We start from the raw sequence: 57,671 nt of genomic DNA on the forward strand, positions 1-57,671 counted from the left end.
AGTGACGTAAGTTATATCAGAATATTCAATTAGTAATGATAGATACAAAATTCAAATGTTTGACTTAGCTATTACCTGTTTATGCAACGCCAGTGTGTTAATCTGTGGATGCTTTTTCTGTTAATGGAATTTGAATTAACCGATCATCCTTTTCACTTGGATCGCCACGATCATCATGATTATTGGTAATCGTAAACAGTGCCTCGTCCTCAATCATAATATCTCTTAACCTTCCTGCATCTCCATAAAATTCACTGACTTCACTACTTGCTATATCATAAGTAAAAATTTTAGAACCAGCTAATGATGCTACAAATAATTGTCCATCATTGAAAGCCATTCCAGATGGTGCCCAGGTGTCATCACCAGAATGATGAAGTGGTTTCATCATGTCAGATGCTTCTTCGTCACCCTCAATTACAGGCCAACCATAGTTCTGCCCTGATTTGATCAGGTTGATTTCATCATGACCAGACTCACCATGCTCCGAACTATAAAGGTTTCCTTCGTTGTCCCAGGCTAATCCCTGTGGATTTCGATGACCAAACGAGTAAATATAGGAATTGTCAAAAAGATTGTCCTCTGGAACTTCACCATTTAATTCCATTCTTAAAATCTTACCCGCCAAATTATCAAGTTCTTGAGCTTTTTCAGCTTGACCTGTATCACCTGTTGTAGCATATAACATCTCATCTGGACCGATTTTAATTCTGCCACCAGTATTTATTTCTCCACCTGGTATGCCCTCAAGTAGAACATCCTCTTCCGTCCAGATGTTATTTTCAAGTGACATCGTGATAATTCTATTAAGGGTTTCACCATCTTCCTGATAAGTATGGTAGGCAAATGCCATTTTAGATGTATCAAAATCTGGTGCTAAGGTAAAACCAAGAAACCCGCCTTGTCCCTCATGAAGAATATCTTTTGATACCTCAACATCCTGAATTTCTACTAACCCGAGACTTCCATCGATTTGAACAACAGCTCCATCACGTTGACTTAAGTAAAAATTATTGCCATTCTTGTTGATTGTCCATGGTATGAACAAATTATTCGCATTGATACTTCCATTATCCGATGTTACAACTTCAACCGTCCCTTCTGATACTTCAACTGCCTCTTGTTGGAATGGATCTTGATTCTCCTGATCCTGTGATTCATTGTTGTCTTGAGCTGTATTTAGTGCAAATACAAGTCCTCCCAGAAAGAGTATTCCTAGTAAACTAAGATATATCGTTTTTTTCAAAATAACCACCTCAATTTCATTTGAATTTCGTCACTAGCTTCGACCATTTTCAGACTATTTATACATAATAGAATTTTTTTAGAAAACTCGGGCTATCCAAATAATTTCTATCTAAGTCTTTTATTTTGAGCGGACACAGGAGACGCTATTTCGATAAAAAAGTGTCATTTCGAAGTTATCCGGACACAGAAGCCCTTATTTCATATTTTTCATGATAAAAAGAGGGGGTTTTTAACAAATAAGGTCCCTGGTGTCCGAAAACATCACTATTTACATGTATTTTTGCCTAATAAGGTCTCTGGTGTCCGCAACACCTGTATGATGATGACCTGCACACTTGGCAGCCATGTCGGGTTCATAACTGTTAGAAAACTTTGCTTATCTCCAGGCCTTAGTTGCATTCATGCAGTAAGTAAGGATTTATACATTCTTACTGCAAAAAAATAATCGCCCCATATAATGGAACGATTACACTTTATCAAGCTGTTTTTTATCAAGTTTGCCAATCGATGTATATGGCATATGTTTAACAAATGTTATCTCTTTTGGCACCTGGTATCTCGCAACTTTAGAACTTAGCCATTCAAGAAGTTCCTTTTCTGTTACACTAGCTTTTTCCGCTGGTTGTACAAATGCTGTTAATCGTTGGCCAAACTGTTCGTCATTTATTCCAATAACAGCGACATCTTCAACTTCAAAATGCTTGATTAGTATCTGTTCAACTTCGATTGGGTAAACATTCTCTCCTCCTGAAATGACCATATCGTCCTTTCTGCCACACAAGAAATAGTATCCATTTTTATCTTGGTATCCTAAATCACCTGTTTCAATCCAGGAGCTGTTTCTATTACTCATTGACCAGTCATTCCTGACGCAAAACTGTCCAACTTTACCAGTCTCAACTTCGATCATACGTTCATCCAAAATCTTTAGCCGCATGCCATTTATTTTTTTGCCAATGGTAGATGGCGAATAGTTTAAATCCTGTGGTGTCGCGATGAAATTCAAACCAGCTTCTGACGTCCCGTATAGATTGTATAAGACATTCCCTAGTTGATTAGATGTCTCATCTACAAGTTTTGCACTTAGCTTCGCACCACCTGATGCAATACAAGTGAGGCTCCTCAAATCTTCTGCATTCGTCTTTAACATTCGCTGCAGCATTGACGGAACAACGGTGACTACTTCTACTTGATGTTCACGAATCAGATTACAGGCTTTTTTAGCATTAAATCCACTGCTTATAACTGCTTTCTTCCCTAAAGGAATGAATAAAAGCAAAACCGCTAACCCATAACCATGATAGATAGGAGTCCCAATATAGGCAGTGTTATAGTCTAAAAGCTTTAATCTACTGATAAAAGCTGCAAAGGGATTCAAATAATTAAATAATGATGGTTTATGTGCTGCATCCTTGGAAACTCCAGTGGTCCCACTTGTTTGCAGCACAATTTTACTCGTGGAAGTTCTGGGTAGTTCTTGTTTTTTATGACCATTTGAATGAAGGAGGTTGTTAATGGCCGGTTTGTGATCATGATAGCTTAAAATCTTTTGATTTGAATAATGGGATTGTTCAACAAGAGAACCTAATTCAGCATCATAGATAAGAACATCAAAATCATGGCGGTTAATCAGTTCATTAAATTGGCTCTTACTTATTTCAGCATTTAGTAAGTATACATCTGCCCCTAACCTGGAAACAGCAAAAAGAGATTTCACCATCGATGCATGGTTTTTACATAATAAAGCTGTCTTCTGCCCGCTTTCAAGATAAACGTTTTCCTTCAAACTAATAGCAAGCCTTGTTGATTGTGCCAGGAGCTGCTTATAACTTATTGCCTGATTGTCATCAACTAGTGCAATTTTGTCAGCATGTTTCTTTTCTGCAAAATATAGAAGAGTCATCAGATTAGTTCCACACTTGAATGTGGCAACAATCAGCCTGTACAAGCCCAGAGGGGACAGCAATTTAACTTTATGTAATACATAAACAAGTTTAATTATCCTCAAGTTACTTCCCTCATTTTCTTTTACCTGATAAATCCGGCAAATTTCTGATAAAGACTGACACTAATCGCCCAAATATTAACCACCAGGGCTGATATTTTTTCCTTTTTGTATACATTAGCTTGCTGATAATCCTGGCTATTTGCTCGGGTGTCATGGCAGGTACATTACGATAAGCAGCGGTTGGTCGAATCATTGGGGTTCTTACTAACGGGAGATATAAAGTTGATGTTATTATCCCTGCTTTTTTTAACTCCGGAGCTGCCGATCGAAGCCATACATCAAAAGCTGACTTGGATGCTTGATACGCAGCAAAATAAGGTACAGGTGCTAGCAATGCGTTTACTGTAGATATATTAATGACTTGTCCATGACTTTTTTCAAGAAGAGGAATGAGCGACAACAGCAGCTTCACCGGCGCGAAATAATTAATCGCCATTGTTCGGGTAAAATCATGATAACGATCCAGCGAATCCTGAATCGAACGTCTGATAGATAGTCCAGCATTACTGACAAGTATATCCAACCCATTCGGCAGTTGGTGTACAAATGTTAGTAAGCCATCCATCTCTTCCTCATTTCGAAGGTCTGCACTATAAATACTTACGCTAGCAGCTTTATTTTCGATTTCACGTTTCATAGCCAAAAGCTTTTCCTCCCTTCTGGCTACTAAAATCAATTGACACTGTTGATCTGCTAGGTAATAGGCTAACGTTTCGCCAATACCAGAGCTCGCACCAGTAATCAGGATAGTTCTCCCTTTAAGCTCGTCTCTGAGTTTCTCCTTGTTTAAATATGTAGGTAAAAATAAACATGTTTCCAGCAAACTCTGCATAATTACACCTGTTTCATTTGTTATTAAGATTACTATCTTTTCCTTGCCATACTGATTTTCAATTATACCAGTCCATCTTTCGAGTGATTTTCTTAAAAACAAACAGCAGCTAATCAACCAATTGTTCTCATAATAGGTATTAACTTCATTCGAAACTAATTTAACTTACATACTGATGAAATAAGAGAAAAAAGGAGGTGCTATAATATGTCAAATAAAGACAGGTCACGGGATAGACTTCGAAACTATAATGATGTTAGAAACGCTAGGCAAAAAAATAACCAAAGGAATATGGATGATCAGACAAATGATATAGAGAGTATTTGTGAACGTTTTGCCGAGATTTTAGATGCAGAACCTGATGTTACAAATGGGGTTTGTGTTGCTTCTCGTGTTAGGGACCTTGAAGCAAGCATTATGGGTCGTGAAACCAATTCACCTCTAGTATTTCCACAGTTTTTTTCATTTGAGAACTTTGATGATGAAGGAAATACTCTCAATTTAGGAGAAACAGTCATTTTGCAACATGAAATTAACTCATTTGTTGAAAGACTAGTAGAACAAAATATTCAATTTACTGCATTTCACAACCATTGGTTATTCGATGACCCTAGGTTAATGTATGTCCATTTTCAGTCTATTGAACCCCCATTAGTATTTGCACTAAAAACTGCAAATGCTTTAGAACTATTAGACGGTTAAAAATAATAATATAATTATTGGACACTCAAATGGGTGTCCTCATCCATAATACAGCTCCATAAAGTTTATGAGTGATTTATATCTGCTAGGGGCATCTACAACTCTCCGAAATACTGGCGGAACCCTTGTTTCCTCTCACCAAAATCTGTTGGCGGATCCTCGTTCCGTTATTTCATATTAATTCCTTGTTTTGAGCTTGTTGACGGATCCTCATTCCGCTATTTGCCTTTATGAGCCCTGTTTTCCATTGAATTTGTACAATTAACGGAACGAGGATCCGCTTCATCCCTCTTTAAGTCACTTTTCTTCCAATTAGCGGAACGAGGATTCATGTCGATGGAGCTCCATCACTTCACGTATACTTTCTCATAATATCTGTGTACATTTTAACACAAAATATTCAGAATTCCTTGTGCATCAAGCAAGAAGTTGTTCTTTTTCCAACTTCTACTAAAAAATGACTAACAATACTAATTTGATAGTCATTTTACATATACTTTTGGTTTTTTTCCTAGACTTTACGATTTCCTGAAGTTTCCTAACACTTCAGCAGTTTCACTAATACTAACAAACGCCTTTGGATCAACTTTTTTAATAAGTGATTTTACTAATGCCAGTTCATAACGGGTAATAACTGTATAAAGTACTTTATTTTCAATATTAGAATAGGCACCATACCCGTTCATAATGGTAATACCTCGGATCAAATTTGCAATAAGCTCATCTTTTAGCTCGTCCCCCCGACTTGTTACTACCATTAGATTTAATTTTATATGACGAGTATGAATACGGTCGATGACTATTCCGGTAATGTATATCGAAGCCATTGTATATAATGCAAGATCCCAGGAAAAGAAGAACCCGGATATAAACACGACAATACTATTTAAACCGAAAATTAACCCACCCAAAGGAATATCGTGTTTTTGGGTAACAACAAGACCGATGATGTCAGCTCCTCCGGTTGATCCATAAAATCGAACAATAAACCCAATTCCTACACCTACAATGACACCACCAAAGACCGCAGAGAGTAATGCGTCATCAGTTACCTGTACAACCGGGATATACTGCATGGAAACTGAGGTGATAAAAACAGAAAATACACTGTTAAGAATGAATTGCTTCCCTAACCTCATCCAGCCGATAATGAAAACAGGAATGTTCAAAATAACAAGCCAAATACCAGAGTTTATTGGAGAAAGTAGTCCAAAAATCATCGCAAGCCCTGTTACTCCACCTGATAACACTTCATGGGGGAGCAAGAACATATTAAATGAGAATCCTAACACAATCGAAAATACAAACAGCACAGTAAATTTATATAATTGATACATTGCATGACACTCCAATCCGGATAATACAAAATCTAAATGAATTCTAGTGGTATAAAAAATAAAAGTCAATATCAATTTCAAAATACTTCTTAGCTGTTCATTTCTAATAATTGCAAAATAATGCCATTTAATATAGTATAATTTAATTATAAACTTCTCGAGAAATGATGGTGAATAATTCATGAATTATAGTGCGTTAAAAGATGAATACTATCCTCTTTTAATAGAGGTAATACCAACAATACTCAAGGAACACCACGATGAAATGAAATCTATTAATGAATTTAATTTGTATTTTCATAACTCCCCAAACTATCTGAATGAGTTGACTGATACATTCACCAGACATTGTGAGGCATTCTTTTTACCGGATGATGAATATCAAGGCTTCATAAAGACGTCTGATAATGAAGCTTTCGACTTAGGAATAGCATTTGCAGAAACTAATTATTTTACTGTCGATTTAATTTTAAAACTGACACATAGCACTAGAATGTGTTGTATTCGTCACATGCTTAACGCACTAAATGAATACAAATTAAACCAAGGGTCATCGATGATTATTGAACGTTTCTTTGAATTAACAAACAATAGACAGAATTCCTTCTATGAAGGCTATATACATAAACAAAATGACATGCTAAAAAAACAAAGCATAACTGACCCGCTTACAGGTCTTTATAACCGCAGATATTTTTACAAATGTATCATAAAAGAAATGACAAAAGCTTATCGAATGCGCCATCCTATTACATTAATGCTGATTGACTTAAATAATCTTAAAGAGATAAATGATGAATATGGACATAAAGAAGGTGACAGGTTATTAGAGCACTTTTCTCAAAGCGTTACGAAGGTCAGATCTAACTTTGATAGTGGCTTCCGATTTGGTGGGGACGAATTCGTAATAATCGTTCCTGATTGTACTGAGGAAAACGCCGAAGAGATTGGAGCAAGACTAAATAAGGAAGTAAATAAATTTAATTCTAAAGTATCATTATCATATGGGATTATAAACTTGCCATTGGTTGAACAACCTGAAAAGCTAAACATTGAGCATTACTTAAAAATCGCCGATGACAGAATGTATAAATATAAAGCTCAATATAAAAATACCGTAAGAAATTAATAAAGCAGAGCTGCTGAAGCTCTGCTTTATTAGTTAGAATCCGCTCAGCATATTTCTGTAACGATCAAATGGAATTGAACTTTCATTGTGCTCAATAATAGCTGATTCTAGCTTAGGAACATAGTAATCTCGTGATGGACTTGTGTACTCTGCTAACTTTTTAAATGATGGTCTTATAATTAAATTCATTAAATAAGCTGATTGTGATGCTCCTCGCTTCCTTCGACTGTTCAATTTTCGAATCATTTTTCTTTCTGTCAGGATTCCTGGCCCATGTCCAAAATAAAGATCATTTCCAAGAACAACTGCATTTTCTCCTCTGGAATAAGAGAATCTTGGATCAAAGTCCGGATTATTAAAATATACAACATCTCCAGGTATGAATTTTTCGGAATAGTAATTTGTTAACCCAAGGTCTGTGTCAGCATTCCAGCTATATATATAGATGTTTGCAAATAATTTATTAAAAGCTAATTCACCAATCACATTTAAGACTGAATGATAGTAGATAATAAGCATTGCCCCCGCACATTCAAACGCATATAAAGAGCTATTCACGTAAATGTCTCTAATTGCTTCAGAGGGTTCTACACCTTGCCTGAGCTGAAATCCTCCAACTTGTGTTAATATCCAGTATTGAGGGTTACAGCGGGAGTCTTCAAATACTGCGAATCGCGCCTTGCTTTGATTCATTGCCCTTGCACCTAACATGATGTTCTTGCGCAGTTTTAGTTCAAATGCTAACTCATCTGTGGTTTGATAGGAATAAACTGTCGGGGATTCATTCATTACATGAATAATCATTTTTTCTTCATTACCTGTATGCCATATATCATTCTGCTGAAATGGCTTCCCTGCTATTTGAATCATATATTTACCCCCCCATCTTTTTTATAGCCTATTCATCCATAGGAAAATAATTGATTAAAAATAACTATCTGTTAATCCTATATTTAAATCATTTTTGAAATCCGCTATTACCCCCTATCACTTTTGGGCAAAGACCTTTATAATAGATAAGCGGAACTTACAGAAGGAAAAGGTGTTTTACATGAGTTTACTCACAGTTAAAGATTTGACTCACGGTTTCGGAGACCGTGCTATATTTGAAGACGTTTCATTTCGTTTATTAAAAGGAGAACATATTGGTCTTATTGGTGCCAATGGTGAAGGTAAGTCCTCCTTTATGAATATAATTACAGGTAAGTTAGAGCCTGATGCAGGAACGATTACCTGGTCCAAGCATGCTCGCATTGGCTATTTAGACCAGAATGCGGATTTAAGTCAAGGTATGACAATGCGTGATGTGCTCAGGACGGCTTTTCAATATCTGTTTGATATGGAAGCAGAGATGAATGGTCTATTTGCCAAGATGGGAGAGGTTGGGCCTGATGAGCTGGAAGAGCTTCTTGAAGAAACTGGTCGACTTCAAGATTCTCTAACGAGCAACGATTTCTACATCATTGATGCCAAAGTCGAAGAAGTCGCCAATGGCCTTGGTCTAGATGAAATTGGTTTAGACCGCGGCGTTGATGAACTGAGTGGCGGCCAGCGGACTAAAGTCTTGCTTGCGAAGCTTCTCTTAGAAAAACCAGATATATTATTGCTTGATGAGCCTACAAACTTTCTCGACGTTGAACATATCGAATGGCTAAAAAAATACTTGCTGGAATATGACCATGCATTCATTTTAATCTCACATGACATTACATTTTTAAATAGTGTCGTTAACTTGATCTATCACATGGAAAATCAGCAGCTTACGCGTTATCCAGGAGATTACAATGAATTTCTTCGCGTGTATGAAATGAGAAAACAGCAGCTAGAATCTGCTTATAATAAGCAACAAAAAGAAATTTCCAGTTTAAAAACCTTTGTAGCGAAAAACAAAGCAAATGCAGCAACAAGTAAACTGGCAACATCACGGCAAAAGAAACTCGATAAAATGGATGTTATTGAGTTGGATTCAGAAAAACCAAAACCGAAGTTCCATTTTAAAGAAGCACGAACAGCCGGAAGATACTTGTTCGAAACAAATGAACTTGTCATTGGTTATGAAGAACCCCTCTCAAGATCACTTGACTTAGCAATGGAACGTGGTCAAAAGTTAGCATTATCAGGAGCAAATGGAATCGGGAAAACAACACTTTTACGAAGTATTTTAGGTGAAATCACACCTGTTTCCGGATCCGTTGAATTGGGTGACCATCTTCATATTGGTTATTTTGAACAGGAATTAAAAGAGACTACCGATAAAACGTGTATCGATGAAATATGGGATGAATTTCCTCATTTTACACAGCATGAAGTGCGCAGTTCTCTAGCGAGATGCGGACTTACCAAAAAGCATATCGAAAGTAAAGTTCGCGTATTGAGTGGAGGCGAAAAGGCAAAAGTTCGCCTATGTAAGCTAATCAACAAAGAGACTAACCTGCTTATACTCGACGAGCCCACAAATCATTTGGACGTTGATGCAAAAGCAGAGCTGAAACGTGCATTGAAAGATTACAAAGGCAGTGTTCTATTGATCTCACACGAACCAGAATTTTACCAAGATATCGTTACTGACGTTTGGAACTGTGAAGACTGGACAACTAAAGTATTTTAATAAATTAGAAGGGCTACCCACTGGATATAAGGGTAGTCTTTTTTTTTAGCAGATAAGAAAGTATAAATCCTTTCTTACTGCATAAGTGCAACTAAGGCAATTCGCCCAAAGGCTTGCACTCCAGAGTATAAGGGGTTCTAAGAAAGCAAAATACGCTTTCATAAGAATCCCTTTAACGAATGCCAAGTTTTCTAATATCTGAAGTGTTGCTAACCTAACTTACTGTTTAGACAAATACGCATAGGGCTAATTGTATAAATAGGAAGTGTAAAAGGAAAATTTAGTGGAAAACTTATAGCAAGAGCGCCTAACCGAAAAAATCTTAGGCTTACAAAATATTTTTAAATGATGGAGTGATTAAATTGGCATTACAAGCAATTACAGTAAAAGAGCTAGCTCAAAAAATTCTTGAAAATGAAAAAGTGTTCTTACTAGATATTCGAAAAGAAGAAGATTATAACGATTGGGCTATTCAAGGACGAAATGTTCAAAGTCTGAACATCCCATATAAGCAGTTAGAAAATGGGGCAGAGGATGTAAAAGAACAACTTCCAGCAGATCAAACGATTTACGTTGTTTGTGCAAAAGGAATCTCTTCTCAAAAAGGGGTCGAAGTACTGGAAGATGCCGGAGTGAAAAATATCACCTATTTAAAGGGTGGTATGACAGCATGGAGTGAACATCTGGAGCCAGTGAAGATTGGCGATCTTTCTAATGGTGGAGAACTTTATCAATTCCTTCGAATCGGAAAAGGCTGCCTTTCTTATATGGTCATTGCCGGTGGTGAAGCGGCAGTTATTGATGCTACAAGGATGACAGAAACATACAAAAACTTTGCCGAGGAAAAAGATACAGCCATAAAATATGTATTGGATACGCATCTTCATGCAGACCATATATCAGGTGGAAAGAGTTTAGCTGAACAAACAAAAGCCCAATATTATTTCCCAACAAAAGATGATGAAGGCCTGACGTTTGATTATAATAAACTAGAAGATGACACAAAAATCACTGTTGGTGATTCCATTGAAATTTCTTCCTTCTATTCTCCAGGGCACACTGTTGGAAGTACTAGTTTTATTGTAGATAATAAATACTTGATGACAGGGGATATCTTGTTCATAGAATCCATTGGTCGTCCGGATTTAGCAGGAAAAGCAGAGGATTGGGTAGATGATCTGCGAAAGACATTATATGAACGCTACCAAGGCTTATCACAAGATTTAATTGTGTTACCAGCTCATTTCGGAGCAATGGAAGAAATTAATGAGGATGGCACGGTTCAAGCGAAGCTAGAAGAACTATATCAGAAGAATGATCGCTTAAATGTAGAAAGCGAAAAAGAGTTTCGTCACCTTGTAACAGATAATTTACCACCACTGCCAAACAGTCATGAAGAAATTAGATATACGAACATGGGTAAAAAGAACCCAGATCACGATGAAAGGCGCGAAATGGAAGTTGGTCCAAATCGCTGCGCTATATAATAAAAAAGAGGGAAGCGGAATCTATTTTAGAAAACTTGGCTTATCGCCGTAAGAAAGTAGTTATACTTTCTTACTTCCAAAAAATTCCCGTTTCCCTCTTTTTATATCAAGGAATTTGATTATGCAAGAGCAGCTTTAACAGCATAAGTAGTATCATTTAAAGGAATAAGGTCTGCCTTAAAGTCATTATTCCGTAGTATATCCATCATTTTAGTAGAAGAAATACGATGATTAAGAGGCGGACCTGATTTGGTTTCAATGGCCTCCCATTCAATAATCATGATTTCTCCACCAGGCTTTAAAATTCGTTTAATTTCATTAAGTGCCTTTTCAATACGCTCAACTTCATGAATAACAAATGCCACCAAAACCTTGTTCACTGAATTATCTTTTAAATTAATTCCTTCTAGATCACTAACGATGTACTGAATATTTTCAATTTGTTGTTCGTCTGCACGTTTTTCCAGCAATTGAAGCATTTGGGACTCGATATCGACAGCATAAACCACTTCATTCGTTCTTTCTGCTATTGGAATGGTGAAGAATCCATTACCAGCACCAAGATCGGCAACTCTATCCCGCTCACGAATACCTAATTTATCAATAATTTTATAAGGTTTTAGACTTTCTTTTCTTTCCTCACTTAAGAGTTTATCTGCTTTATTCGGGTTAAATCGTTTTTCTGACATCACTTGCATCTCCTTTACTACCAAAAGGTTTATACATTCATTATTCACGATACATGTATTGTTTAACCTTAGAAAACTTGGCATTCGCCAAGCCTTTGGGCGAATTGCCTTAGTTGCGCTTATGCAGTAAGAAAGTAATTATACTTTCTTATCTGCCAAGAGAAAAATGTTATTCCATTTTTGCCAATTCTTCTACCATCATTTCGTAATTCATTGCCCCCATCGCAATAAACTGTATACGACCATTTGAATCAATCATATAAGAAGTTGGATATGCTCGAACTTTATAAGCATTAGCTACATCAGAATTTTCATCCATCAATATTGGGAATGTCAGCTCAAAGTCTTCTACAAATTCTGTAACATCTTCTTTACTATTTTCAGTTTCTGTTAAATTAACGGCTAAAATCTCTAAATCTTTATTTTCATAAAATTTTTGCATATCCGGCATTTCCTCTCTGCATGGTGGACACCATGTTGCCCAGAAATTTACTAAGACACGTTCTCCTCTGAAGTCAGATAATTTTACTGTTTCCCCTTCTAATGTTTTCAATTCAAAGTCAGGGGCAATTTGTCCTTCTTCAAGCCCAACTTCATCAGAATTCACAACCTCTTCTTCCGCTTTCTCCTCTTCATCCATCGGTGCTGAGATGGAATTACCAGAGATATTACCATCGTCTTCTTGAACGGATGTATCATCATTTGCAATTGCAAAATCATAAACGGCCCACCCAATCATTCCTATTGCAAGTACGATAACAATCAATTTTTTCATTTGAATGAACCCCCTATTATCCTAATTTTGATAACCATGTTCCTTGTATTAAATCAAGTAGAAATCCTGTAATACGTGGCATTAGACCAAAAAATAAGACTAAGCCCATAATGATCATAATCACTCCGCCTACTTTCATAATCACTTGACTGTGACGGACAATCCATTTTGTGGACCCAAGGAAGAAAGTTAAAATAATAAATGGTAACGCAAAGCCTATAACATACATAACAGTGTAGAATACACCTTGACCAGGGTTACTGGCAGCTAAAAGTAGAATTGATCCAAAAATCGGACCTATACATGGTGTCCACCCAGCAGCGAACCCAAGACCAACAAAAAAAGTTCCCAAATATCCAGCCGGCTTTTTGGAATAATGAAAACGCCTTTCCTTCATTAATGAAGTTGGACTAATCCACCCTGCAATAAATAATCCCATTATAATAATGAAAACCCCTGCAATACGTTGAAGAAACAATCCGGAATCACCTAGTAGTAAATCCTGAATCCATTGCCCCAAAAATGAAGCGCCTGCACCTAAGCTGATAAATACTAATGATACCCCTAGTAAAAAGAATCCAGAGTGACTCAATAACTGGCGACGTATTTTAGTGTTCTGGTTTCCTTGTAACTCTTTAACACTTATCCCGGTTATATACGATAGATAAGCAGGGAAAATTGGTAAAACACAAGGTGACAAAAAAGATAGTGCTCCTGCTCCTATCGCTAAAAACATTCCTGCAATTAACATTGTGTCAGCTTCAATTCCAAGCATTAAAATCCCTCTTTCTGTGTTTAAGAATATTTTTAAAAAATAATAGTGAAACAACGCTAGTTACGATTTAGATATAAGGAAATAAAAAAAGTTAATCCTTCTATGTATGGTTTCACTTCATATTAACGTCTGAATCGCCTTAACATGCTTATATCCTCAGTCAATACATGATGAATTTGAATCTTTCTAATAACAGATTACAATTTCAATGTGAAAGTTTGATGAAAGTAAGGATTTTTGATGCAATAAGTCTATGACAAATTGGTGACAAAAGTATTAGAATGAGTTTAAGAGGTGTGAAATGAAGGTCCCGAAAACAATGCGAATCCGTAACCGATAGAGAGATGAAACTGATAATTGTTCTTTTCTGATAGCACAAAATCGATGGAATATAGGGGTTAAAATAGGTTACCTGAACGAAATCAAGCTCCACATGAGTTATAATAAAAAATAGCAGATTGAGGTGCTGGCAAGTCAGCAATGGGGCCTCATTCCGCAAAAAGAATTGTTTAATTATTTTGTACGCATCTTAATCATCATAATGTAGTTCCGCATCCATATTTTTTCACTAATGGAGAAGTTCTGAAACAGCTTTAGGTTTTGAAAAAAATGCAGCCCTAATATTATTCGTCAATTAATCCGTCCTAGATAAACGTACTTTTAATGGTTTTTAACAATCGGAATATAAATATCAAAATGTGGATCATTCGGATCACGATCAACTGGATAATGTTCATGTTTAATTGGCATATATGGATCATGGTAAGTAACATTAGCTTCTCTATATGCGGTATAGTCACTATTAAATAACCATTTATGTAAATTCGTATAAGTGTTAGATATATCTTCACCTTTATTATGTGTCGTCTTCACGTAGGTCCATGCAGGAACCTTAATTTCAATCATTCCATCAGGGATTTCCTGCTCTTCACTCACTTCATAAGTCGCGTAATGGGCAAAGCCATTTTCAATTACATGATAAGACAGCCCTAACTGAACATTTGGATTAACCTTATCATCCAACTCATCCGCCCTGTTTTCCATTTGTTGAATAACATTTTTTAAATTCGGTACAATTTCAGAGAATGTACCCTCCCATTTTAATCCTACTGCCCGATATGCCGGGATTTTCACAATTTCATAATTCATTTTATCGCTCACTCCGCTTCGATTCAAATTAAATTATAAGTTTATATACTAATTTTCACTACCATCAACATTTTCCCATCTGGACCTTTATAAGTGCTCATGATGAATGTCCATTACAAAAATTCTATCTGCACCTTCCGTTTACCGCTGTTCTCTTAAGGCACCAAATAAAAACTCTATGTAAAGCCTGTTAACCAATAGGATCACATAGATCCACATTATCCTCATTTTCAGTCCATTTTGTATAAATTTCTAATGTCCACTCATCAGGCACTCTTTTATATCCATTCTCCTCAATCCATTGGTGCAAATGAGTATATACTTGGAAAATTTCCGAAGCATGACCTTTAAAATGCAGGACTGCATATTTCTGTTCAGGAACTTCTAGACTAACCATCCCGTAAGGTATAGCCTCAAAATCATGTACCTCATAACAAACCCAGTAGCCGTCGTCCTCCTTTGAAGTTTCGGAAGCTTTAAATGCACCAATAAGTTTAACTGGGTCAACTAATTGCTTTATCTCATCCTTACGTCGTGCTAAAGACATAGATGCTTTAGGAATCTCTTGACCATAACCTGTCATATCCTCACAAACCACACGAAAGCCGACTAATTTCTTCTCACTCATTTTTCTCTCACCAGTAAATGTGATGGGGTTAACTTTTTCCATCGCTTTATTCTCCTTTCATTTCATAAATTGTTGATTTATATTACATTCTTTTAAATATCTACTCTATATAAGAATTTTTACCCTGCTTTTTTTAATAATCGGTTATGACAATATCCTTTCAGCCCTCTCTTATTGTGCTATTCTTTTTATCTATTAAAAACACTAAAACTATAATAAAAACGGTGCAATTAAAAATATTGTTACCAAGATTATTTTACTTAAATTCGATTCTTTTCTGGTAACCCCCGCCTTATCTTCTAAAAACCGCATATAGATTAATACAAAGATTAATCCAAATAAAACCAGTCCTTGTCCTAATGAGTCATGAAATTCTGATAAGTACCGCAGCATAGCCAGTCCTAAAAGGAGAACTCCCATGTTACCTATAACCATTTGAAAATAAAGTCGCTTTTTTTCCAGATCCATTGTATTTGCCACCTTTATAATAATTACCGATTTACTTTATTTTTCAATTTCCTTTATTACTTTCGCAGGATTTCCACCAACCACAACATTATCTGGCACATATTTTGTAACCACTGCACCTGAAGCGATTACAACATTATCATCTATTTTAACTCCAGGATTTATAATAGCTCCTCCGCCAATCCAGACATTGTCACCTATCGTTATTGGTATTCCATATTCTGCCCCCGATATTCTCTCATAGGCATTTAACGGATGGGTTGCTGTATATATGTGTACACCTGGCGCAATAAAGCAGTTATCACCTATTCGAATTTCACAGACATCCAAAAATACACAGTTAAAGTTAGCATAAAAATTTTCGCCAACATGAATGTTGTAGCCATAATCACAACGAAACGTCGGCTCTACGAATAAGCTGTTTCCACTTGAACCAAATAATTCTTTTATTAATTCGGTTCGTTTGTTTTCCTCTGTTTCACTTGAATCATTGTATAATCTTGTTAGCCTTCTGGCATTCAATTTTTCCCTTACTAATTCAGAATCATCCGGATTATAAAGTTCACCGCTCAACATTTTCTCTTTTTCAGTTTTATTCATAATGAAACTCCTTCTATAAATTACGCCGTCTTTTTCCAATAAGTCTTTGTTCCGTTATTTGTTAAGATTGTCTTTCCTGGCACTTGAGTTACTAATAGAACAACATTAAGTATATCCACAGAAGATGCCATAGCATTTAACAATATCAGAATTTTTATTGTTGGTGTTAAGATTCCAATTAGACTTAAAACAATCGGCAATATAATTGAAATTATAACGAATGGGGCAATAGTGACTACTATATACCTTGATTTTGAGATTTCTTCCTCCGTTAGTACATAACCGCCAAACAGGGTAAGACCAATAAACGTTTTCTGAGACTTAATAAAGTTCGGTATGAACAGCAAATGAAGCAGTTCGTGTAAGATGATAAGTGAAAATATCCAGATAATTACACCTACGTTAATTGTTATTGATACGGAATCCGATGACAACCCAAATTCGCTCAAGGAAATAGTTGAAAAGACATTTATAATACCAATACTAATGATGGCATTTAAAAGCATGAAAGGAATTGATAATACTATAGCAGTCCAAACACTCTCAGGTTCTTTCATTGGAATCCAGTCGTTATCGATTAGGTTTAAGTGTAAATGTTCATCATTCTTTGGTATTTTATTTTGTATTTTCAAAAACTCTCCCCCTCTAACAGTGTTCAATTTCCATCAGCCAGCAATCCTGATATACTCCTTCATGAAGCTCACGTTTAGGGAGAACTTTAACTTTTTTAAAACCACATTTTTCATAACATTTTATAGCCCTAACATTTCTTGATTGTGGGTCCATGACTACTCGGTCCGCCTTTTTATCCTGGATTAAATAGCTAATCATAGACGAAACAAGTAACGTTCCAATTCCTTTATTCCAATACGGTACTTCGCCTATGAACTGGTCTATCCCATAAATGTTCTTCTCTTCATTATGATAGCCATAGACCTTTTTCGTTTTACTATCCAGTTGGTAGAATTGAATATATCCAATTCTAGCTCCTTCAAACTCTACAATACATTTAGTTACTTCATCTTCAGAGGTATAAAACTCTTTCATAACTTGGTCTATATCAAAAGGGTTGTCCCGTCCCTCATAGAACTCAAGAACTTGTGGATCGGAAAGCCATTTTGCTAATATATGTTTATCCTTTTCTTCTATTTCGCGAACTATTAAATTATTATTCTGAAATAACATGTAAACACCGCCCTTAAACCTTTAACTTTCCCTGGCAACTACTTGTTCATCAGATATAGCTTTAAATTCATATGGAACACCATCTGTTTCCTGTTTCCTGATGAAGAAAAAGCGTTCTCCCTTTGATTTTATAAGTGAAACATTATCGGGCCTGCCGTTATCAACGGATAAAGTAATCTTATCAATTTCCCTGTTCGATATCATTCCGTAATAATAACGTTGCAGTGAGTCACCACCTTTTGACACACCAGAGAATCCCCAAACAATACCAGCTCTATTTTCGAGGTTAGGATTAAATGCTACATTACCGACTGCACCCTCATTTCCAAAGTTATCTTCGAGATTCCATTGACCAAGCCAATTTTGCTTTAATAAACCAACATACATTTGTTCATCATCTCTGAAAAAAGTAACCCATTCCCCGCCAATATTTTCTACAAACAGGACATCAATGGGCTTAGACCAGTCATCAGTATTTATCAACACATCTTGTGCTTCTGGGGATTGTTGAAAATTATGATAAATAAAGGAAAATGCCACTACAATTAATGTTCCAAATATAATCTTTTTGATAAAAACCCTCCCCATTACTCATTAGTAACTAATTATTGGCAAACGCCTAATGGATTACCGTCTGGATCATAAAAAGTAAAATATTTAGTGTTTCCTTCTCCACCAATGGCATTAACGTTGACATTTTTTTCACACAACAATTGATATGTCTCTTCAATATCTCCATTAGAAATAAAATTATAATATTTACCAACACCAAAATTATTATCAGGAAACTTCATTGGCTGATGATCTGATGTTCTTACAAGACATATTACCGTTTGAGACGCTTCTGCAATATTCATAACAGCTGCTTCTTCTTCAATGTAGTTAAGCGTAAGGCCAAGTTTTTCTTCATACCATTTAGCTGATAATTTCGGGTCTTTAACTGGAATGAATACTCCTTCCATGCCCCCCAATAGTGGTTTAGTCATACAATCTAGCTCCTTTATATTTAAATAATTTTTAGCAAGTTTACTTTTCTTTTTCGGACAGTAGCTTATCAGGTTTTTCTTCTACTCTATCTAATCGTTTATTTCTTTTGTTAAACAGAATAAATAATGAGATTATACCTAGAACAATAGCAACAACAAACAAAAATGAAAATAATTGAAAAATAATATCTCCTGTATTTAACCCGCTAACTGTTGATAATAATATAATAATAAATCCCTCCTATACCCCATTTATAAGTATCCGTTAATTTTGTACAAACGAACGGATAAACATCACGTCATCCAGCACTGATAAAAACCAGATGTGTTTATGACAGCAAAAATAAATTATGAACAATGATCATTCTTTCCTAATGAAAAGCCATCAAACAGACGTCCGCCATATGGTAATAGCACAATGTCAACAAACTGTATTAATTGCTTTTTTTCACCAGTTTTGTAAAAATCATCAAATGCCTTAACAAAACGTTCTGCAAACTCAACATCATAATTTCTTAATGAACGTATTATCCATTTAGACGTACCAATCCATCTATGATTTGTCCTAAGTACAAATTCACTTAGCAATTCTGCAAGCGTATTGGCTATAAATATTCCTTCTGCTCTACTATCGCAACCGATAAAATCATCAAGTGCATCAGTAATAAAGTATCGTTTTGCCATTATTGTTTCTATTGACCATTGTTCTGGACCTTTAGCTAATAATTCTTCTGCTTCGTTTTTTATGACCTCGATTACACCATTATCTTTTAAAATGATACCTTCTGATACCATTCTAGGGATTGAAGGTCTGGCTCTTTCATAGTCACTTTTAAAAAACGCTTTATAAGAAATCAGGTTATGAGCAAACACTTCTATTTTCCAGCCTAAATCAATTAGAGATTCTCTATATGATGAACTGAAATTATTATCAAATATTACAATATCAAGATCTGATGTTTCTGTTGCTTCACCACGAACTACACTACCAGCCAATAAAGCGGCATCACAATGTGGGAATTGGCTATTTATAAACTTTTGTGCCGCTTTGATTGGAGGCAGTTTTTTATGTTCTTCCATTGTCCACACCTCTTACATATATTCTAATTTCGAAAGTTACGGATTCCTAGATACGGCTAATTTAGTGAACGCCAATTATTACGTCGTAATAGAATCCAAACTTATTTTTCTTCATACAAACACCAGGCACCGATTTTTCGGAACCGTTGCTCACTTCAGGATTATGTATAACGTAACAATCCCCATATGTTTTATCTTGAGATTCAGGTTCATTTTGTATATCAGCGGTAATAGCACTAATTGGAAAACCATTAAAAAAGATAGTACGTCGAATGACTAACTGATTGGAAAAAGACATTGAATAATATAGAACAATAAATAAGACTATTAAGGAAGATATGATGACCAACTTTGAATTTTTACTCAATAGATGAACCTCCCTCTACACGTCATAATTAATTTAATGTCTATTCTTTGGCTGAAAGAAAAATATGTTCAAGATAAGTAATAAGCAGAACATAATCAGAACAAATACCGGGAATAAGACTAGACCAGAGCCATCTGCACCAAATATATAACTCAAGCGATTACCTACAAACACAGCAAAAGCAAATTCTACCAATAAAATGATGAAGACAACTAAGGTATGTATTACAAAATATCTGGAGTATAGCAAACTAAGTAAAAAAATAAGTATTCCTGTAATTATCAAGGACAATTCTACAATACCAATTTTATGTTCCTCCCATTCAGAACGCTTGTTAACAAAACTCTAATTTTCTTGCTTAAAAATATAGTAATTATCTCCTTCTGTTTCTGAGAGGATTTCATTTTCAAAATATAATCCTTCATCGTCATCGATACCGTAACCAATTGGAGCATTTACTCTTGCTAACGCTGCCTTTAGATTTTCTTCTTCTTTCCATTTAGAGAAATGAACACTTATTACACAATCTCTTATAAGTCCCAGACCATTCAGGAATAGATGCTCATTCCTTGAGTTGTCTATAGGTGGTATGACACAATTCAAAGGACTGATTAAAGCGCCTGCTGAGAACCCTGCTACTGGAGCTCCATTTTCATACAGTTCTTTAATACGCTTGCCTATTGGTGTATCAACTATGTAGTTTCGGTAAAGCTCCGTTTCTCCACCAGAAATAATTACTCCTGTGCAAGAACTTAACTCCTGCAGCGTAGCATGATCGATAGTTGGCGTGAGCGGTAAATAGAAAAACCTCTCTATATTATTTTCTTCCAGTATACTAGTGTATATTTTCATATACTCTTCCCAGCCATTCCTCTCGATGAATAGGATAGCAACCTTACCTTTATTGTTAAGCGAGAAATCAGCAAACTTTTTGCCAAATTTATCGCTGAACGGTGGACTCCCACCAAATAAAAATAGATGTCTATTTTTCAAAATTTCACTCCTTAAAGCAGAATTAAAAGTCACCTTGATTTTCCAGTGTCAGCAAGTACAAGCCATCAGTACATTACCATCAGGGTCAGTAAAGTTAAACCAGGCAAAATCTTCCCCAATCCTTTCTATTTCCCTTACAATTTCCACATTATTATTTTTCATAAAATGGTATGCTTCATCAATGTTTTCAACAAGAAGGTTGCAGATCGGATTTGGGCTAGGTTTATGTGTGAAATTTTCATCAAATTTATGGTCGTCCAATGTTAACCCAGTTGCACCATCGATTGGTATGTTATAAACAGGGGATTCTACACTATTCCGATCGTAATCAAATCCAATAATGTTACTGTACCACTCCACTGATTTTTTTAGGTCTTCAACATGAACGAATACTGTTCCAATCTGATTCTTTACAGGTTTAGAAAAGTTTCCCATCAATATTCTCCTTAATAACTCCTGCTTCTATATAACTTCTTACCAACTTCCAATTATTCTCTTCATTTCTCTTGAATGTTTCGAAAAATAAATTTACGGTTTCCAAACTTTTTCCTTCAATTACTAATGTTGCCGACATTATCGCCATCGTTTCATCATCGCGTAAAGGCAGAATTGAAATTTCTTTTAGTTCCCATTCGGCATCGTTTTCCTTCACGAAATTAAAGCCCTGCTCCCACCCATTTATTGCTTCTTCATAACCGAAATCTACTACTTCACCGCCTGATATTTCTCTAGCTTTATAATCGATAGAAATTATATCTTCTAACTCTGTTAAAGATGATCTTCTCCAAACATCTAAAAAAGTATCAAAAAACTCGCGAAATTGATTGTCCATTAAAAAGCCTCCTAAAAGCCTATAATTGAAACTCTTTTTTTATCATTTGAGCTACCTCTTCAGCACTCAAATTTGTGTTATTTATTTTTATATAATTCTCCTTTTCCACTTCCCCTTCGTGTGAATTTAATCGAAGCGTGTCCAAAGTGCTTAGTAAATCTTGTTCCGATTGTTCGACGTTTCTTTTCGTTGGTTTTTGTTCCAGCCTATTGGGTGTTTTATTCCGCTTAAGCCTTTCTTCTACATTAGCTTCTAATTCAACAAAATAATTTTCGCTATCTTCAGAACTAAAGATATTAGTCATCTTATCGACAGCATCCCAATCTTCCTTTTCATTAAAAGCCCATACAAATGTAAAAATCATGCCGTACTTATCACTTTTAGAAAATGACTTAAATATCTCTTCTCGGAATAAATCTGATAGTCTCCACATTTCTGGGGTGAATCCGTAAAATGGTTCAAGGAGATCAATCGTCATATGATTATGAAATAGCGTTAAGTCCGTAATTTTTGCCAATTCCTGTCCAACAGTCATTTTACCAACTGCTTGCGCTCCAAAGATCAGCACAAATTTCATAAGGCTACTCTCCCTCTACTATTAAATTGACCAGTAAATTTCTCTATCTTCTGTTCTGATTTGTTCAAATCCTGTCTTTTCCAGAACTCGGATAGACGGAATATTGCTTTCTGAGCAGCTGGCTGTGATTTTGTTTACATTCTGTTGCTGCAATCCCCAGTTCACCATAGCTATTGTCATTTCTGTCGCGTATCCTTTACCTTGATAACTGGGAACAATGCTATATCCTAAGTCCATCTCTCCTTCTTCATTTGGTCCACCTTTAAATCCCATGTCGCCCATAATCGTATTGTCTTTCTTATGAATGATAATACCTTCCCATTCATTTTCTTCTGGGTGCCGTGTAAACCGATCTATTTTATAGGATAGCAATTGTTTATAATCCTCCATCGGATATTCATCAGCCGCTTTATAGCCTGTTATTTCTTCCAATTGATGTTGACCATTTAAAGTAGCCTTCATCATTTCAACTGTAAATGTAATTAGAGTTAGTCTGTCAGTATTTACGTACGGCAATTATTCACATTCCTTTTCTATTATTATTCTATGACTCTCTCTTATTTTCAGGCTGCTTTAACCAGTGACGAACACCTTTTCCAGCATATGGTTCATTATTATACCTTGGTATCACGTGAAAATGACTATGAAATATAAACTGACCTGATACTTCACCGACATTCCATCCGAGGGTATATCCATCAGGAGAATATTCTGATTCAAGATATTTCGTTGCAGCTTGTAAGAGTTCATATGTATCGTTCCACTCTGCTTTTGTTAATTCTAATACATTTGCATGATGCTTTTTTGGAACAATAAGACCGCATCCTTCCAGTACATTTTGTTCCTTATTGTGCTGTTAGAAAACTTGGCATTCGCCAAGCCTAATGGCGAGTGCCTTAGTTGCACTTATGCAGTAAGAAAGGATTTATACTTGCTTAACTACTAAAAAATAGCACGTTTCATTTTCAAATACTATATTCTGCTCTGCATCATCCATTGGATTGCAAAACGGACAATTTTCATCGTAAGCCATAACTGCCTCCCTAAATATTAATATCTGAATAACTATCAGTCTTGAACAAAACCTAATTCGTTACCATCTAAGTCAGTAATCGTGAATTTTCGGGTACCATAAGGTGTTGAAAACAATTCTTCAATGACATTAACGTTATTTTTTAGTTCTATCCATAATGCTTCAACATCGTCTGTATGAAAATTGAGTCTGCCAAGAGATGGGTAATCTTCATGTTCCATTATAGCAAAGGTTGCTCCATTATCCGCTTCAAAATGCGCATAGTTAGGCTTTTCAGGTGGCCATGTTGCAGCTACTTTAAACCCAAGTGTAGACTCATACCAATCAATTGCTTCGTCTAAATCTTTAACATTGACTCTGACATGTGCTAGTTTTGTTTTCATATTTTTCACTCCCCTATTCATACCATGCTTTCTTTGGTCTACCTTCTGGATATCCAAGCTTTTCACGGTAATCCTTTCTCTCATTTGTAAAATCAAACCATTTTTTACTACTGCTTTTACTATTCGCAAAGTTAACAGCACAGCGAAGTTGATCTTCGACACAAGGGTCCGTCCATACACCTAACCGTTGTTCCAATTCATCAAATAGCTCTGCGCCACTTTTATCTTTTAATTCTTTTAAGGAATAAATATCTAAATGGTGTACTAGCTTCTCAGCTAATTCATAACCAATATAAGGCACTTCCTGAAATTCAGCCAATGCTTTAACAGTTTGTGCTCTCTCATCTGATATACCTAAAATTTGCGATAATTCTTGTTCACTATACGTATGTACTTCACTTATCTTTATTTTTGCTCTTCTAAGTTGGGCTTTTTCAGTTTGCGAAAGGTCCAATTTTGGGTTAGAGCTCAATTACTTTTCTCCTTTCTAAAAGACTCGTCAAAATTAGATTTCGACAAAATAATGGAATACCCTTCCTTCCTGAATAAAATCTCCTGGAAATTATTAAATAAACTTGGCATTCATTAAGCTTTTATGGCGATAGTAAAGTATTTTGCTTCTTATCTGCAATAAAAAGGAGTACGAAACGCTATGCGATTTGTACTCCTTTTTAGTGTGATATTTATTGATTTCTCTCCATATGACAACGTTTATCTGTTTTTAACATCCAGATTGACATACTTAATAGCGACCTTTTTAACATACGTACATAAATTTATGTGCAGTGTGCATTTTAGGTATGAAAAAGAGTGTTAAAAGCAATGTTGCTTTAAATTTGATAAGTGATGCCAATAGTGAGTTGTACTATATTTTGGAAAGGTTTTCTGGAGTTTTATGCTAAAATATAGATAAAAACAGAACGAGCTTATTCAACTAACGCAGTAGAAGTGTTGAAGGAGCCAAGGGGGAGAGGATTTTTGCGGAAACTTGCGTTTATATTTATAATAGTTCTTTTAATTTCTGTGGGGTGCGATGATAAGTCGAGGTCTAAGGAACTTGTCGGCTATGATGAAGAAAAAGTTGTTAATGCCCTTCCTAAATTATCATTTAATCCAGAGATTCCGAATGTCCTGCCTTTCAAACCAACAGAAACAAAAGTAAACGTGAGAAACATTGGAGGAATAGGGAATAGTCTGCTTGAGGTTTTATTTAAAAATGGGTATCAGGAAGAAGTAACCTTCAGGGCAACTATAGGCGAAAATGCAATAGATTTTACAGAAGAGGAAGTAAAGATAAGGAAGAATTTAAAAGGCAGATATGGTGAAACAGAAAACAGAAAAATAATGAAGTGGCAGAAAGATAATATTTATTATGAACTGCTGGTTGACAACAACTCTGCCACCAAAGAAGAAGTGATTAAAATAGCTAAAAGTTTTTATCAATAGTTAACCACTCTTCAACAAATAAGAGGATTTAGATTTATAAAAAAATTAAATATTACGTTATAAAACGCTTAGATTATTTTCTGAGCGTTTTAGTTTGTTATTTATACTGTTAAATACGGTTCGAATTGTATGCTAATTTAAATGTTATTTCTAGAACCCATTAGCCGATAGTAGTGGTTTCAGCAGAAGGTAAAAAATTGAATACGTTTCTCAACACTAAAAATGACCATCAATGTGCATTGATGATCATTTTTATAATTGTAGTGTGATTTGTAATCAATATGTGTGGGATAAAAGGATAGGAGCTACTTTTGAAGAGATGAACCAGGGTATAAGAGTAATGTATGATAAGATTTAAAATTAAACTCTGACTCTTTCTATTTTAATTATAGCATATAAAAAAAGGTAATTATAGACTGTTTATTCTCATTTGCAACTGCTAAAATACAATAGAACTTATGATGTTAGGAGAGATGTGGAATGAGTTCTTTGGTTCTTAGTTTTCAGGAAATGGAAAAAACTCAGATTTTACTCGTTGGCGGAAAAGGGTTAAAGTTAGGGGCATTGTCAAAAATTCAAGGAATACAAGTACCAGAAGGATTTTGTGTTACAACAGAGGGATATCAGAAAGCTATTGAACATAACGAAACGTTTCATTCATTGTTGGGTCAACTAACAATGCTAAAAGTAGAGGACCGAGATCAAATTAACAAAATCAGCAGGAAGATTCGGGAAACCATTATGGATGTAGAGATTCCTTCCGATGTTGCAGACACTGTTGCTTACTATCTCTCCCAGTTTGGCGATGAACATGCTTATGCAGTGCGTTCCAGTGCAACTGCTGAAGATTTACCACATGCCTCTTTTGCAGGTCAACAAGACACCTATCTAAATATCACCGGAAAAAAAGCCATCTTACAACATATTCGAAAATGTTGGGCTTCCCTTTTTACGAACCGTGCCGTGATTTACCGTATGCAAAACGAATTTGACCACGACCAAGTGTATTTATCCGTTATTGTTCAACGGATGGTTTTCCCGCAAGCATCAGGGATTTTATTTACCGCTGACCCGATTACTTCTAACCGAAAGCTACTATCAATTGATGCCAGCTTTGGACTAGGAGAAGCGCTAGTCTCTGGTCTGGTCTCTGCCGATTGTTATAAGGTAAAAGATGATAAAATCGTCGATAAGATGATAGCAGACAAAAAGTTGGCTATCTATGGACGAAAAGAAGGCGGAACAGAGACACAGCAAATCAAGCCTGATCAACAGAGGACTCAAACACTCACTAACCAACAAATTTTACAACTAGCACGCATTGGAAGACAAATCGAAGCTTATTTTGGTAGTCCACAAGACATCGAATGGTGTTTAGTAAATGATACATTTTATATCGTCCAGAGTCGTCCCATCACGACTTTATATCCCATCCCTGAGTCAGGCGAGACCCAAGAAAATCAGGTTTATGTATCTGTTGGTCATCAACAAATGATGACTGACCCCATGAAACCACTGGGATTGTCATTTTTCCTATTAACAACTCCTGCACCTATGCGTAAAGCTGGTGGAAGGTTGTTTGTTGATGTTACACATATGTTGGCTTCACCTGACAACAGGGGAAAATTATTAGCTACCCTCGGACAATCCGATCCGCTCATAAAAGACGCACTAATGAACGTAATAGAGCGAGGTTTTATAAAATCGGCATCAGATGATAAAAAAGAACAGAGTACTATTAAAAGCAATAAAGCTAAGTCATCTGCAGATATTCAAGCACAAATTGAAAACGATCAGCCAATCGTCTCTGATTTGATTAAGCGTAGTCAAACATCTATAGAAGCGTTAAAACAAAACATCCAAATGAAATCAGGACCGGATTTATTTGATTTTATTCAAGAAGATATCCAAAAACTAAAGAAGATTTTATTTGATCCACAGAGTTCGCGTGTAATTAATACTGCTATAGATGCTTCATCATGGATCAATGAAAATATGAATAAGTGGTTGGGTGAAGAAAACGCAGCCGACACGCTTTCACAGTCTGTGCCAAACAATATTACCTCTGAAATGGGGATGGCGCTATTGGACGTTGCCGATGTGATTCGTCCTTATCCTGAAGTAATAAATTATTTACAACATGCAAAAGATGATAGCTTTTTGGATGAACTGGTTAAATTTGATGGTGGACAGGAAACCCGAAGTGCAATAATAGCTTATCTTAACAAATACGGCATGCGATGTGTCGGGGAAATAGATATTACGAAAACTCGTTGGAGCGAAAAACCAATTGCACTTGTTCCCATGATTCTCAGTAACATCAAAAACTTTCAGCCTAATGCCAGCAATCAGAAATTTGAGCAAGGGCGACAGGAAGCTTTGCAAAAAGAACAAGAGTTATTGGGGAAATTAAAGCAATTACCGGACAGTGAACAAAAAGCCAAAGAAACAAAACGAATGATCGACCTAATCCGGAATTTCAGTGGGTTTAGGGAATATCCAAAATACGTCATGATTAACCACTACTTCGTTTATAAGCAGGCTTTACTAAAAGAAGTCGAACAACTCGTTCAAGCCAATATTATTCATGAAAAAGAAGATATATACTATCTCACTTTTGAAGAACTTCGTGAAGTTGTACGCACAAATAAACTGGATTACCAGATCATCAGTGAACGAAAAGACGCGTACAAATCATATGAAAAACTAACTCCCCCACGTGTTATCACGTCTGATGGTGAAATCATTACCGGTGAGTACAAACGAAAAAATCTCCCAGCCAACGCTATTGCTGGTCTACCGGTTTCTTCAGGAGTTATAGAAGGCAGAGCACGCGTTATCTTAAAAATGGAAGATGCAAACCTGGTAGATGGAGATATCTTAATCACAGCCTTTACTGACCCAAGCTGGACACCACTGTTTGTATCAGTAAAAGGTCTCGTCACTGAAGTAGGTGGACTGATGACCCATGGAGCAGTAATAGCACGTGAATATGGCCTGCCAGCAGTTGTTGGGGTGGAAAATGCTACCAAAATAATAAAAGACGGGCAACGAATTCGCGTCCATGGAACAGAAGGGTATATTGAAATATTGTAATTGCTGTCAAGATGTGGATGTATTTTAGAGCGTTATAAGAATTAATAGTACAACAAATGAGGAATTGCAGAAAGTAGCGGAAAGAGGATTCAGCAGGCTAAGCAATGTGAATCCTCATTTCGTTAAATAGAGTAAAAGCTGTTATATGAGGGATGGACCGGATCCTCATTCCGCTAAAGATACAAATTCAATGGAATATGTGGCTTAAAATGACAAATAACGGAATGAGGATCCGGGTTCTGAACCCTTTAAGCTTTTTCTCCCAAAAATGCATCTCTACTCAAATAGCAGAAACTTTTGTGTTTACAAGGTATTAGTGCTTTGTATTGCTTCTTCAATTCCACTCATTATATCAAATGCTCCGTCTGACTTATTAGAGCAAACAACAACCTTAACTGATGAGTCAGGATAATAGGCAGAATGAAAGCTGACACCAGGGTCATAGCCCATTACATGGTACTTAAGGATATTGTTTTCTGCTCGTTTTTTTATCCATGTTCCATAACCATAGAAGCCATTGTCATTGACTAGTGTATGAGTTGATAAAAGCTTCTTCGTGTTTGATTCATTTAGTAGCTGATTATTCATAAGCGCTACCCACAGATTAGTCATATCTTCTACAGTTACATATGCTCCACCGTCAGAACCACCCTTTACAGGCAGGGAATAGATATTTGTTTTCCAGGTTCCATCAGGGTTATCGATATAGCCTAAGGCAGTGTTTGATGGTAGAGAATCGAAGGAAAAGTATCCTGAACTCTTCATGTTAGCTTTACTGAAAATGTATTGCTGTACATATTCAGAGAATTCCAGTTTACTAGCTTGTTCCACTATTAAACCTAACAAAATATAACCCGCATTATTATAATGAAATTTTTCTCCTGCTGGAAATTTCATTGACTCATTTTGAAATAATGACAAAAAATCGTTTAATTTACGTATGTGATACATAGGATTTTTAACCCATAACTCCTCAAAATCCTCCATTACATCCTCATCAAAATAATCCGGTATTCCCGAAGTATGGGTCAGCAAATGGTGGACTGAAACTTTATCATCGAAATACTTAAAGTCTATAGCAAGACAATCGCTTAACTTAGAATTAAATGAAAGTTTACCTTCTTCAACTAGCTGGCAAATCGCAATTGCAGTAAATAGTTTACATCCAGATGCTATACCAAAGCGAGTCTTGGAATTATTCGCTAATTGATCAGAACGATTAGCAAACCCATAGCTTTCATCAACTAAAACCTTATCTTTGTCCTTAACATATACCGCTCCCGAAAAATCAACCTTACTTTGAATATCAGAAATTACTTTTGTAAAATTTATGTTCATTGCTATCCCTCCAAAATTATCTATATTTATTTATTACTAGTTAAAAGAATAGGAATCGCTTGAACATAACAAATAAAATAATATCAAACTGTATTCCTATTTATATGAATATTATCATTGCTGAACCCTCCGATTTTTTGTTGAATTAAAGCATGGCATAATTATCGGAATCAAACCATTTATCCTAAAACCTTTCAACACTCAAACTTCCTAAACATAATAGAAGATTGAACAATAATGTATTTATTGGATTACAAATGGAAAAACATTAACCTTCAATCATACCTAAATATGGAATTTTTTTACCCTTAACCACCGCTATTAATATTGGTCCATTTTCCTTTGCGAGGTTATATATCTTTGTTCCTACTGGCAGCTTTGATGCTGTGCCACTTTCAAATTCCTCTGGAGTTGTCGATTGCTTTGTAATTTCAAAGTATTTATCACCTAAACTTAAGTCCAGTTCATTAATCCAGCTAACGTTTTCGGCGTTTTTGTATACAACATCAATTGTCGAAAAGATATCAGCATCTTTGTTAGCAGCTAATAACTGTTCAGCATCAGGATTCCCTATGTCATTTCCGTCTGTACTTTCATCCGAATTACTGTTACATCCCACCATTAAAATTGGGATGCTTAGCAGTAATAAAGCTAGCAACAATCTCCTCATTAAATCCCTCTCTCAATAGGAATATCACAATCTATCAATCCAGATTCTTTCCAAAAACAACAATTGCCCTCTCATCTAACCCCAGCCTTCTATATTCATGTTCCTGCTCTAATTTTTATCACTGAAAAAAATAATTTCCGTTCGTATCTCCTGATCAATTTCAAGGATTCCAAATGAATAATATGGGAGTGTCCGTTTATCCGTTGGTGATCCAGGATTAAATAATAACGTCTTCTTAAAGTATTTCAGCATTGGGATATGCGAGTGGCCATAGATGATGACATCCATAGCCTCGTCTTCAAAGGCTTCAATAGCCCGCTTTTCTGTTGTCTTTTTATCCCCATGCCCGTGGGTTACTCCGATTTTATGTCCGGCCACGTCAATTATTTCTTTGAGAGGAAAGTTTTCTTTTATATCGTCACCATCAACATTTCCATAAACACCTTTCACATCGGCATACTTAGAGAGCATGCTATAAACTTCCATCGACTTCCAATCACCAGCATGAATAATCAATTCAGCACTTCCTAATTCCTTAACAATCCGTGATGGCAGTTGTTTACTCTTACCGGGCATATGTGTATCGGCTACTACAATAATTTTCATTTACAAATCTCCATTTCTAAACTTAAAGATTATATACAGCAATTTGCAGATAAAGCTGCACCATCACATATAAAGCAATTGCATACTTCAGATTGAACTTTATTCCGTTTTTATAGCCGCTTAATCCATTCGTACCACTCAATATAATTACTGGCATAATTAACGGTGAAAGAAGTATCGAAATAGCACTTCCGGAGGTTATCGACAGGACAATCAATTCTGGCGGATAGGGAAGTGAAATACTCTCCAATATTCCTGCAACTAAAACCATGACGGTCAATGGACCAAGCGCCATAAAGCCTAAAATAATAACGATAAACGGTAGGAAATATAACATATTAAAGAATGGTATAATTTCCTGCAGGTTATAGATCATTTCAATAAAATTTGTCCCAAGACCCGTTTGATTTATACCAAGTATCATTACGCCAGCCGCCAGCATTATACTGAATTGATACCCTTGGCTAATAAGCCCCTCTCTATAATATTCAGCTGTTTGCCTGAACAGTTTTACTGGCCTTTTTTTCATCGTAAAATAAATACTGGTCCACACGATAATAACAAGTGGAATAAGTACCATTAGCGGGATTGAAAGAAGCTCATATAATAGAAAAATTGAGCCAAATAATGTTATGAACAGAAAAGCGAACTCCAAGAAATTACGGATTTGCTGTTTCCTATTAGAAGAATGACTAACTACCTTATCAATTTCTGTTTTTATTTCAGATGTTAAATCTACACCATAACGTTTCTCATCAAAATATGAAAAAATCACAGCTACCGCAATGGCGCAAACTGTCACCACGAAGCCTTGCAAAATAGTTACCCATAACGAAGCGTTCAACGCCTCGACAGCAAAAGTGAAACTTGGAATGCTTATTATCCATAACGTTGACAGCGCAAAAGCACGCAAAAGTGCTGTCCCTTTAAAGTTTTCCCATGCCTCGCCCTGCTGATTTATCAGAATGTCATCAACGAATCGATACATAAGCGGGATTGCCCCAAATAACAAAAAGTATGAAATAATATGAGTGAAGATGATCATTCCAGAGTAAAACTTACGACTTGTATCAAGCATTCTATGTGCTAAACCGATGATTTCCTCAATATATGGCTCTTCCCGTAATACCCAGCCAATCATTGGCACAATAATTAATAGTCCAATAATACTGCTCATTTGCAGTAGACCATCCTGTAAATTTTCAAAGAACGAATCACCGGCAAGCATAATAGTAATTAAGCCTGTCAGAAAAAGAACGAGTGGTAATTTAAATTGTTTTAATGTCAAATTGATCCCAGCAAACAACAGTATTAGAAACCCACTCAATGCTTGGAAGTCAGCTAATAAATCGCTGTCCACAAAAAACGTAACAAAGTGTAATAAGCCATATATAAAAATTGATAGCCTTAGTATTCTCGACAAATACATGTTGATTAACTCCTTAGTTTACTCCTGACATTAATAATGACAGACAACAAAATGTTTGTATAGATAGCTTTGTAATAATAGCTGTTTTAAAAGGATTGTTGTTGATTAGGAAACTTGCACTCATCAAGCTATGTGGTTATTGTAATTTTTACACTTATCCAGTATGAAAGTCGTTTTAACTTCATAATTGCGTGAAAAGATATACTGTGAAACAATCGGTTCTCATAACCCTGATGAAGACTCTTTTCATACTATTCAGGTCGCATCCGCGTTCTCATAACCCTGATGAAGACACGGTTGATGCTTTTTGAGCATTTTTTTCTGAGGACCGGCGTAATAAAAAAAGTAATTGCTCTCTTTTAATGATAAGCAATTACTTCTTTGTTTAGCACTTTATTTGATTGCCTTGCTAACTTTTAGCTTCTTCCCTTTAATGGTCGTATTCTCCATGGCTTGCAGAACAACTGAACCTTTGCCATTAAGAATATCAACATATGATAGGCTATCCTTGATTGTTATAATCCCGATATCATCTGCTGATACGCCAGGAATTTTCGCTATTGTACCAACAAAATCTACCGCACGAATCTTCTTCTTTTTGCCACCGTTAAAATGAAGCTTCATAATATCCTTATTAATTCGTGCTGTTTTATTATTTTTAACAATTCGGCGGCCGCTAAGTTTTTCATCAAAAGCGGCTTGATTGTTCACTACTTCCTGATGGCTTGGTGCCTCAATTACAGGTATCTCAAATCCAATGTATTTTTCAATCGCATTCAGATATTTTCCCTCAACAGATGTCATAAAGGTAATCGCTTTTCCTTTATTACCAACTCGTCCAGTTCTTCCCGTTCGATGGACGTAGCTCTCTTTTTCCTTTGGAACATCATAGTTAATCACAAGTGTCACATTATCAATATCAATACCTCTAGCAGCTACATCAGTTGCCACAAGATAACGAAAATCCCCCGTTTTGAATCCTTCCATCACTGCAAATCGATCATCCTGCTCTAACCCTCCGTGAAGCCTTCCACACGGATAATTGGATTGAACCAATTCGTTTAGGACAGTATCAACGTTTTCTTTCGTCCCACAAAAGATAATGCAGCTATCTGGGTTTTCAGCAATCGTTACATCTTTCAAAAGTGAAATCTTTTCATCTTTTTCCACCTTAATTAGTCCATGCTGAATAGTACTCGTTGTTATACCGGCATCTTCAATATCAATATGAGTAGGATTTTTCATATATTTATAGCAGAGGTTCTCAACATCTTTAGGCAAAGTAGCTGAAAATACCATCGTCACTCTATTTGCTGGAAGTTCTTTTATGATCGATTCTACTTCGTTAATAAACCCCATATTAAGCATTTCATCTGCTTCATCTATGATAAGGTATTTTATTTGATCTAAAGCAAGTGTCCCTCTTTCGATATGATCCATTACTCGTCCAGGTGTACCGACAACTACATGTGTTTTTTGTTTCAATTCCTCTTTTTGTCTGGCAAAAGGTTCTTTTCCATAAACTGCTGTAGCCTTAATCCGTTTAAATCTCCCTATATTCGTTACGTCTTCGCGAACCTGCACCGCAAGTTCCCTGGTTGGTGTGAGAATAATAGCTTGTGGATTTTTTTCTTCCCATTCAATCATTTCGCAAATAGGGATACCAAAGGATGCCGTTTTACCAGTGCCTGTCTGTGATTTAACAACAAGATCCTCATTCTCCGTTGCTCTTGGTATTACTTCACGTTGGACCTCTGTGGGATTTTCATATTTAAGAACACCAAGCGCTCGTGTGATTGTGTCACTTAAATTATAATCCTCAAAATTTCTTTTACTCATGTACTAACCCTCGTTTTTTCGTATTATCCGACTTATATATAGGATTCTCTTAGGAGAGCTATCATATTCAAAATCTGACTATGTTCATTATACACGCTAATTGCTATTATTTCTTTAATTTGTTATAATTAGTTGGTTTTAATAATATTTAGGGGGAACTTTTTTGTCAATTGAAGTAGGCAGCAAGGTACAAGGTAAAGTAACAGGCATCACCAATTTTGGAGCATTTGTAGAAATTCCTGGAGGTACAACAGGTCTCGTGCATATTAGTGAGGTAGCGGACAGCTATGTAAAAGATGTTAATGATCATCTCACAGTAGGAGACCAAATTGAAGTAAAAGTGATTAGTGAGAAGGACGGAAAAACTGCCTTGTCCATCAAAAAAGCAATAGATAAACCCGAAGGACAAACCTCATCTTATTCTAAGCGCCCATCACGCCAGGGAAGTAACAGAAATTCCGGTTCAAAAGGAAATTTCAAATCAAAAGATAATTTTGAAGATAAAATGGCTCGTTTTTTAAAGAGTAGTGAAGAAAATTTATACACACTAAAACGTAGTACTGAATCAAAACGAGGTGGCAGAGGCGGAAGACGCGGATAGTCTGCTGTGATTTATAGATAAAGGCAAGTCTGTTTTAACAGGCTTGCCTTCTTTATTGCATTATAATATTATGGCCGTGCCTTCAGTTATTCTAAATGTTCTTGCAACACGCTGGATGTTTCGGCTAACATATCTTCCTCAATTTCCACATAATAAATTTCGTTAATCATTTTTTCATTAAAGCCTTCTTTCAAGTCAATAGTCTCAACCGAAATGGAGTCACTATAAAGTGTGTTGAATTGATCTTTGGTAATGTTCGTTTCGCTTTGTTTCACAAGTTCTTTTATTTTGGAAATTGTTAAATTTTCCTTTATTTCGTGCATGAAGTTATTCCTCTTGATGTCATTATTATTGAGGCTTAATGATTTGGCAAGCCTTTCTGCTGGAATAGTCGCATAATAGTCAATAGGTATGTTAAATAACTGGGAAACTGTTGCCATCACTGTTTTAGTTCCTGCACCATAAGCCCCAGCATGTATCAATTTATCTTTAATTGTTTCGCCTTGCCCATCCTGTATCGAGACATACGTATCACGTGGGACAGGTACAACCTTCATACTCTTATCCTCACTATTGTAAGCAAGTAGTATGTTTAAACTAGTTCTACTTCTTGGTTCTTCTCCCATCAGTAAAACAGAAAAAGAGTTATTATTGTGCTTGGATGCTAATTGGATTTCATCATTTTCATCACCAGAATAGATAATTGGTAATAACACACCTATGGATAATATAATAACTAGAAAAGTTGCTGTTACTGGTCCAATCGATTGAAAAAGGCCTTTGAAATTGCTTTTTCTATTATGTTTCTTTTGGATTTTGGTTATAGTTTCCTCCCGATCCTGTTTCGTAAAGTACAGTTCTTCGTCATCCAAGTAGGCAAACAACTCCTTATCGAGCTTCTTATTATTCATATATACCTGCCTCCTCCATCATTATTTTTAGTTTTTGCTTTCCTCTTCTCAGCCTTGTCTTTACAGTACTTAAATTAAGGCCCGTAGCCTCCACTATTTCGTCCATAATTAGGGACTTATAGTAATAAAGAAAAATGACTTCACGATAACTTTTGGGAAGAGAAAAAATAAGTTGTTTAATTTCCTGATTTTCAGATTCCTTGATTACTTTATCCTCAGCTGACGGCAAGATTGATTTTGTAGCTTCTTGTACAAAGCTTTTTGCTTGAACCTTTCGATGATGCCAACTTCTTAAGTAATCCTTCGATTCATTAATAGTAATACGGTATAGCCAAGTTTTTACCGATGATTCATTACGAAAATTATCCAGATTTTTATAACACTTGATGAAGCTGTTCTGAACAACATCCTTAGCGGCTTCTTTATCTTTTACATAGTTGAATGCCAGTCGCACCAAGTCATTTCCATACTCAACCATAATTTCCTCTAGTATGATTTCTTTTCTGCTTTCTTCCATAATCCCCGCTTCTCCAATCTGCCTGTATAATTCGAATATTTGACGGATGCCAATATAAAATAGTTTCAGGATGGTGATTAATGATATAACTTTCGTACATATTAAGGATAAAGGAAAATAGATTGGAGGAATAGATGATGGATAAGGAGTACCGTGAGTATCGGACTGGTCAAGGTGTACCAGAAAAAGGGGAGTATATATGTCAATCCGGGGAAAAAGCAAAATTAAATGAAGATGAGGATTTCCCGGCATGTCCTGTAAGCGGTAATGAGACAACCTGGAAGCGGGATGATCATTAACATTCGAGTAGTGCACCTACTCGAAAAACACTCTATTAATCTATTATTTTTTGTCGTATTATGTAAGCTTTTGACTTCCTTTGTAGAATCTATTGAATATTTTTATAAAAGTAGTCATAATAGATTTCGTTGTGTGTTAAGACTTTTGTCCTAACTATTCTATTGCTTAGAAAGGGAGAAGATAAATGATTGCATTAGTTGAACCAACTCGAAATAGTTTGCCTAAGGAAATTTTGCTGAAAAAGAAAGAGATGATTGAATTAGGTATGAAATACGGATTGGCCAATAAACGTACTATAGAATGCAGCCAACAACTTGATGATCTGTTAAATGAACATTTTAATATTAAACAGTCCTACCATACTGCTTAATATGTTTTGGGTTTCTATACCTATTGAACGAGGACCTCAATGACTTTTTACAATCAATCTCAATGATTATTTCAAATAAAACATTCGAGTTGGTTTTTAACCCTATTGTTTCGGAGAACCTGGTGGATAATAATAAGGTGGTACTTTAATCCACCCACGCTTTCGCATTAATGTCTTTAAAGTTGTTCCAAACATTACCCAATCTGAATAAAAATTAAGCCATATCATACCAATATCACTTCTAAGAGCGTCCGCTTGTCCTTTAGCACAGGATTGCATACATGTTACTAACTTAAATGCAATGCCATTTGTAATTTCATTATCTGTCAACTTCACTCCTAAAGGAATTTCGTTTGGTTCCGAATTTGGTTTTGATGACGTAACATCTGGTAACGGAATCCCCTCTTCCTTCATAAACTTACTTAATTTCTCCACTTGGGATTCACACAGTTTAATAACATCCTGGAGCATTTCTTTTACCTCATCATCTGCTGTTGTGTTTAAGCTAGATTCCTCATAACGAATAAACTCTTCCATCATTGTAAGGTACTTCCAGCAATCACCCGCTTCAATTATATGCAGAGGGGATTTCGGTTCATTTATATTATCCATTGACGTTTTCAGTGTGTTCCAAACTGCTTCAAATGGATTAGGCATAATTCACACCTCCTCTATATTATATTCTCCATTACTTGTAAATAAATGTAATAAAGTTGTCGTATAAATCTAATGATATAAAGCTCTTACTTTATCCAGATCCTCTAGAAAGTGTATGATTTCCTTCCGACTCAACGGAACAAGCATTTGATCATACAGAGTGAGAATCTGTCCATCAGCTTCATGTTTATGGTTATTTAGATATTCAGAAAGATCGTTCAACTGATTTTCTTTAATAGTTGACTCGGTTGAAAAATGTTTAATTTTTTGTAAAACAAACTCATTTGTTAGATCATCAAACTCACCAGAAATTATGTTTCCATTTAAGATCATGATTTCACTCCTGTTTAAAAGTCTTACCAAAATAGTTTGCCCTAAAAAGCTCTTTTCTTGTAAGAGAAAATAAAAATGTGGCATACCCAAACGGTATACCACATTTTTATATTTTCAGATTTAATAACCTTTTGAAACAACATCTAATTTCCCAGTGTCAGGATTAATTACTAGTCCGTGGACAGGTACATCCTGTGGAATTAACGGATGGTTTTGAATGGTTGATACACTTTGTCTTACACTGTCTTCTACGCTGTCAAAGCCTTTTAGAAATTGTTCCAGATCCACTCCTGCATTTTGCAATGTATCCAGTCTTTCCTCGCTTATACCACGTTCCTTCATTTTGCTCATAATACTTTCTGTTTTCAAACTGGACATGCCGCAATCATGGTGCCCAACGACACATACTTCATCAGCCTTGAGTTCATAAACACCGACAAGAATACTTCTCATAATACTTCCAAAAGGGTGTGAAACAAGAGCACCAGCATTTTTAACAATCTTCACATCACCATTGCCTACATTCATTGACTTCGGGAGCAGTTCAACCAATCGCGTGTCCATACACGAGAGAATAACGAGTTTTTTGTTTGGAAACTTACCCCTTTGATACTTTTCATATTCCTTGTTTTCTACAAAATTTTCATTATGTGTCAAAATTTCATCTAGTATTGTCACTAAAATTCCTCCCTATTCGTTAAATTCATCATCTTCATTTTACTATATAAAAATTATTATGTCGTATTTTGTAATTTTATGACTTCTTTTGTTGAAACTATTGATATCTCCTATGAAAATCGCCATAATAAATTTTGTCTATTTATGACTAATTTACTAGTTAGCTCTAATATAAATGAAAGGAAGTAATTAGAATGATTCAGGTAGAAGAAGTAATCAAACATAATTTAATCGCAGCAATATCAATGAAAAAGGATGAAATGGTTCAGTTAGGCATGAAATATGGATTGGCACATTATAAAACAATAAAATGCAGCCAGCAGCTAGATAAGCTTTTAAACATCCATCGATATGGTAAAAAGTACTTCGTTAATTATTGAGATCATTTCCTTTTTGTTGTTAAGATTACGCCACATATAACTGCCATTGCTCCAATAATTTTCATTATTGTAATGGACTCACCTAGCCAAAAATAGGCACCAATCATGGTAACTATCGGCAAAAAGTTTAAAAATACGGAAGCCTGTGAAGCTCCAAGTATTCTTACTGCACGATTATAGAAAATTAATGCGATGAAAGATGGAAAAACACCAAGATACACTAAACTGCTTAAATTCATAGGTGTCAACAAGGAAGAAGGAACCCCTGATACAATCCACTCTGCAACAACAAAAGGGAACAGGACTATAATAGATATTCCACTCATTACCAAAAGTGCAGCATTTTGCGGGAATAGATGCATATATTTTTTTACAGTAATCGAGTAGACAGCCCAACAGCCAATAGCTCCAATCATGATACCGTCTCCAATATTCCAACTCATTTCAGCCAACTGAAATAGCTTCCCATCCATTACTACCCAAACAGCTCCAACAAGGGATAATAGGACTCCGGCCTTTTGCATATTCCACAGCTTTTCTTTTAAAAGCACAGCACTTAACACGACCGTTACAACTGGTATAACTGTTTCAAGCACCGACACATTTGTTGACGTGGTAAATTGTAATGCGCCATAGATAAATGTATTGAAGAACGTAATTCCTGTTAAAGTCATAATCACAAATGGCTTTTTATATTCCCACATTTTAAAGCGATAATTCCAGGCTTTCTTTAAACCAAAAGGTAAAATAATCATAAAAGCCACTACCAACCGAAAAAACGCAATTGTGAACGGGGGCAGTTCGTTTATAGCCTTTCCCAGAAGAATATTTCCTGCATAGAAAATAACAACGAAAACCATCATTATGTAAGGATAAATCATCGAATCACTCGCTAATTTTAAGTTAGCCTTAAGCTTATCAAAAATGCTCTCCACTTAAAAAGAAGTTGTACATGCAAAATACATTACATGTACATGCTTCATAACTTATTCAGATTCTCTAAGCAGTGATCTATCCAATCCTTCCACTGATCTATTTCCAGATAGCGCCAAGGTTAAATCAAAATCTGCAATCATATTTTTCATGACTTCTTTAACTCCATCTCCACCCGCAACTGCCAATCCATTCATAAATGGCCTTCCAACAAGCACGGCATTAGCGCCAAGAGACATCGCTTTTATAATATCTGAACCACGGCGAATCCCACTATCCATTAACACGGGGATTTTGTCCTGAACAACATTACAAACCTGCGGTAAAGCTTCAAGTGCACCTATTGCTCCATCCACCTGCCGTCCCCCATGATTAGAAACAATGATCCCATCAGCCCCATATTCAAGAGCTAATTTTGCATCCTCAGGATCTAGTATTCCTTTTAATAAAATTGGAAGATCCGTATGTTTCCGTAAAAAAGCGATGTCTTCCCACGTTAGCCCAGCATTTCCAAACACTTGGGTCCAATGCATTATCGCTGCAGTCGGGTCCACTTCAGGTGGCTTTTTAAGTTTTGAGCGAAAGGCAGGATCTGTTAAATAGTTTCCAACTCCTTCACCAAGCAGGAAAGGTAAATAAACATTTTTTAAATCATATTCACGCCAAGCCAGCATTGGTGTATCTAATGTAACCACAATAGCAGAATAACCAGAAGCTTCAGCACGTTTTAAAAAACTAGCCGTTACATCAGGATCCTTTCCCCAGTACAATTGAAACCAGCGGGGTTCATCCCCCATTGCTTCAGCTATTTTCTCCATCGGAACAGTTGAAGCAGAACTGGCGATAAATGGCACACTCATCTCAGCGCAGGCTCGGCAGAACCAAGATCTCCTTCTTCATGAATAATCGACTGTACACCAATCGGTGCGTGTAACAGAGGGAAATTATATGTATGTCCAAACAGATTTACGCTTAAATCCCGGTCTTCCACATTCCGGAGCATACGAGGTACAATGTTCCAGCGGTCAAAAGCACGAAGGTTTGACTTCATTGTTTTGCCCCCACCTGCTCCACCCGCAACATAGTAGTAGGGTCCATCTTCCAGAACTTCACGTGCTTTCTTTTCCCAGTCCTCATAAACTACCGGCAAACGCTCCGAATCAGGGCTTGTCATCGTTTGATACACATTGAATTGAACTTGATTACCGAAATTAGACATTCACACTCTCCTCCTGCATAAGTTTATCCCTTTTTATTATATTGTAATTTGTCAGTCTTTTCAAATATTTATCTAGATGTTTTTGGTGCTCGCTCGAGTTTGGGGCGCTGTCGCTCAAGTTTGAGGCGTGCTCGCTCGAGTTTGAGGCGCGCTCGCTCGAGTTTGAGGCGCGCTCGCTCGAGTTTGAGGCGCGCTCGCTCGAGTTTAGGGCGCTCTCGCTCGAGTTTGGGATGCTGTCGCTCGAGTTTGAGGCGCGCTCGCTCGAGTTTGGGGCGTGCTCGCTCGAGTTTGGGACTATCTCGCTATGCCGGCAATCCGGGCAGGTTTTGAAATAACTGGTAACTAAAATATTCTTGGAACAAACTTAACTTAACCTCAGTCAAGGTCTGAAATTTAGGTGAATAATGCTATTAGAAAACTTGGCATTCGCCAAGCTTTTGGGCGAATTGCCTTAGTTGCACTTATGCAGTAAATTCTTATCTGCAAATAAAAACCGCTTCAACTTATGTTTAAGTCGAAGCGGTTTTTTGAGTTGCGTAGATGAGAGTTGATATCGTTCCGGTGCTGGTTGATATCCCCTGTTTCCGGTTGATAATCATTATATCTAGTTGATATACCTCGTTTCAGGTTGATAAGCATCATATCTAGTTGATTTACCTCATTTTAAGTTGATAAACTAAATTCCAGGTCGATATCCTCCCTATACAGTCGATAAACCAACTATACGCTATACTATTTTACCAGGATTCAACACGCCGTCAGGATCAAGAGCTTGTTTGATTTTTTGCATGACAATGAGTGATTCGCCGTGTTCTCTTGCCTGGTATTTTTGTTTACCTGTGCCAACACCATGCTCACCGGTACATGTCCCGCCTCTTGCAAGTGCATAATCAACAATTCGTTCATTTACGACATTAGCTTTTTCAATTTCAGCCGGATCATCGACATCGATCATTAATAGAATATGATAATTTCCATCCCCAACATGACCGACTATACCACCAGAAAGACCAGATTCATCAACGGCTTCTCTGGCATCTTTAACAGCTCCTGCCAGTTCAGAAATTGGCACACAGACGTCAGTTACCATCTGCTTTCTGCCCGGATGACCATGAATATATGCGTACGCAGCATTATGACGGGCTTCCCAGAGGCGATTTCTGGCAGCTGTATCTGACTCAAACTCTATTTTTTGACAGTTAATATCCTCAACAATTTCCTTCATAAATTCAACATCTTGCTTTAAGCCTGCCTCGTTACCGTGAAACTCCAGGAATAAAGTAGGTACTTCATTGTAATTAGTGTCACTAAAATGATTCATCTGCTTAATTGACTGTTCATCAACTAGTTCCACCCTTGCAACAGGAATTCCAGCCTGTAATATAGCAATTACCCCGTTAACAGCATCATCAACACTTCCAAATTCAGCTCTGGCAGCCATAATATGCTCAGGAATACCAATAACTTTCAACGTTAATTCGGTAAAACATCCTAGTGTCCCTTCCGAACCAACAAACAGACCGTTCAAATGATAACCTGACGATGATTTTGCAGCCATATTCCCTGTATGGATCACTGTTCCATCAGCAAGGACAACTTCCATATCGCGAACCTGATCCCGCATGATACCATATCTAACTGCAGTTGTACCGCTGGCATTCGTTGCTGCCATTCCACCTAATGTAGCATCTGCACCTGGGTCAACAGAGAAAAACAGTCCATACTTTTTCAGCTCTTTATCAAGTTGGGACCGTGTAACACCAGGCTGTACCTTTACAAGAAAGTCATCTTGCCGTACTTCAAGGACTTTGTTCATTAATGAAAAATCAACGCTTATTCCACCATGATATGGGATTGCATTTCCTTCCAGACTTGAACCCAGTCCATATGGTGTGACTGGCTTATCATACTTGTTTGCTAGTTTCATAATATTACTCATTTCATCGGCACTTTCCGGAAAAACGACAATGTCAGGTGAATGCGGTTTGTGATAAGATTCATCTGAACTGTGTTGATCCAAGATTGTATCATTCATGGTAACGCGGTCAGCCGTCAGCACCTGCTGTAGTTCTTCAAAAAGCTTCATAATAAAATCTCCTCGCATTCTTTTGTATTATTTTTCTTGGGAAATCTGAATTAGGTTTCCGCATGTATCATCAAAAATTGCAAAAGTTACGGGTCCCATTTCTGTTGGTTCTGCTGTGAATTCTACACCACGTTTTTTCAACCGTTCGTATTCTTGCTGAATATCATCTACCGCAAAGGATATCGTGGGTATTCCCTCACTATAAATCTCTTTTTGATATGTTTTTGCAGCTGGATTATCATTTGGTTCTAAAAGCAATTCAACTGAGTCAGATTCTTCTGGTGAAGCCACTGTAAGCCATTTAAAATCTCCGGCTGGCATATCTGTTTTTTTCACAAAACCCAAAACATCTGTATAAAATCTCAATGCCTTCTCCTGATCCTCCACAAAAACACTCGTTATTTTAATTTTCATCGTTACCCTCCAGTAGTAAACTATTATTTCAATTGTACCATTTATTTTTCAAAATTTTAATTCACATATACCAATTTGGAATACATTGTCTGAAACGATCGTGATCTTCTATTACATCCAATGAATAGGCCAGCATCCTTTCAAAGTTTTCGCTGCCCAATTTCTTCCCCCAAACTAGTGCTGAAACAATATGCATAGCACTGTACAAGGCATACAGCTGCCAGAATGATTCATTAATGGCAGTGTTTTTATGATATCCGTCAATAATGCCTCTGGTAAACGGGATGCTTATTCGTTTGGAAAAGAAACCTAGCTTATGTAAGTCATGAATTGGATCTCCCCAATCCATCCGTTGAAAATCAATAATCCCGGAAAAAGTTTTATCCTGTATTAGGATATTTGCAGGATGGAAATCATCATGCTGAAATGTATTCGGTCTGTCCTTCATCAAATGTTCATTCTTCTTTATATATATTGCAAGCATTTCCTTGATGTTTTTATCTATATTAATTTCTTTTAGCTGCTCGAGGTATCTATTATTCTTTTTCCTTTTAACAGAATACCAGGACGGATAATTTACAGGCGCTGAAAACTGATGCAGTCTAAGTAATTCTTCACCTGCGTGAAATCCTGCAGCATATTGCTCCTGTTCCGTTAAGTATTTCAAGGCTCCCTCCGCATCTTCACCTGGCAGGTATTCAAGGACCATGTATGCGACCCCATCATTTATTAGAGATTTAAATTCGAAGCCTTTTGGTACATAATTAGAAAATGCTACCAGTCTATTTAATATATCAAATTCTCTCTTTCTATTTTCATGGTTCTGAATTCGAAAAATCCTGATAAGATGTTTGTTATCAACTACATACTTTTTGTCATGCGAGAATCCTTTATTCAGTTCCACAATAGCTTTTGCATTTTTTAAATATGAGATTTTTTCTTCTAAACTAACCAATTGACCACCACCCTTATAGAATAACAATACGATTAAAAAAGGTACAATTCAATTAGAATTGCACCTTGGTAAAAAACTGATTATTCCCGATTGCTTCTCTTTCTTCTCTTAATAATAAAAAATATTGCAAGCCCAACAGCACCAAGGATGATGAGTACTGGTAAATTTCCTATAAAGAAGACGAACAAACTTGAAAAGGCTGATATAAGTATATTGATACTTTCCATGAATTGTTGTTTTGTTTTTTCCCAGGTATTTAAATCTTCCTTATTTATACTTGAAATGGTTACATTTTTTTCTTGAATATGGATCGTTACTGTTGCTAAGTCGGCTTTATTTTCGAGGTAATTCATTCGACCTGTTATCTCTTCAATCTCTCCTTGAACTTTTGCCAAATCATCCGAAATAGTTAATAGGTCTTTTGTCTTTTTTGCTTGTTCCATAAATGAAAGTAACCGTTTCTCGACAACACGTTTAGATTTCAATCGTGACTCCAGGTCTACGTATTCCTCGGTCACGTCCTGCCCGGAAATAGAACTTTCCAAAACCTCACTGCTGCCGTCTTCCACTAGTTGAACAAATTCCCGAAACTGCTCCTGGGGAATCCGAGCTGTTAATTGTCCATTAGTTGAACTGTCTTCAGAACCACCGTGCATGTTCGACTCCACTATATAACCACCGCGATCTGCAACTTGGTTCTGAATATCATTTACTGCTTTTTTATAATTCTTCACTTCGATACGAAGATTAGCTGTGTAAATTATTTTTCGATTTACATCGCTGACTTTCCCGTTTTGGGATGAAGCATCTTCTTGAGAGCCGCTATCGTCACTTACAGCACCATCACCCGTGCCACTTGAAACACTGCTGTTTTCCTGGGAAGATTTCTCTTCCGTATTCACATTAGCTTGGTCACTACTCGATTCACTGTCCCCCGCCTCATTGCTGCAGGCTGTAATTAGGATACTAATTCCAATAATCATGATAACGCGGAATAAATATCTAATATTGACCACCCCTTTTCTCTTTTAAACACAGACGGTATTTAAATGAAAAAGGTTACATGTTTGTTTTAATAAAAATGCCGTAATCAATTCTACCTTAATTTTGCCAGGATTTTTAATAAGTCTATCCTATTATCACTTTTTCCTTAGGATAATGGAACTTATCTTTAGTTACCTTACCTCTAATAAGGAATAAAAATGAGAATATACCAATCCTACCTACAAACATCAGAAAAATAATTATACCCTTACCAGCATTACTTAAATCAGATGTAATTCCCATTGACAGTCCGGTAGTTCCAAATGCTGAGGAAACCTCAAAAGCAATTGAAAGCAATGGAAAGGGTTCAACATAATTCAATACTATAATTGCAGTTATACATAACATTGCTGCAGTTGTTATAACAATAAATGAACGGATGACCTCTTCATTATCAAGTTCCCGTCCAAACACCTTAATACTAGTTCTTCCTCTAGCATAATTATAAATTGCTAACAGCATTATAGCGAATGTCGTTGTTCGAATACCTCCTCCTACACTACTTGGAGATGCACCAATAAACATTAACACACACATCATTATAAGCGTCGGAGAAGTAAATTCATTTACATCCATTGTTGCCAGACCACCATTTCTGGTCGTAACCGACTGAAATAGACTATAAAATATTCTTTCATGCCAGCTTTTATCCGCAAAGAACAATGAATTATGTTCTAAAATTAAAATTAATAGCCACCCGGCTAATATAAGTGCAAAGAACGTTACTGTAGTAAGTTTTGTAAATAAAGAGAAACTATGCTTTGGATTACGTTCATGATAATCTCCTCTTATAAAATCCTGTAGTTCCAGTAATACCGGGAAACCAATTGCCCCTAAGGTTAATAAAATAATATTGATAAATTGAACGAAATAGTCATTAGCAAAAGGAACAAGCGATGAGCCAGTTATATCAAAACCAGCATTCGTCGTAGCACTAACTGCCCCGAAAAATCCTTGTAATAATGCTTCTTGCCATGTGTCAAAGTAGGATAAAAAATAGGTACTTAATATAATAGTACCTATTAATTCAATTAGTAACACAATCTTCAGGATTTTTAACAATAATTGAACGAGCCCTCCTAAAGTTGTTTGGTTTTGGTCAATCTGAATGAGTTGTCTGCCTCTTAGGCCAACTTTTTTCCCGAGAAGAATCCAAATAAAAGTTCCTAAGGTCATTATCCCAATCCCGCCAAACTGCAATACTAACGAAAGCGCAATACTTCCAGCAGCATTAAATGTATCCGCAGTTGAAACAACTGTGAGCCCTGTAACACTGACAGCACTTACAGAAGTAAACAAAATATCAATAAACGATAAATCCACACCTTCATTATGAAAGAAAGGAATACTCAGTAATAACATAGAAAATATAACTGCTATCAAATAGAACAGAACGATTAGTCTAATTGTAGATAGGTAACTTACTTTAAATAATTTTGAAAATTTATTCATTAGAAAGTCTCCTTGCGTTTTAAATAGACAACTTTATATGATAATAAACTGTATTATACAGGAAAGTAAATAAGAAATTCTGTAATTTTTTATATAAAAAATAATCGTTCAATAAAAGAACGATTATTTACTAATAAATGAGCAAATTTTTATATTTTGTTAGCCTACATTTTTAAATACGTTAATTAAAAACAAAATCGCACCAACTACAATCATAATAGACCCTATTATTGTTAAAACGACGATTGAATGATTGGACGTTAATAGCATAATAAAGAGTGTACCTTGCATGAGTGGTAAACCGATATTATGCAGCCAAAAATGAATAGTTGCTAACTTCGTCTCACCAGCCTTTGGAAAACAATAATAAATAATTCCGAATAAAGCGAGTGACACCCAACCTAACAAATTTAAATGTGCGTGAACAGTAGTGAAACTAAAATTTTCCGTAATCCCCATTGTAAGCCCTAAACAAACTCCTAAGACAAAGTACACTGCTGCAATCTTAAGAAACCGCGCGGCCATATTACTCCCTCCTTCCATCCTATCTAGAATTATAGATAAATATATGTTTAAAAAATTGATTAATTCTTTGATAATTAGATATGGGCTATATGTTAGAATAATTTTATGTTAAATATCGAGGTGTAGAATATTGAATCTATCAATCGCAAAAGCAAATACAACGTATACAGTGGCAATTGCTGATATATGTGCAGCAGGATGGAAGCAGACAGTAGAAGGAAAGTTAAGCGAAGAATACCAAACGAAAAATATTGATTTTTGGTATAACCATAAAAAAGTTTATCATGACATAAAAGCCGGGCTTTATTCACATGTAGCACTATTCAACTCAGAAGTTGTCGGAGTAATTGGTGGCGCTATGACCGGTCCTAATGTGGGAGAGATATTTGTCCTTTATGTAGATGAGACGTATCGATATAAAGGAATAGGCAAACGTCTTCTGGAAGCATTTACGGAACAGCAAATTGACAGTGGAGCAACTGAGCAATGGGTATCGGTTCAGGACGAAAATCAGCGAGGTATCCCCTTTTATGAGGCAAGAGGCTTTGTGTATCAAAAGGAAAAAAATACAAAAACCGAGACCGGAGAGAAACAAGTTTCCTTACGATATTCCAGGCAATTGAACTAGTGTATTACAGAAAAGGACACTAAACGGAACCAGGACACACATAGCTGACCAGACGGATCCTCGTTCCGTTATCTGTGACAAATACCTTGTTTCGAGTTTAACTTCGGATCCTCGTTCCGTTATTTGCCTTTTTTAACCTCATATTCCATTGATTTTGTACATTTAGCGGAACCAGGATCCACCTCACCCCTCTAAGACCTGCTTTTCTCCCAATTAGCGGAATGAGGATTCACTTCACTTCTTGCCTAAGTGGTCTGCATTTCACAAGTTCCATTTTTTTATACAAAATTTTTATAGTATGGGTGTGTATTGTTTCACCCTTGAGATAAATCCTTATAATTTTTACTTGTTATCTCACCTAAATCATTGTAGAATAATAAATAATTGATTAATCAATCATTTAAAGGAGGGCATTACCTTGGCCAAACCGAGATCTAGTGAAAAGCGCAATAAGATTTTTCAGGCTGGGCTTCGTCTTTTCGCGCAAAACGGATACTCCAAAACCACTATTAAAGACATTGCTGCAGAAGCCAATGTAAGCTTTGGCACTGTGTTTACCTACTTCGAAAACAAGGAAGAACTTTTCCATTTATGTGTCACAGAACCAATTGAAGAGTTTAGAAATTATCTTCTTGAAACAAGTGGGATCCTGGAAAACTTTTCTCTTAATAAGTTAAAAGAAATAGTAGATGAACATGTCGCTTATTTTTTAGAGAAAGAAGATTACTTGCGTGTGATTCAATATGTTATTGGGCAGCCAGAAAGATTCCCTGAGATGATGGAAGAATTAGATCAGTTTTCCGATGAATTTATGTCATTCATTCAGGATATCGTTAAAACAGGCATGGAAAAAGGCGTTCTACCAGAAGGTAATCCTGAAGAAGTTGGATATGGTTATCTCGCCTTTCTGATGGGGGCTAGGCTGACATTTACCGATCATGCAAACGTACAGTTAACCAATGCATTTAAGAATCAGGCTTTACGTTTGTTTGGAATTGTTGTCTAGGAGGAAGGTATATGACAAGATTTAAAACGTTGCATAAATCTATTAAAATCCGCCTGTATTTGCAGTTCGCAACTATCCTGGCAAGTGCCACCATCATGCCCTACATAGCAGTTTACTTCACAGGCCTAGTTGGACCAAAAATAACTGGATTGCTTGTCGTACTTGTCATTTGCTCTGGTATAATAGGTGGATTAATCGGCGGATATTGGTCAGACCAGATTGGACGAAAAAAGCTGCTTGTCTCAGCTGAATTGGGTCTTGGTATTTCCTTTTTAGCAATTGCTTTCGTTAATTCTCCATGGACGGTAATGCCTTATGTCAGTTTTGCATTCTTTTTAATTAACATGTTTTGTAATGGGATATATATTCCTGTTTCAACTTCTATGATTTACGATTTGGTACAAAAAGAAGATCGTACATTTGTTTTTACTACTATATATTGGATTGCAAACTTGGGAACAGCACTAGGGACTATAACTGGGGCATTTCTATTTGAGGAATATCATTTTTATTTATTTATTTTTGTCGCATCCATAGCACTTCTATCTTCAGTCATAACTTACTTATACATCAGTGAGACATTCATCAAAAAAGTTGGAGAATATGATAAGGCAGTAAAATCACCTTCCATATGGTCCAATTATCAACATGTTTTAAAAGACCGGATTTATATTATTTTTCTGATTGGAACATTGTGTGTAGTCTCGCTTGAAAGTCATCTAACTAATTATATAGCAGTTCATTTACAGAATACAGTTGAGGAAACTTCCCTGTTTGGGTTCATTAAAATTGATGGGATAAATATGATTGGGATTTTGCACGCAGAAAACACATTACTTATCGTATTAGCAGTTGGCCTGGTAAGCTGGTTAATTAAAAAAACATCTGATTACACACGGCTTATCTACGGAATGGCAATCTACGTGTGCAGCTACGCCATTTTAAGCTACACTTCTGCCCCATTACTGCTGATTGGATTGATGGTATTCATTTCAATTGGTGAACTAATGTATGCTCCAGTTCGCCAAAGTTTGCTTGCTGATTTAGCAGACGAATCCCATCGCAGCTCCTACCTTGCGCTGAATAGTTTCATGGGTCAAGGGACAATGATCATAGCAGGTGCTGTTATCACAATTGGTGGGATTTTGCCGGGGTATATTATAAGCAGTGGTTTCCTGTTAGGGGGTATGACAGGAGTGTTTTTGATGGCTTATGTCGTGAATCAGCTAAAAAGAAATGAGTATGATCAGCAAAAGCAAACTGGATAACTCACTTCTTTTATGGATTCTTGTAGTGAACTTTAACGTGAAAGATGTGAAGCCTGATTAAAATCTTTCACATTCCACTTCTCTTCTTGAAAATAAATATTGCTTATACAGGCGTTTACTAGTTTGGTCTTTCCTGAACCTATCTCACCATCTGAAATAGTACCTAGAATAGAATTTATTACTGCACCATGTGCTACAAGCAAAACCATACTGCCTTGATACATTTGGTTAATTTCATGAATTCCTGCCATAATCCGTTCTTTAAATGACAGCTCGTCCTCCTGATTTGGAAATAATTTATCCGGAAACTTTTCTAACCTCTCTTGTGGTGTCGTCCCCTCAGCATCACCAAAAGATTTTTCCTTAAAAGCAGCCATTTCAGCAAAAGGGATATTCAATTTTTCATTTATAATCTCAGCCGTTTGCTTCGCTCTTGTCAATGGACTTGTGATTAGTACATCCCATTGTGACGACTCTAAAAATTCAGCGCATTCCTCAGCCTGCAAAATACCTGTTCTATTTAAAGGTATATCCGTTGCTCCCTGCAACTTTTGGGATGCGTTCCAATCTGTTTCTCCATGTCTTATTAAGCATATAGTAGTGATGATAATTTCCTCCTTTGTTTCCTGGTATTATTTAATGCCTCATCGGTAAATCTTTTTTCCCATTATAACCTGAACATCACCCATTGATATAACTGCAGCATTTTCCTTAATAACTTCCCACCCCTTGCTTATGTATAAATTTATCGCAGGGTTGTTTTCTGGCGAAGTTGTTAAAACAGATGTATCATGATTAATCTCACTTAATAGTCTATCATGCAACTTCCCACCGATTCCCATGCGCTTAACCTTGTTTTCTACAGCTAGTTCAACAAACTCGAAACAATTGTTTAACCATTCGATTTGTTGTTTGTCTGTTAATTGTGCCGCCAGCTTCTCACGGTAAAATTGACCAGGCAAGCTTGTATAGCCATATGTAAATCCAATTAACGTTCCACTTTTATCTTTGGCCATTAATCCCCTGAAACCGTTATAACTAGTATGTTTATTAATATTTTCAACAGCACTTTCAAAGTCCAAGGATGTATAGGTATTTCCTATAAATGTTTTACAGTAAAGTGCTGCAATGCTATGTAGATCTTCATTCTTTTTATCAAACGGAATAATTATTATGTTATCAATCATTGAATCATTTCTCCCATACTATCTTTGTATAAGCTATGTTTTTTCCTCAGGGTTACATGTTAGATTGGCTTGCACTTCCAAATAACTCCATCTGACCTATAACTAATCTATTAAAAAAGATCGAAAATAGACTTCGGTGCCTGTCCGTTTTTTAACATACCTTTAATTACATACTTTAAATACACTTTCCCGTTCTCTTTTTCAAATATGCCAATATATTCTTCACCGGTTTCATTAAATCGTATATATTCCTTCCACGCTACACCGTATGAAGTCGTACTATTCTCACCCGTTTTTACAGACTCTGACTTAGTGGTTTGAGAAAGCCAGTAATAATTGAGTTCATCATGTGAATCATATAATAACCATTCCTTGTCATTTACTGAAATCCCCTTTTGCATTAGCACGTAATATCTAAACATTATATTAGAACTGTCCTTACCGTATTTTTTTATCCTTCTCTGGATTGAGGAATCATTTTCAAAAACTGCTATGTCCTCTACATCTTCAAAATTATTGATTTGAGTATTAATTTCCTTTGAATACAGGATATTACTAAATTCAATAGGTGGGATAACATAATTAACAAGCAGAAACCCTATTAAAGAAAATAATAGGGTTAATTTCTTTAAAGACAGATTATATCTTGAATACTTGATTACTATAAAAAATGCGATTGCAATCCCTATTGGTATATAAACGAAACCAATATTTAAAGATAGAAGAAATGTTAAAAACAGAAGAACAATTTTCCCCCAAAATAAGTTCTCTTTCTCTTTACCTTCTCTAACTATTAGAATAATTAGAAATAGGAATGTTACGGATAAAAATAAATAATACATCTTTCCTCCTCCAAGTCATTCGGTACACTGAACTTTAATACGTGGTATCCGCAATTGTTTCATATTTCAACCCCAACCCATCTTCAACAGTAACACGAAGTTCAACTTTAGCTTCATCGTCTATCTTATCTTTAAGATTGTAGGAGTTATGGTAGTTGATATCTTCCGTAAAGGAATCGGAATGCATCCCCTGATTTCTCTTTAATATATCCATTTCCTTAATCGGTTCTCCATTCACATACAGATATGCTTTAGCGCTTTTCACTTTTAAATCATCTTTATTTTCTGCAAGCATGAACTCCTGCTCTAAGCGATTATGAATGTTTATGTTCACTTCAAATTGCCCATTACCTCTTGGATGTAAAAAAGCATCAATCATGATCCGATTGTCTAACTGTTCTTTAAATTTCAGGTTTAACAAGTCCTCACTTCTCTTACCATCCGCTGATGTCGCTATTACTTGTGTTTCATAATTTCCTTTCAATGGAAAAGTATGCTCTAGAGAATAGTTTAGCCCACCTTTATTATTAACTTCAAGCTCCGTCCATTCCTGAGCACCTTCTTCTCGATATAAGAAAGCTAACTTCTCTTCATCAAGCAGGTCTCTTAAACTCCATTCTAAAATCACGTCAATTTTATTTTCCTTTAAATCGACATTAGTAATTTTATATTCTTTTTGTGGTATCCATAATTGTTCTCGTAAAAATTTATCCATCTGTGAATTTACTTGTGAAGATATATTTCGTACAGAATTGTTTACATTTTGGACTTCACCTTGCATATTATCTACCATTTGCATTCGATCCTCGATATTACTAATTTTAACGTAGTTTAATAGACTAAAGATTATAAGAATACCAATTGCAACACTATATATTATGTTTTGCTTTGACAAATTTCTACCCCCATATGAACCATTTCTTCAAAGACTCCTTATTTTCAAATTAAATCTACTTCAACGATTCAATTAAGACCCTTTAATGACATTTAATCCCCTCGAATATTCTCACCCATTGAATAATGGTTTCTTTCGCCTGTATCAGTACTAGAAGTTTTGTATTGATCGTAATTTTTGTTGGTTCGCTTTTTGCGCTTCAAATCAACTACAATACCAAAAATCAAAACCGGGAATATAAACACACCTAAGAAGATTACCCAGAACATATTGACTAATCCCTCCTTCGAACAATAAGCAAAACGTCATCGTAAAAATTTACTGTACTTATCAATTATATCTGGATCTAATCCAGTAGTTGATTGAGCTTCCCTTTGCATTGATTCGTTACACTTTTTACAGACATAGTGTGCTTTTGGATTCTTTTTAATTTTTTGGTACTGAGCATCTGAATAATCAATTGTATAATTCTTTTTGCAGAAAAAGCACTTTGTTTTTATCATTCTTACCCGCTCCCTATCCTGAACTTGTGATGTACATTAATAAATATAAGCACTTGGGGTTTCAAGAGTCTTCATCCCCTTGAATACACACATATTTTTACTAGTGTACTACTTGTTTAATAAGCTGTTCTGCAATATTAAGTGAATCCTGCTTATTTACTTCATCATTAAATACTACCTTTAATTTGTACGAACTTTCTCCAATATTAACAAATATTGCATGCTTATCGTCAGTTAAAGTTTGAAGTTTTTCTCCTGAAATACCTGAAATTATAAGAACCATCATCATAGAAAATACAATTACTCTCAGCATCATCACCCCTAAAGTTGAAGAACTCCTTACTATATATATTTCGCTAATTATGTCCAAATTCCTTTAATCAAGTGGGTTGTTTTAATAGATGGGCACCCTAAAAAATAAATAAATATTTTATTTTTAAAATGAATGTTTTATTATTTTAATTCGTCTTATATATAGAAAAAAATTATGAAATGGGAGGATGGTGCCTCGTTGGATAAGTTTGTCGAACAATACCAAAACAACGAAATTGATAAAGACCAATTAATTCAAGAATTGATGACACATTACGGGTCACAGGTCACAAGATTGGCCTACTCCTATGTCAAAGATGTGCAAACAGCTGAAAATATTGCACAGGATGTGTTTATTAAGTGTTATAAAAAGATGCACCATCTCAAAAAAGGTTCAGCTATTAAACCTTGGATCAATAGCATCACGATCAACAAATGCAAAGATCATTTTCGAAGTGGATGGGTAAAACATTTGCGTCTGAATGTAGACTTTTCTAAATTTATTAAAAGCACGGCTCCATCTCCAGAAACCGAGATGGCAAAAAAGGATCAGCATGACGAACTTACAAAAGAAGTCCTTTCACTTCCTGTTAAATACCGGGAAGTAATTATCTGTTATCACTTTCAAGAGCTGTCGATTAATGAAACCAGTGAATTGCTGAATGTTAAAGTGCCAACAGTCTCGTCAAGATTAAGAAGAGCTCGTCTAATGCTGAAAGAAAAACTGGAGGGGGACCATAAATGAAGGAAAGACTAAACGAATTCTCAAAAAAATCCAGCTTAAACAACATTGAGTTTTCTGAGGAGAGCCGTGAACAGGTGATGGAACGTATCTCAAAGAAAAGTAAGGTAAGTGTATTTTCAATGTGGAACAAAAGAATATTGAGCGCAGCAACACTCTTGCTTTTATTAATGGTTCCTACCTATATCACATTCAATTCATTACAAGATGATGCAACAGATCCAAACGAAAATCTCTCTGGACCAAGTGAAAATCCAAAGGTACAATCGGTAGAACCAGAAAAGCCACCACTCGAAGACCTGGAGAATCAGTATGAAAGCATGCTCATGCAAGAATATAATGAAGAACTAGAGGTAGTAAATTATGACACGAAACAGGAACTGATTGATGCCTTTACCAAAATAATGAGCCAGGATGTAGCAGTACAAAGTGCAGATCAATTTTTCCGTGTAAACAATGGAGAACTATTTGTTAGTGAGTCAGGAGAACCATCACTAATTGATTTCGATACAGAATATAACTTAACAAAAAACAGTGATAAGGAATACGAATTAACACAAACACAGGAAAGCGAACTTACAGGAAATATCCATCTGACTGTTACCTATCAATACCAGGAAGGCGACTGGATTATCGCTGCTAGAAATGTGGAATCCTTGGACAATCAATATTAGTAAATTTAAAGCACCGCATTTGCGGTGCTTTAAATTTACCAAGTCTATGATGAAACTTCCACAATTTCACTATTTTCAATCGGCTTTCCCTTATAAACTAAAGCCCCATGATTATTAGAATGAAGGGATACTCTTATTTTATTTTTTCCTTCCTCCAGATCACCTAAATTAAAGTAATTTCCATATAGGCGGTTTATCTTTTCACCATTTATGTATAAATGAACATGACCTTCATTATAGCTTGGACGATCAGACCCAACCTTTTCAGGTGCAAACGTAAAATGCTTTGTTTTGAGATGTAAGAGCCATGTATTCGATCGATCTTGTGAAACTTGCACCTCTACAGAAGGTACTTTATATCCTTCTGGTATCTCAACCTGATTATGGGTTATATGGCCTTCGCTATTAATTAAGTGCGAGTTCTGATTTACAAAATAAAGAAATAATACTAAAAATATTACTATAAAGCCAGTAAAACTCTTTATCTTTTTCATCCTTGTTCCTCTTTGATTAGATAAATCATACATACTTGTCACCCACTTTGATACCTACGCTTTATAAGAAAACCAATAATTACAAGTAAAACTCCAATGGCTAAAAAAACTAAGTCGTATAGCAGAGGATTTTCAGCTGCTGGTCTAACACGATGAACTTGTAATGTATGGTGATCAATTATTCCTTCGACAATATTGAATACTCCACCACCTATAAAGATGCCACTGCTGAAAACCATCCAACTATGGCCAAGTTTGTTCTGTCTTGCATCCTGAAAAATTTTAACTCCACCCCAAATAAGCAAAGCCGAAAATGCAGCAGTAAATAAGCCATCGGTAATAATTTCAAGCTTAATGTTAGGATTAAGTACCATATGATGCCATTGCAATAACTGATGAAAAACAATCCCGTCCACAGCTCCCAGTAATCCCAATCCAAGAATAACAGCTGCTATGAATAAATTTTTATCTTCTTTAGTCAAATAAATCATCCCTTTAATGGTTGTTTGCTACTTCGATTAATGCCCAAAATGAAGAAGAATATACCATTTTACTGTAAATTCCAAAGGGTAGGGGCAAACTTCAACGTGAATAAAACAAAGAGCGCAATTCTCTTTTTAAGAATTGCGCCGAAATTTATCTCTATATTTATTAATTACCTGTAGCTTCTTCAGCAGTTGACGGTGTTTCCTCATTTGAACCTTTAGCTGCTGACGCTTCATGGTAATACTTTTCTTGTTGAGAACCAAAATGATCAGCATTTCCACGGGATACATAACTCTCAAGCATTGCCTTCAAATCCATCCCCGTTGTTTCTTTTAATGATTCCTGAATACCGAGCATTGTTGATGTCACACTGTTTGTTATTTTTGATGTACCACCTTGTGAATTTTCACCGCCCATATCAATCACTTTCATATCCTGAATCTGTGATAGTGGAGCGGCAACTTTTTCAGCGTAGTCAGGTAGCACATTGATAAGCATTTCTACAATCGCTGCTTCCCCATACTGCTCCATCGCTTTTGCCATGCGTTCTTTCGACTCAGCTTCGGCGATACCGCGCTGACGAATAACTTCTGCTTCGGACTCACCTTTAATGCGGCCTTTTTCTGCTTCAGCTTGAGCTGCTTTCGTCGTTTTATATGCTTCAGCATCGGCAATTGACCGACGACGTTTGTTTTCTTCTTCCTCAAGCTCAACGGCACGCTGTTTTTCAATATATTCTACTTTAAGTTCTTCATCCTTAACCTGCTGGGCTAGTTTCTGACGTTCCAACTCACCAGCTTGCTCTGCATTTGCTCTTGCCCGGTTAGTTTCTTTCTCAAATTCAGCTTCTTTAATATCCTTGTCATTTTTGGATTGGGCAATTGCTGTTAATCGGCGGTTTTCTTCATCTTTAGCTTCCTGGTCATTCTGTGCTCGATAGATGCGTGTTTCCTTCTCCGCATCA

Annotated in this window: 67 protein-coding genes and 2 pseudogenes (1 of these 69 running past the window's edge); 15 read left to right on the plus strand and 54 right to left on the minus strand. The window is 36.1% G+C overall.

Features of this window, described 5'->3' with window-relative positions:
* Positions 1 to 97 precede the first annotated feature (97 nt).
* The 3 genes from J2Z82_RS12395 to J2Z82_RS12405 form a co-directional block, all read right to left on the minus strand.
* On the minus strand, positions 98 to 1,246 hold the full coding sequence (locus J2Z82_RS12395; protein WP_209481108.1) for a PQQ-dependent sugar dehydrogenase: 1,149 nt from the start codon (positions 1,244 to 1,246) through the stop codon (positions 98 to 100).
* Between the two features lie 468 nt (positions 1,247 to 1,714).
* Complete coding sequence (locus J2Z82_RS12400; protein ID WP_209481109.1) at positions 1,715 to 3,256, minus strand: AMP-binding protein; 1,542 nt, start codon at positions 3,254 to 3,256, stop codon at positions 1,715 to 1,717.
* A 10-nt stretch (positions 3,257 to 3,266) separates the two neighbouring features.
* Positions 3,267 to 4,190, minus strand: coding sequence for an SDR family NAD(P)-dependent oxidoreductase (locus J2Z82_RS12405; RefSeq protein ID WP_245251630.1), 924 nt, complete (start codon positions 4,188 to 4,190; stop codon positions 3,267 to 3,269).
* A 105-nt stretch (positions 4,191 to 4,295) separates the two neighbouring features.
* Here J2Z82_RS12405 and J2Z82_RS12410 point away from each other — a divergent pair, with 105 nt between their 5' ends.
* Positions 4,296 to 4,790: a DUF1259 domain-containing protein gene (locus tag J2Z82_RS12410; RefSeq protein ID WP_245251640.1), complete on the plus strand. Its 495-nt coding sequence runs from the start codon at positions 4,296 to 4,298 to the stop codon at positions 4,788 to 4,790.
* 518 nt (positions 4,791 to 5,308) lie between these two features.
* Here the strand turns inward: J2Z82_RS12410 and J2Z82_RS12415 are convergent.
* On the minus strand, positions 5,309 to 6,127 hold the full coding sequence (locus J2Z82_RS12415) for a YitT family protein (RefSeq protein WP_209481110.1): 819 nt from the start codon (positions 6,125 to 6,127) through the stop codon (positions 5,309 to 5,311).
* A 181-nt stretch (positions 6,128 to 6,308) separates the two neighbouring features.
* Here J2Z82_RS12415 and J2Z82_RS12420 point away from each other — a divergent pair, with 181 nt between their 5' ends.
* Positions 6,309 to 7,256 carry a GGDEF domain-containing protein gene (locus J2Z82_RS12420; RefSeq protein ID WP_209481111.1) on the plus strand — a complete coding sequence of 316 codons (948 nt, stop codon included), beginning with the start codon at positions 6,309 to 6,311 and terminating at the stop codon, positions 7,254 to 7,256.
* Positions 7,257 to 7,289: 33 nt separating this feature from the next.
* Here J2Z82_RS12420 and J2Z82_RS12425 read toward each other — a convergent pair whose 3' ends face one another.
* Positions 7,290 to 8,126, minus strand: coding sequence for a protein-glutamine gamma-glutamyltransferase (locus tag J2Z82_RS12425; RefSeq protein WP_209481112.1), 837 nt, complete (start codon positions 8,124 to 8,126; stop codon positions 7,290 to 7,292).
* Between the two features lie 181 nt (positions 8,127 to 8,307).
* Here J2Z82_RS12425 and J2Z82_RS12430 point away from each other — a divergent pair, with 181 nt between their 5' ends.
* Complete coding sequence (locus tag J2Z82_RS12430; RefSeq protein ID WP_209481113.1) at positions 8,308 to 9,864, plus strand: ABC-F family ATP-binding cassette domain-containing protein; 1,557 nt, start codon at positions 8,308 to 8,310, stop codon at positions 9,862 to 9,864.
* Positions 9,865 to 10,226: 362 nt separating this feature from the next.
* Entirely contained in the window at positions 10,227 to 11,351 is a 1,125-nt protein-coding gene (locus tag J2Z82_RS12435; protein WP_209481114.1) for an MBL fold metallo-hydrolase, read from the plus strand.
* 119 nt (positions 11,352 to 11,470) lie between these two features.
* Here the strand turns inward: J2Z82_RS12435 and J2Z82_RS12440 are convergent, their stop codons facing one another.
* The 21 genes and pseudogenes from J2Z82_RS12440 to J2Z82_RS12540 all read right to left on the minus strand — a co-directional run bounded on the left by J2Z82_RS12440 (position 11,471) and on the right by J2Z82_RS12540 (position 24,343).
* Positions 11,471 to 12,040 (minus strand): class I SAM-dependent methyltransferase, encoded by a 570-nt coding sequence (locus J2Z82_RS12440; protein ID WP_245251642.1) that lies wholly within the window; start codon positions 12,038 to 12,040, stop codon positions 11,471 to 11,473.
* A gap of 169 nt (positions 12,041 to 12,209) precedes the next feature.
* Entirely contained in the window at positions 12,210 to 12,815 is a 606-nt protein-coding gene (locus J2Z82_RS12445) for a peroxiredoxin family protein (RefSeq protein WP_209481116.1), read from the minus strand.
* A gap of 16 nt (positions 12,816 to 12,831) precedes the next feature.
* Positions 12,832 to 13,590, minus strand: coding sequence for a cytochrome c biogenesis CcdA family protein (locus J2Z82_RS12450; RefSeq protein ID WP_209481117.1), 759 nt, complete (start codon positions 13,588 to 13,590; stop codon positions 12,832 to 12,834).
* Between the two features lie 660 nt (positions 13,591 to 14,250).
* Positions 14,251 to 14,739 (minus strand): GyrI-like domain-containing protein, encoded by a 489-nt coding sequence (locus tag J2Z82_RS12455; RefSeq protein WP_209481118.1) that lies wholly within the window; start codon positions 14,737 to 14,739, stop codon positions 14,251 to 14,253.
* Between the two features lie 190 nt (positions 14,740 to 14,929).
* A complete protein-coding gene (locus tag J2Z82_RS12460) occupies positions 14,930 to 15,409 on the minus strand; it encodes a GyrI-like domain-containing protein (protein ID WP_209481119.1) in 480 nt (159 codons plus the stop codon).
* 168 nt (positions 15,410 to 15,577) lie between these two features.
* Positions 15,578 to 15,835, minus strand: a complete 258-nt coding sequence (locus J2Z82_RS12465; RefSeq protein WP_209481120.1) for a hypothetical protein — start codon at positions 15,833 to 15,835, stop codon at positions 15,578 to 15,580.
* 36 nt (positions 15,836 to 15,871) lie between these two features.
* On the minus strand, positions 15,872 to 16,435 hold the full coding sequence (locus J2Z82_RS12470) for a sugar O-acetyltransferase (RefSeq protein ID WP_209481121.1): 564 nt from the start codon (positions 16,433 to 16,435) through the stop codon (positions 15,872 to 15,874).
* A gap of 20 nt (positions 16,436 to 16,455) precedes the next feature.
* A complete protein-coding gene (locus J2Z82_RS12475; protein ID WP_245251645.1) occupies positions 16,456 to 17,067 on the minus strand; it encodes a DUF3267 domain-containing protein in 612 nt (203 codons plus the stop codon).
* Between the two features lie 13 nt (positions 17,068 to 17,080).
* Positions 17,081 to 17,620, minus strand: coding sequence for a GNAT family N-acetyltransferase (locus J2Z82_RS12480; RefSeq protein ID WP_209481122.1), 540 nt, complete (start codon positions 17,618 to 17,620; stop codon positions 17,081 to 17,083).
* A gap of 21 nt (positions 17,621 to 17,641) precedes the next feature.
* Complete coding sequence (locus J2Z82_RS12485; RefSeq protein WP_209481123.1) at positions 17,642 to 18,208, minus strand: hypothetical protein; 567 nt, start codon at positions 18,206 to 18,208, stop codon at positions 17,642 to 17,644.
* Positions 18,209 to 18,225: 17 nt separating this feature from the next.
* Positions 18,226 to 18,606, minus strand: a complete 381-nt coding sequence (locus J2Z82_RS12490) for a VOC family protein (protein WP_209481124.1) — start codon at positions 18,604 to 18,606, stop codon at positions 18,226 to 18,228.
* Between the two features lie 348 nt (positions 18,607 to 18,954).
* Complete coding sequence (locus J2Z82_RS12495; protein ID WP_209481125.1) at positions 18,955 to 19,686, minus strand: nucleotidyltransferase domain-containing protein; 732 nt, start codon at positions 19,684 to 19,686, stop codon at positions 18,955 to 18,957.
* Positions 19,687 to 19,747: 61 nt separating this feature from the next.
* Entirely contained in the window at positions 19,748 to 20,053 is a 306-nt protein-coding gene (locus J2Z82_RS12500) for a hypothetical protein (RefSeq protein ID WP_209481126.1), read from the minus strand.
* Positions 20,054 to 20,398: 345 nt separating this feature from the next.
* Positions 20,399 to 21,046 (minus strand): Type 1 glutamine amidotransferase-like domain-containing protein, encoded by a 648-nt coding sequence (locus tag J2Z82_RS12505; RefSeq protein ID WP_209481127.1) that lies wholly within the window; start codon positions 21,044 to 21,046, stop codon positions 20,399 to 20,401.
* A gap of 48 nt (positions 21,047 to 21,094) precedes the next feature.
* A complete protein-coding gene (locus J2Z82_RS12510) occupies positions 21,095 to 21,481 on the minus strand; it encodes a VOC family protein (protein ID WP_209481128.1) in 387 nt (128 codons plus the stop codon).
* Positions 21,465 to 21,878 (minus strand): flavoprotein, encoded by a 414-nt coding sequence (locus J2Z82_RS12515; RefSeq protein ID WP_209481129.1) that lies wholly within the window; start codon positions 21,876 to 21,878, stop codon positions 21,465 to 21,467. The genes J2Z82_RS12510 and J2Z82_RS12515 overlap by 17 nt, the downstream gene beginning before the upstream one ends.
* 19 nt (positions 21,879 to 21,897) lie before the next feature.
* Positions 21,898 to 22,455, minus strand: a complete 558-nt coding sequence (locus J2Z82_RS12520; protein ID WP_209481130.1) for a DEAD/DEAH box helicase family protein — start codon at positions 22,453 to 22,455, stop codon at positions 21,898 to 21,900.
* A 21-nt stretch (positions 22,456 to 22,476) separates the two neighbouring features.
* On the minus strand, positions 22,477 to 22,971 hold the full coding sequence (locus J2Z82_RS12525; RefSeq protein WP_209481131.1) for a GNAT family N-acetyltransferase: 495 nt from the start codon (positions 22,969 to 22,971) through the stop codon (positions 22,477 to 22,479).
* 28 nt (positions 22,972 to 22,999) lie between these two features.
* Positions 23,000 to 23,488: pseudogene (locus tag J2Z82_RS12530) on the minus strand (HIT family protein).
* 35 nt (positions 23,489 to 23,523) lie between these two features.
* A complete protein-coding gene (locus J2Z82_RS12535; RefSeq protein ID WP_209481132.1) occupies positions 23,524 to 23,871 on the minus strand; it encodes a VOC family protein in 348 nt (115 codons plus the stop codon).
* 13 nt (positions 23,872 to 23,884) lie between these two features.
* Positions 23,885 to 24,343 carry a helix-hairpin-helix domain-containing protein gene (locus J2Z82_RS12540; RefSeq protein WP_209481133.1) on the minus strand — a complete coding sequence of 153 codons (459 nt, stop codon included), beginning with the start codon at positions 24,341 to 24,343 and terminating at the stop codon, positions 23,885 to 23,887.
* A 506-nt stretch (positions 24,344 to 24,849) separates the two neighbouring features.
* Between J2Z82_RS12540 and J2Z82_RS12545 the strand changes: the two genes are divergently transcribed.
* Together J2Z82_RS12545 and ppsA are read left to right on the plus strand one after the other, a co-directional pair.
* The gene (locus J2Z82_RS12545) at positions 24,850 to 25,317 is read left to right on the plus strand and encodes a hypothetical protein (RefSeq protein ID WP_209481134.1); all 468 of its coding nucleotides are present in this window, start codon (positions 24,850 to 24,852) and stop codon (positions 25,315 to 25,317) included.
* Between the two features lie 480 nt (positions 25,318 to 25,797).
* Positions 25,798 to 28,413, plus strand: coding sequence for a phosphoenolpyruvate synthase (gene ppsA / locus J2Z82_RS12550; protein WP_209481135.1), 2,616 nt, complete (start codon positions 25,798 to 25,800; stop codon positions 28,411 to 28,413).
* A gap of 303 nt (positions 28,414 to 28,716) precedes the next feature.
* On the opposite strand, the gene J2Z82_RS12555 is transcribed toward ppsA, so the two are convergent.
* The 5 genes from J2Z82_RS12555 to J2Z82_RS12575 all read right to left on the minus strand — a co-directional run bounded on the left by J2Z82_RS12555 (position 28,717) and on the right by J2Z82_RS12575 (position 34,295).
* The gene (locus J2Z82_RS12555) at positions 28,717 to 29,751 is read right to left on the minus strand and encodes a serine hydrolase domain-containing protein (protein ID WP_209481136.1); all 1,035 of its coding nucleotides are present in this window, start codon (positions 29,749 to 29,751) and stop codon (positions 28,717 to 28,719) included.
* A gap of 268 nt (positions 29,752 to 30,019) precedes the next feature.
* Positions 30,020 to 30,421, minus strand: a complete 402-nt coding sequence (locus tag J2Z82_RS12560; RefSeq protein ID WP_209481137.1) for a hypothetical protein — start codon at positions 30,419 to 30,421, stop codon at positions 30,020 to 30,022.
* A 108-nt stretch (positions 30,422 to 30,529) separates the two neighbouring features.
* A complete protein-coding gene (locus tag J2Z82_RS12565) occupies positions 30,530 to 31,027 on the minus strand; it encodes a metallophosphoesterase family protein (protein WP_209481138.1) in 498 nt (165 codons plus the stop codon).
* Positions 31,028 to 31,049: 22 nt separating this feature from the next.
* Positions 31,050 to 32,456: a hypothetical protein gene (locus J2Z82_RS12570; protein ID WP_209481139.1), complete on the minus strand. Its 1,407-nt coding sequence runs from the start codon at positions 32,454 to 32,456 to the stop codon at positions 31,050 to 31,052.
* A 393-nt stretch (positions 32,457 to 32,849) separates the two neighbouring features.
* Positions 32,850 to 34,295: a DEAD/DEAH box helicase gene (locus J2Z82_RS12575; RefSeq protein ID WP_209481140.1), complete on the minus strand. Its 1,446-nt coding sequence runs from the start codon at positions 34,293 to 34,295 to the stop codon at positions 32,850 to 32,852.
* A gap of 163 nt (positions 34,296 to 34,458) precedes the next feature.
* Between J2Z82_RS12575 and J2Z82_RS12580 the strand changes: the two genes are divergently transcribed.
* Positions 34,459 to 34,896, plus strand: coding sequence for a S1 domain-containing RNA-binding protein (locus J2Z82_RS12580; protein ID WP_209481141.1), 438 nt, complete (start codon positions 34,459 to 34,461; stop codon positions 34,894 to 34,896).
* An 86-nt stretch (positions 34,897 to 34,982) separates the two neighbouring features.
* Here the strand turns inward: J2Z82_RS12580 and J2Z82_RS12585 are convergent, their stop codons facing one another.
* Together J2Z82_RS12585 and J2Z82_RS12590 are read right to left on the minus strand one after the other, a co-directional pair.
* Positions 34,983 to 35,807 carry an LCP family protein gene (locus tag J2Z82_RS12585; protein ID WP_209481142.1) on the minus strand — a complete coding sequence of 275 codons (825 nt, stop codon included), beginning with the start codon at positions 35,805 to 35,807 and terminating at the stop codon, positions 34,983 to 34,985.
* Entirely contained in the window at positions 35,800 to 36,324 is a 525-nt protein-coding gene (locus J2Z82_RS12590; protein ID WP_209481143.1) for a sigma-70 family RNA polymerase sigma factor, read from the minus strand. The genes J2Z82_RS12585 and J2Z82_RS12590 overlap by 8 nt, the downstream gene beginning before the upstream one ends.
* 134 nt (positions 36,325 to 36,458) lie before the next feature.
* On the opposite strand from J2Z82_RS12590, the gene J2Z82_RS12595 reads away from it, so the two are divergent.
* Positions 36,459 to 36,623 (plus strand): hypothetical protein, encoded by a 165-nt coding sequence (locus J2Z82_RS12595; protein WP_209481242.1) that lies wholly within the window; start codon positions 36,459 to 36,461, stop codon positions 36,621 to 36,623.
* Positions 36,624 to 36,808: 185 nt separating this feature from the next.
* Positions 36,809 to 36,994: an aspartyl-phosphate phosphatase Spo0E family protein gene (locus J2Z82_RS12600; RefSeq protein WP_209481144.1), complete on the plus strand. Its 186-nt coding sequence runs from the start codon at positions 36,809 to 36,811 to the stop codon at positions 36,992 to 36,994.
* 102 nt (positions 36,995 to 37,096) lie between these two features.
* Here J2Z82_RS12600 and J2Z82_RS12605 read toward each other — a convergent pair whose 3' ends face one another.
* The 3 genes from J2Z82_RS12605 to J2Z82_RS12615 form a co-directional block, all read right to left on the minus strand.
* The gene (locus J2Z82_RS12605; protein WP_209481145.1) at positions 37,097 to 37,651 is read right to left on the minus strand and encodes a DUF3231 family protein; all 555 of its coding nucleotides are present in this window, start codon (positions 37,649 to 37,651) and stop codon (positions 37,097 to 37,099) included.
* Between the two features lie 69 nt (positions 37,652 to 37,720).
* Positions 37,721 to 37,984 (minus strand): hypothetical protein, encoded by a 264-nt coding sequence (locus tag J2Z82_RS12610; protein ID WP_209481146.1) that lies wholly within the window; start codon positions 37,982 to 37,984, stop codon positions 37,721 to 37,723.
* Between the two features lie 120 nt (positions 37,985 to 38,104).
* A complete protein-coding gene (locus tag J2Z82_RS12615; protein WP_209481147.1) occupies positions 38,105 to 38,662 on the minus strand; it encodes a beta-class carbonic anhydrase in 558 nt (185 codons plus the stop codon).
* A gap of 194 nt (positions 38,663 to 38,856) precedes the next feature.
* Between J2Z82_RS12615 and J2Z82_RS12620 the strand changes: the two genes are divergently transcribed.
* A complete protein-coding gene (locus J2Z82_RS12620) occupies positions 38,857 to 39,042 on the plus strand; it encodes an aspartyl-phosphate phosphatase Spo0E family protein (protein WP_209481148.1) in 186 nt (61 codons plus the stop codon).
* A 2-nt stretch (positions 39,043 to 39,044) separates the two neighbouring features.
* Here J2Z82_RS12620 and J2Z82_RS12625 read toward each other — a convergent pair whose 3' ends face one another.
* From J2Z82_RS12625 to J2Z82_RS12660, 8 genes and pseudogenes are all read right to left on the minus strand, one after another.
* Complete coding sequence (locus J2Z82_RS12625) at positions 39,045 to 39,923, minus strand: DMT family transporter (protein ID WP_209481149.1); 879 nt, start codon at positions 39,921 to 39,923, stop codon at positions 39,045 to 39,047.
* Positions 39,924 to 40,028: 105 nt separating this feature from the next.
* Positions 40,029 to 41,194: pseudogene (locus J2Z82_RS12630) on the minus strand (lactate 2-monooxygenase).
* Positions 41,195 to 41,921: 727 nt separating this feature from the next.
* Entirely contained in the window at positions 41,922 to 43,280 is a 1,359-nt protein-coding gene (locus J2Z82_RS12635; RefSeq protein WP_209481150.1) for an FAD-binding oxidoreductase, read from the minus strand.
* 27 nt (positions 43,281 to 43,307) lie between these two features.
* Entirely contained in the window at positions 43,308 to 43,694 is a 387-nt protein-coding gene (locus J2Z82_RS12640) for a VOC family protein (RefSeq protein WP_209481151.1), read from the minus strand.
* 61 nt (positions 43,695 to 43,755) lie between these two features.
* A complete protein-coding gene (locus J2Z82_RS12645; protein WP_209481152.1) occupies positions 43,756 to 44,649 on the minus strand; it encodes an aminoglycoside phosphotransferase family protein in 894 nt (297 codons plus the stop codon).
* Between the two features lie 80 nt (positions 44,650 to 44,729).
* Positions 44,730 to 45,665 (minus strand): DUF4349 domain-containing protein, encoded by a 936-nt coding sequence (locus J2Z82_RS12650; protein WP_209481153.1) that lies wholly within the window; start codon positions 45,663 to 45,665, stop codon positions 44,730 to 44,732.
* A 112-nt stretch (positions 45,666 to 45,777) separates the two neighbouring features.
* A complete protein-coding gene (locus J2Z82_RS12655) occupies positions 45,778 to 47,145 on the minus strand; it encodes a TrkH family potassium uptake protein (protein WP_209481154.1) in 1,368 nt (455 codons plus the stop codon).
* 159 nt (positions 47,146 to 47,304) lie between these two features.
* A complete protein-coding gene (locus J2Z82_RS12660; RefSeq protein ID WP_342453638.1) occupies positions 47,305 to 47,715 on the minus strand; it encodes a cytochrome-c oxidase in 411 nt (136 codons plus the stop codon).
* Positions 47,716 to 47,800: 85 nt separating this feature from the next.
* Between J2Z82_RS12660 and J2Z82_RS12665 the strand changes: the two genes are divergently transcribed.
* The 3 genes from J2Z82_RS12665 to J2Z82_RS12675 all read left to right on the plus strand — a co-directional run bounded on the left by J2Z82_RS12665 (position 47,801) and on the right by J2Z82_RS12675 (position 50,572).
* A complete protein-coding gene (locus tag J2Z82_RS12665) occupies positions 47,801 to 48,298 on the plus strand; it encodes a GNAT family N-acetyltransferase (protein ID WP_209481156.1) in 498 nt (165 codons plus the stop codon).
* A 418-nt stretch (positions 48,299 to 48,716) separates the two neighbouring features.
* Positions 48,717 to 49,304 (plus strand): TetR/AcrR family transcriptional regulator, encoded by a 588-nt coding sequence (locus tag J2Z82_RS12670; RefSeq protein ID WP_209481157.1) that lies wholly within the window; start codon positions 48,717 to 48,719, stop codon positions 49,302 to 49,304.
* An 11-nt stretch (positions 49,305 to 49,315) separates the two neighbouring features.
* Positions 49,316 to 50,572, plus strand: a complete 1,257-nt coding sequence (locus J2Z82_RS12675) for an MFS transporter (protein WP_209481158.1) — start codon at positions 49,316 to 49,318, stop codon at positions 50,570 to 50,572.
* A 32-nt stretch (positions 50,573 to 50,604) separates the two neighbouring features.
* On the opposite strand, the gene J2Z82_RS12680 is transcribed toward J2Z82_RS12675, so the two are convergent.
* The 7 genes from J2Z82_RS12680 to J2Z82_RS12710 form a co-directional block, all read right to left on the minus strand.
* Entirely contained in the window at positions 50,605 to 51,183 is a 579-nt protein-coding gene (locus tag J2Z82_RS12680) for a histidine phosphatase family protein (protein ID WP_342453639.1), read from the minus strand.
* A 33-nt stretch (positions 51,184 to 51,216) separates the two neighbouring features.
* The gene (locus J2Z82_RS12685) at positions 51,217 to 51,759 is read right to left on the minus strand and encodes an N-acetyltransferase (RefSeq protein ID WP_209481159.1); all 543 of its coding nucleotides are present in this window, start codon (positions 51,757 to 51,759) and stop codon (positions 51,217 to 51,219) included.
* A gap of 110 nt (positions 51,760 to 51,869) precedes the next feature.
* Positions 51,870 to 52,601: a hypothetical protein gene (locus J2Z82_RS12690; RefSeq protein WP_209481160.1), complete on the minus strand. Its 732-nt coding sequence runs from the start codon at positions 52,599 to 52,601 to the stop codon at positions 51,870 to 51,872.
* A 34-nt stretch (positions 52,602 to 52,635) separates the two neighbouring features.
* Positions 52,636 to 53,496 (minus strand): hypothetical protein, encoded by an 861-nt coding sequence (locus tag J2Z82_RS12695; protein ID WP_209481161.1) that lies wholly within the window; start codon positions 53,494 to 53,496, stop codon positions 52,636 to 52,638.
* A gap of 92 nt (positions 53,497 to 53,588) precedes the next feature.
* A complete protein-coding gene (locus J2Z82_RS12700) occupies positions 53,589 to 53,765 on the minus strand; it encodes a hypothetical protein (RefSeq protein WP_209481162.1) in 177 nt (58 codons plus the stop codon).
* Positions 53,766 to 53,801: 36 nt separating this feature from the next.
* Entirely contained in the window at positions 53,802 to 53,999 is a 198-nt protein-coding gene (locus J2Z82_RS19780) for a DUF2197 domain-containing protein (protein WP_209481163.1), read from the minus strand.
* Between the two features lie 100 nt (positions 54,000 to 54,099).
* A complete protein-coding gene (locus J2Z82_RS12710) occupies positions 54,100 to 54,312 on the minus strand; it encodes a hypothetical protein (RefSeq protein WP_209481164.1) in 213 nt (70 codons plus the stop codon).
* A gap of 198 nt (positions 54,313 to 54,510) precedes the next feature.
* Between J2Z82_RS12710 and J2Z82_RS12715 the strand changes: the two genes are divergently transcribed.
* Both J2Z82_RS12715 and J2Z82_RS12720 read left to right on the plus strand, forming a co-directional pair.
* Positions 54,511 to 55,056, plus strand: a complete 546-nt coding sequence (locus J2Z82_RS12715; RefSeq protein ID WP_209481165.1) for a sigma-70 family RNA polymerase sigma factor — start codon at positions 54,511 to 54,513, stop codon at positions 55,054 to 55,056.
* The gene (locus J2Z82_RS12720) at positions 55,053 to 55,727 is read left to right on the plus strand and encodes a hypothetical protein (RefSeq protein ID WP_209481166.1); all 675 of its coding nucleotides are present in this window, start codon (positions 55,053 to 55,055) and stop codon (positions 55,725 to 55,727) included. Before J2Z82_RS12715 ends, J2Z82_RS12720 begins: the two co-directional genes overlap by 4 nt.
* A gap of 44 nt (positions 55,728 to 55,771) precedes the next feature.
* Here J2Z82_RS12720 and J2Z82_RS12725 read toward each other — a convergent pair whose 3' ends face one another.
* The 3 genes from J2Z82_RS12725 to J2Z82_RS12735 form a co-directional block, all read right to left on the minus strand.
* Complete coding sequence (locus J2Z82_RS12725) at positions 55,772 to 56,221, minus strand: hypothetical protein (RefSeq protein WP_209481167.1); 450 nt, start codon at positions 56,219 to 56,221, stop codon at positions 55,772 to 55,774.
* 38 nt (positions 56,222 to 56,259) lie between these two features.
* Entirely contained in the window at positions 56,260 to 56,703 is a 444-nt protein-coding gene (locus J2Z82_RS12730; protein WP_245251658.1) for a DUF2243 domain-containing protein, read from the minus strand.
* Positions 56,704 to 56,872: 169 nt separating this feature from the next.
* Positions 56,873 to 57,671, minus strand: the 3' portion of a protein-coding gene (locus J2Z82_RS12735; protein WP_209481169.1) for a flotillin family protein. 683 nt of this gene lie beyond the right edge of the window; only the last 799 of its 1,482 coding nucleotides appear in the window; its start codon lies off the right edge, out of view; it ends in the stop codon at positions 56,873 to 56,875.

Source organism: Virgibacillus litoralis (genome assembly GCF_017873675.1).
GTDB classification, from domain to species: domain Bacteria; phylum Bacillota; class Bacilli; order Bacillales; family Amphibacillaceae; genus Lentibacillus; species Lentibacillus litoralis.

Bases quoted from the DNA above. Each gene is read 5' to 3' on its own strand.
- J2Z82_RS12655 (WP_209481154.1), bottom strand. From the start codon at position 47,145: ATGAATAAATTTTCAAAATTATTTAAAGTAAGTTACCTATCTACAATT.
- J2Z82_RS12455 (WP_209481118.1), bottom strand. From the start codon at position 14,739: ATGAATTATGAAATTGTGAAAATCCCGGCATATCGGGCAGTAGGATTA.
- J2Z82_RS12410 (WP_245251640.1), top strand. From the start codon at position 4,296: ATGTCAAATAAAGACAGGTCACGGGATAGACTTCGAAACTATAATGAT.
- J2Z82_RS12510 (WP_209481128.1), bottom strand. From the start codon at position 21,481: ATGGGAAACTTTTCTAAACCTGTAAAGAATCAGATTGGAACAGTATTC.
- J2Z82_RS12445 (WP_209481116.1), bottom strand. From the start codon at position 12,815: ATGAAAAAATTGATTGTTATCGTACTTGCAATAGGAATGATTGGGTGG.
- J2Z82_RS12440 (WP_245251642.1), bottom strand. From the start codon at position 12,040: ATGTCAGAAAAACGATTTAACCCGAATAAAGCAGATAAACTCTTAAGT.
- J2Z82_RS12470 (WP_209481121.1), bottom strand. From the start codon at position 16,435: ATGAATAAAACTGAAAAAGAGAAAATGTTGAGCGGTGAACTTTATAAT.
- J2Z82_RS12420 (WP_209481111.1), top strand. From the start codon at position 6,309: ATGAATTATAGTGCGTTAAAAGATGAATACTATCCTCTTTTAATAGAG.
- J2Z82_RS12490 (WP_209481124.1), bottom strand. From the start codon at position 18,606: ATGACTAAACCACTATTGGGGGGCATGGAAGGAGTATTCATTCCAGTT.
- J2Z82_RS12535 (WP_209481132.1), bottom strand. From the start codon at position 23,871: ATGAAAACAAAACTAGCACATGTCAGAGTCAATGTTAAAGATTTAGAC.
- J2Z82_RS12555 (WP_209481136.1), bottom strand. From the start codon at position 29,751: ATGAACATAAATTTTACAAAAGTAATTTCTGATATTCAAAGTAAGGTT.
- J2Z82_RS12725 (WP_209481167.1), bottom strand. From the start codon at position 56,221: ATGAAAAAGATAAAGAGTTTTACTGGCTTTATAGTAATATTTTTAGTA.
- J2Z82_RS12685 (WP_209481159.1), bottom strand. From the start codon at position 51,759: ATGATTGATAACATAATAATTATTCCGTTTGATAAAAAGAATGAAGAT.
- J2Z82_RS12700 (WP_209481162.1), bottom strand. From the start codon at position 53,765: ATGTTCTGGGTAATCTTCTTAGGTGTGTTTATATTCCCGGTTTTGATT.
- J2Z82_RS12495 (WP_209481125.1), bottom strand. From the start codon at position 19,686: ATGGAAGAACATAAAAAACTGCCTCCAATCAAAGCGGCACAAAAGTTT.
- J2Z82_RS12415 (WP_209481110.1), bottom strand. From the start codon at position 6,127: ATGTATCAATTATATAAATTTACTGTGCTGTTTGTATTTTCGATTGTG.
- J2Z82_RS12480 (WP_209481122.1), bottom strand. From the start codon at position 17,620: ATGTTATTTCAGAATAATAATTTAATAGTTCGCGAAATAGAAGAAAAG.
- J2Z82_RS12515 (WP_209481129.1), bottom strand. From the start codon at position 21,878: ATGGACAATCAATTTCGCGAGTTTTTTGATACTTTTTTAGATGTTTGG.
- J2Z82_RS12560 (WP_209481137.1), bottom strand. From the start codon at position 30,421: ATGAGGAGATTGTTGCTAGCTTTATTACTGCTAAGCATCCCAATTTTA.
- J2Z82_RS12610 (WP_209481146.1), bottom strand. From the start codon at position 37,984: ATGATCTTAAATGGAAACATAATTTCTGGTGAGTTTGATGATCTAACA.
- J2Z82_RS12430 (WP_209481113.1), top strand. From the start codon at position 8,308: ATGAGTTTACTCACAGTTAAAGATTTGACTCACGGTTTCGGAGACCGT.
- J2Z82_RS12625 (WP_209481149.1), bottom strand. From the start codon at position 39,923: ATGATTTATCCTTACATAATGATGGTTTTCGTTGTTATTTTCTATGCA.
- J2Z82_RS12690 (WP_209481160.1), bottom strand. From the start codon at position 52,601: ATGTATTATTTATTTTTATCCGTAACATTCCTATTTCTAATTATTCTA.
- J2Z82_RS12450 (WP_209481117.1), bottom strand. From the start codon at position 13,590: ATGCTTGGAATTGAAGCTGACACAATGTTAATTGCAGGAATGTTTTTA.
- J2Z82_RS19780 (WP_209481163.1), bottom strand. From the start codon at position 53,999: ATGATAAAAACAAAGTGCTTTTTCTGCAAAAAGAATTATACAATTGAT.
- J2Z82_RS12600 (WP_209481144.1), top strand. From the start codon at position 36,809: ATGATTGCATTAGTTGAACCAACTCGAAATAGTTTGCCTAAGGAAATT.
- J2Z82_RS12605 (WP_209481145.1), bottom strand. From the start codon at position 37,651: ATGCCTAATCCATTTGAAGCAGTTTGGAACACACTGAAAACGTCAATG.
- J2Z82_RS12460 (WP_209481119.1), bottom strand. From the start codon at position 15,409: ATGGAAAAAGTTAACCCCATCACATTTACTGGTGAGAGAAAAATGAGT.
- J2Z82_RS12485 (WP_209481123.1), bottom strand. From the start codon at position 18,208: ATGGGGAGGGTTTTTATCAAAAAGATTATATTTGGAACATTAATTGTA.
- J2Z82_RS12520 (WP_209481130.1), bottom strand. From the start codon at position 22,455: ATGAAATTTGTGCTGATCTTTGGAGCGCAAGCAGTTGGTAAAATGACT.
- J2Z82_RS12595 (WP_209481242.1), top strand. From the start codon at position 36,459: ATGATGGATAAGGAGTACCGTGAGTATCGGACTGGTCAAGGTGTACCA.
- J2Z82_RS12575 (WP_209481140.1), bottom strand. From the start codon at position 34,295: ATGAGTAAAAGAAATTTTGAGGATTATAATTTAAGTGACACAATCACA.
- J2Z82_RS12465 (WP_209481120.1), bottom strand. From the start codon at position 15,835: ATGGATCTGGAAAAAAAGCGACTTTATTTTCAAATGGTTATAGGTAAC.
- J2Z82_RS12620 (WP_209481148.1), top strand. From the start codon at position 38,857: ATGATTCAGGTAGAAGAAGTAATCAAACATAATTTAATCGCAGCAATA.
- J2Z82_RS12720 (WP_209481166.1), top strand. From the start codon at position 55,053: ATGAAGGAAAGACTAAACGAATTCTCAAAAAAATCCAGCTTAAACAAC.
- ppsA (WP_209481135.1), top strand. From the start codon at position 25,798: ATGAGTTCTTTGGTTCTTAGTTTTCAGGAAATGGAAAAAACTCAGATT.
- J2Z82_RS12570 (WP_209481139.1), bottom strand. From the start codon at position 32,456: ATGTATTTGTCGAGAATACTAAGGCTATCAATTTTTATATATGGCTTA.
- J2Z82_RS12640 (WP_209481151.1), bottom strand. From the start codon at position 43,694: ATGAAAATTAAAATAACGAGTGTTTTTGTGGAGGATCAGGAGAAGGCA.
- J2Z82_RS12585 (WP_209481142.1), bottom strand. From the start codon at position 35,807: ATGAATAATAAGAAGCTCGATAAGGAGTTGTTTGCCTACTTGGATGAC.
- J2Z82_RS12635 (WP_209481150.1), bottom strand. From the start codon at position 43,280: ATGAAGCTTTTTGAAGAACTACAGCAGGTGCTGACGGCTGACCGCGTT.
- J2Z82_RS12590 (WP_209481143.1), bottom strand. From the start codon at position 36,324: ATGGAAGAAAGCAGAAAAGAAATCATACTAGAGGAAATTATGGTTGAG.
- J2Z82_RS12710 (WP_209481164.1), bottom strand. From the start codon at position 54,312: ATGCTGAGAGTAATTGTATTTTCTATGATGATGGTTCTTATAATTTCA.
- J2Z82_RS12565 (WP_209481138.1), bottom strand. From the start codon at position 31,027: ATGAAAATTATTGTAGTAGCCGATACACATATGCCCGGTAAGAGTAAA.
- J2Z82_RS12675 (WP_209481158.1), top strand. From the start codon at position 49,316: ATGACAAGATTTAAAACGTTGCATAAATCTATTAAAATCCGCCTGTAT.
- J2Z82_RS12425 (WP_209481112.1), bottom strand. From the start codon at position 8,126: ATGATTCAAATAGCAGGGAAGCCATTTCAGCAGAATGATATATGGCAT.